Source organism: Youhaiella tibetensis, assembly GCF_008000755.1.
In the GTDB taxonomy this organism is placed as follows: domain Bacteria; phylum Pseudomonadota; class Alphaproteobacteria; order Rhizobiales; family Devosiaceae; genus Paradevosia; species Paradevosia tibetensis.
Window position 1 is genome coordinate 1749099 of sequence record NZ_CP041690.1, and the last position, 55994, is coordinate 1805092.

Genomic DNA, 55994 nt, shown 5'->3' on the forward strand with positions numbered 1-55994 from the left:
GCGGCCAGACCACCGAGCTTTTCGGCGGACTTGTCATTGATCGAGATGAGGCGGTCGATATGCGGGGCGATGCGGCGGCACTGCTCGAGCACGTCCGGGTTGAAGCTCGTGAGGAGGCTGCGCGAGGCCAGCCCGTGCCGATCCAGCGCATCTGCGGCCAGGGCTTCGAGCCCGGCATAGGGCACGCCCTCGGCGTTGGCCTTGAGCTCGACATGCAGTTCGACCGGTCGCGCGGACGCGAAGAGCGAGAGCACCTCGTCCAGCGTCGAGATGGCTTCGCTGGAACCCTTGAGGCGGATCGATGCGCGTTCGGTCGGCGACAGGGCCGCAACGGCGCCGCTGCCCTCGGTGGTCCGGTCGAGCGTGGCGTCGTGGATGACGACAAGCTCGCCGGCCTGCGTCAGATGCACGTCGAATTCGATCGCCGCGACATCGAGCGCGAGCGCCTCGCGGAAGCCTTCGATCGAATTCTCGGGCCACAGGTTGCGTCCGCCGCGATGGCCGACAATGGCAGTCATGGAACACCTATCGGTTGGAATTACTTGCCTGAATCAACGAGGCCCTTGGCGAACCAGCGCTGCAGGAAAAGGATGACGAGGGTGGGCGGCAGCATCACGAAGAAGGAGGCCGCCATGGCGATTTCCCACCCGCCCTCGGAGTCCCCGACGGGGACGAAGTTCTTGAGAGCGACGATGGCGGTGGCCATGTTCTTGTCGGTCGTGAACAGCATGGGCCAGAGGTACTGGTTCCACCCGGCGATGAAGAGGATGATTGCCAGCGCAGCGATGTTGGGAATGGAGAGCGGCAGGAGGATCTGGAACAGGAACTTCATCGGCCTCGTCCCGTCGAGCTTGGCCGCCTCGCACAATTCATCAGGGACCGTGAGGAAGAACTGGCGAAAGAGAAAGACCGCGGTCGCCGAGGCGATGATCGGGAAGATGAGCCCCGAATAGGTGTTGACGAGGCTCCAGTTGAAGCCGGCATCGATCCTGTAGCCGGTGAGAGTAGCGATGACCGAGCTGATCCCCAGGACGTCGAGCGCCCAGCGCACCGGCCCGGCGACATCGGCAACGGCCTCGTAGGTCGGCAGGATGCGCACTTCCACCGGCAGCATCAGCGAAATGAAGATGAGCCAGAACGCGGTCCGCCGGAATGGAAACCGGAAATAGGTGATGGCGAAGGCGGCGATGATCGAAGTTGCGATCTTGCCGAAGACGATGCCAAGCGTGACCACGAACGAGTTGAAGAACACGCGCGAGAAATTGCCCTGTTGCCAGGCCTTGCCGGCATTCTCGACGAACTGATCGCCAGGCAGGAGAGGGAAGGGCACCTGGTTCATTTCCGCCCCCGTATGGGACCCGGCGACGAACGCGAAATAGAGCGGTAGGCACACGAGCGCCGCCCCGGCAAGCAGGATCAGGTGACAGATGATTGTGAGAACGGGATTGCGCTCGACCATGGCTAGACCTGGTAGTTGACCCTGCGATCGAGGGCGCGGAACTGGAGGATGGTGAACAGCACGGCCAGTGCCATCAGCACGATCGACTGGGCCGCCGACGAGCCGAGGTTCAAGTTGACGAAGCCGTCCTGGTAGACCTTGTAGACGAGCGTGGTCGTCGAGCCGGCGGGACCGCCGCGGGTGACCGCGTCGATGATGCCGAAGGTGTCGAAGAGGCCGTAAACGAAGTTGATGATGAACAGGTAGAAGACCGTGGGCATCACCAGCGGCACAGTGATGGTGCGGAACCGCCGCCACTGGCTGGCGCCGTCGATGGCGGCGGCCTCGCGCAGGGATTGCGGAACGGCGAGCATGGCCGCGGTCAGGAAGATGAAATCATAGCAGATGTGGTTCCACACCGAGGCCATGGTGATCAGCACCACCGCGTCCCAGGGGCGCAGGTTCGGATCCCACGGCAGCCCCATCGCGTGCAGCCACCCGGCGATCGGCCCGACCGAGGGGTTGAACAGGAATGCCCACATGGCGCCGGTGACCACCGGGGCGATGGCGTAGGGCAGGAGGATGACGGTGCGATAGGCGTAGCGTGCACGCACGATGTGGTCGATCGCAAAGGCCAGGGCGCCCGCTATGACGAGGGTGATGATGTTCTGCGTGATGGTGAACCAGAACGTCAGCCAGGCGCTGTAGCGATAGTTCTCGCTGGCGAACAGCTCGACGAAATTGCGCAGCCCCACGAACACGGATTTGCCGCCGAACGGATCGATCTGGACAAAGGCCAGCGAAAGCGCCTTCCAGGACGGCACGAAAAAGAAGAACAACAGGATGATCAGCTGTGGCGAAAGCAACGCCGCGGCGAGCCCCGTGCCCTTGAAATAGCTGCGCTTGAGGCCTTCCTCGCTCGGAGCGAGCAGGCCAGCCAGGCCGGCGCTCCAGCCGGAGAAGAGGGCGCCTTTCGGCGCCCCCTTCAGAGCCGTGGCCTCACTGGGCTGCATGGAGCTGCTCATACTGGCGCAGGACTTCATTGCCGCGAGAGACAGCCGCGTCGAGAGCTTGCTGGACGGTCTTCTGGCCAGTCCAGGCCGCCTGGATCTCCTCCACGAGGATGGCGGACGTCTGGTTCGAGTTGCCGAAGCGGAAGCCGCGCGAGTTGACGGTCGGCGTGCCCTGGGAAAGCTGCTTGATGGCGATTTCGCGGGTCGGGTGCTTCTCGAAGAAGCCGGCGGCCTTCATCTTCTCGTAGGCGGCGTTGGTCACCGGGACATAGCCGGTCCACTCGCTCCACCAGGCCTGAGTATCCGGCTGGGCGATGAAGTTGAGGAACGCGGCAGCGGCGGCGTTCTCGGCATCGGTCTTGCCCTTGAGGACCCAGAGCGCGGCCCCGCCGATATTGCTGTTGTGTGGCTCGACGCCTTCTTCATGCGGCTGGAAAGCAGCGCTCCAGTTGAACTTGGCGTTCGCTTCAACGTCGGCATGTCCGGCGGTCGAAGCCGAGATGGTCGAGCAGGTGCCCGAGGTATAGAGCTGCATCGGTGACAGGCCCTGCCCGGCAAGCTGGATCACGCCGTCATCGATCCACTTCTTGAGGCGTTCGACCTGCTGGACCACCGGGGTCGTGTTGTAGACGTACTCGGTATCCAGACCCTCGAAACCATTGCCCTTGGTGCCGAACGGATAGTCGTTGATCGAGGAATACCCTTCGATCAGGCTCCAGTAGAAATCGCTGTTGAGCGCCATCGCGCACTCGGAGATGCCCTTCTCCTTAATGGCGTAGAGCTGCTTCTCGAATTCCGGCCAGGTGGCGGCCGGACCATCGAATCCGGCGGCCTTGAAGTGGTCGGCGTTGTACCACATCACGGCGGTCGAGGAGTTGAACGGCATGGCGGCGGGCGTGTCGCCCACCAGGTAGAAATCGGCGACCGGCTTGACGAAATTGGCCCAGTCGACGGTGTAGCCCTGCTGGGTCATCAATTCGCTGACCGGCACGATCGCGTTGGAGTCGATCATGGTCAGGAACGTGCGTTCGCTGGACTGGATGATGCTCGGATGCTGGCCAACGCGGTAGGCCGCGATCATGGCAGCGAAGGTCTCTTCGTAATTGCCCTTCTTGATGCCGACGACTTCGTACTTGTCCTGGCTGGCATTGAAGTCGGCGATGATCTTCTGAATGCCTTCCTCGACGCGGCCGCCATTGGCGTACCACCACTCGATGGAAGTCTTGTCCTGGGCCCATGCAGGCGAAGCAAGCGATGCCAATAGGCAGGCCGCGGCTCCCGCCACGGCGGCGCCCCTAACGAATTTGCTCATGAGATTCCTCTACGGGTCGGCTCGGTGTGAAGTGGTGGCCAAGCTGCATCTTGAAGCCACGACCCAACGCTTAGCGGCCGCGTGCAACGCTTATGTGACAATTGCTCGTCCGTTGAACAAATGCCCAAATGAAGTGTGCGGAGGAAAATCGGCGTTCCCACGGTGCCGATTGGTGAAGCAAGAGGGGTGCTGTTTTTGAAAGGGAAACGGCGCGGGCGGCGAGGGGGCCGCACTCGACACATCGTTGGGGCGAGCGGACAGATACCGGCGAACGGGGCCGAGGGACCGCGCAGCTTCACGGAGGTGGTGTAATGCAAATTGCCGCTCGAGCGCCCGCCACGCGTTCCGTCGGTTTTTCGGAACTGGCCGATCTCGTTCGACAGCTGGAACAGGGTGTGGTGCTGCCGGCCCCCGTGGACCGGCAGCTTTGTTTAGTGGCGGGTGGTTTCGAATAGGAACCAGGCGCGGCGTTCGGTTTCGTCGATCCAGGTTTCGATCAGGCTCGCGGTCGCTACGTCGCTGTGTTCTTCGGCGGTTGCGTGGGTTGCGCGCAGATAGGCAGCAAACTGCCGATTGTCGCTTGCAAGTTCGGCAATCATGTCTTCCGGGGTGACGTAGGGAGCGTCGTTGTCGGGGATACGCTGCAGACGGGAGATGTGGCCAACCGAGCGCAAAGTAGTGCTGCCGATCTTGCGGGCGCGTTCCGCGACATCGTCGGTCATGGCAAGGATCTGATCGGACTGTTCGTCGAGCATGAGGTGATAGTCGCGGAAATGCGGCCCGGACATATGCCAGTGAAAGTTCTTGGTCTTGAGATAAAGCGCGAAAGTATCGGCAAGCAGGGTGGTCAGCGCTGCCCCGACATCGCGGGTGGCATTCTCGCCGAGGTCGGTTGGGGTGCGCAGGGCATTCTTGGTCGACATTTACGTTTCCTTCTGGGCTAGGTCAGGAGATGGGATCGATCGGATTGGTGCGGGGCACCAGCAGCGGATCGATTTCGGTGAAGGGGAAGTGGGGCAGGTCGTCTTCCGCCATGCCCAATGCGATTGCGACCAGGTCTCGCGGATAGACATTGATCAGCGAGCGATAGCCGACATCACCGGGCGAGGCCTGATCGAAGAACACGAGGACATGGAAATTGTCTTCGCCCACATTCTCAATGTGGTGCGGGTAGGCCGGCGGGATGAAGTAGGCGTCGCCGGGGCCAACGATATAAGTGTCGGTGCTGCCATCGGGGTCGAGAATGGTCATGCGCCCGGTGCCGGACAGCACATAGCCCATTTCGGCGGTTTCCGGGTGCCAATGCGGCTCGCGCATCCCCCTCGGGGTGATCACCACCGAGAACATGGCGATATCGCGCAGAACCGGCCAAAGAGCCGATTTTGCGGTATGTGCGGTGCCGGCGGGAAAAGTGATCTGCGGCGGCGTCGCTTCCAATGAATATTTATAGGCGTTGACGTGCCGGGCCTGGCCTTCGACCAGCGGGGCGGTCGTAAGTCCAAGGATTTTCGGAACGCTCGTCCTGCGGTCGAGCATCTCGAAGGCGGAAGCGGGCAGATCATAGGTATTGCCGAGCACCGCGTCGCTCATGGCGTCAAACGCCGCCTTCATGCCGAAGTCTTCCGGCCGCTCATGGGAGAAAGCCAGGATCAGTTCGGTGCGGCCGTCATTGAGGTTCTCGATGCTGTGCATCGCGCCGGAAGGCACAAAGAACATGTCGCCCGCTTCGACCACGAAGCTTTCGCGTTCGGCATGGTTGGCGGCGATGGTGACCAACGCTTCTCCCGTGGCGCAATATCCGAGTTCGTGGGCATTGGCATGCCAGTGAGGCTCACGCACGCCGCCCTTTTCCAGCACCAGTCGACGCAGGGACAGGCGGCGCAGAATCGCGAGCGTCGCGCCATCCATGTGTGAAATGAACCCGAGGGGGCCGCTGAAACGCGGGTTTTCCTGGCCGAGGCGTACGACGTGGCGCGAGGTGGCTGCAGTGGCATCCATGACTGAATTCCTTTTGGGATTTTGTCGATGGAGACAGGCTAGGCGGTGCCTCTGCCCGTCTCCATTCACCGTCGGGTTGTTGCGGCCATACTTGCGTATGGTCCCGGGTGAGTTCAGCTCCTGATGAAGGCGAGGAGGTCCGCATTGATCACATCGGCATGGGTCGTCGCCATGCCGTGCGGATAGCCCGCATAGGTCTTGAGCGTGCCGTGCTTGAGCAGCTTGATCGAGAGCAGCGCTGAATCGGCGATTGGCACGATCTGATCGTCTTCGCCATGCAGGACGAGGGTCGGCACCTCGATCAGGCGTAGATCATCGGTGAAATCGGTCTCGGAGAAGACCGCGATGCAGTCGTAATGCGCCTTGGCGCCACCCATCATACCCTGCCGCCACCAGTTGCGGATCGTGCCTTCCGACACAGCGGCGCCCGCGCGGTTGAAGCCGTAGAACGGCCCGCTGGGGACGTCGAGGTAGAACTGCGCGCGATTGGCGGCGAGCGCGCTGCGGAAACCGTCGAACACCGATTTCGGAAGACCGCCGGGGTTCTTTTCGGACTGGACCATGATGGGCGGAACGGCGCCGATCAATACTGCCTTGGCGACGCGATCGTTGCCGTAGCGCGCGACATATCGGGCTACCTCTCCGCCGCCGGTCGAGTGCCCGACATGAACGGCGTTTCGCAAATCCAGTGCCGCGGCCAGTTCGGCGACATCGGCGGCGTAGGTGTCCATGTCATTGCCGGTATCGGTCTGGGTGGAGCGCCCGTGGCCTCGCCGGTCATGAGCGACAACGCGGAAACCCTGTGCCGCGAAGAACAGCATTTGCGCGTCCCAATCGTCGGCGGAAAGCGGCCAGCCGTGGTGAAACACGATGGGCTGGGCGGTCTTGCTGCCCCAATCCTTGTAGAAGAAGCGGGTGCCGTCTCTGAGGGTAATGTATCCGTCGGCCATTTGCATGTCTCCTTGCGGGTGCCTTTGATTGACCAGGCGAGGCTAGGAGAGGGAGCCAGCGAAGATAATCCTACGCTGGGGTGGCGTCATCATACCTAGGTATATCAGGCTACCGCATCTTCGATGTGACGCAGCAGCAATGCCGTTTCGACCGGCTTTTCGAGAAACGCGCGCGCGCCCGCTTCCATGACGCGCCCGCGTATGGCCTCGGTCGGAAAGGCGGTCATGAAAATCATTGGCGTTGTCGAACCCGTCTCGATGAGGCGGTTCTGCAGTTCGTCACCGCGCATGTGCGGCATCTGAACGTCTGTGATGATGCAGTCTGCGGGCCGGTCTCGCCCCTTTTCGAGGAATTCCACGCCCGAGCCATAGGTGTCGACATCATAGCCGAAGGATCGGAGGAGGTTGGAAAGGGAGGTGCGGACGCCCTCGTCGTCATCGACGATTGCGATGGTCTGGTGTGTGGTCATCTTGATCTGCGGGGTTGGCTGCATATGGGGCAGGCAGCGTTTCGCCCGTTGTCGCCCAAAGCCGGCTTCTGCGAAATTATACGGAGGTTTGTCCTCATGGCGCTTTCTTGAGGCCCAGCGCTTCGCCCTTACGCACCAGATCTGCGAGGGTGCGGACGCCCATCTTGCGCATGACGTTGCCGCGATGGATTTTGACCGTGATTTCGCTGAGCCCGAGAATGCCGGCCACCTGCTTGTTCATCAGCCCGGCCACCACATGTGTCATCACTTCGCGCTCGCGCGAAGTGAGGCTGTCGAACTCGGACCGTAAGCCTCCCAATGCGGCATTGGCGGCCCTGTTCGCCGTGTCTCGTTCTATGGCGGCCATGACGGCGTCGAGCATATCCTGATCACGGAACGGCTTGGCGAGAAAGTCGACGGCGCCAGCCTTCATCGCCCTCACTGTCATGGGGATATCACCATGGCCGGTCATGAACACAATCGGCCGGTCTATGCCGCTCTTTGCAAGGTGTTCCTGGAAATCGAGGCCGCTGACGCCGGGCAGTCGCACGTCAAGCACGATGCAGCCAGGCCCGTCCGGCAGTTGCGCGGCGAGAAGCTCGCCGGGCGTGGCGAAGAGCCGGGTCGCCAGTGAAACCGACCGTAGCAGGTTGTCGAGCGCATCGAGGACCGAAGGGTCGTCGTCGACGACCGCCACGAAAGGGGCCGCCGGGGTAGAAGGCGAGGCGGGTTGATTGCTGGTTTGCCGGATCATGTTGTCCCCGATGCCGTTGAGGGCAGTGTAATGACGAATTCCGCCCCAAGCCCCGGATTGGCGTTTACCGTCAGAGTGCCGCCGTGGGCTTCGACCGTGGTGCGGCATATGGGAAGACCCATGCCCATGCCTTCGGCCTTGGTGGTGTAAAATGGCTCGAAGAGACTGGCGACATGCTCGGGCGCGATGCCCGGTCCACTATCACGCACTGATATCTCGACAGTGCCATTCTTGCCGGGCCGTGCGGCGATGGAAACGCGCTGTGCTCCGTCCTGACCGTCCATGGCCTGCATGGCATTGACGAGAAGATTGACCAACACTTGTTGCAGCTGCACGCGGTCGCCCAGAACACCAGGCAAGTTGGGGGCGACGTCCGCGATGAGCTGGGCGCCGGAACGAGCCAACTCGCGGTCGACCAACAAGGCCGCATCGTCGACAATGGTTGCGATGTCCAGTTCGACCTTCTGGCTCGGCGCTTTTTGGAGGAAAGCGCGAATGCGCTTGACGATCTCTGCGGCACGGCGCCCTTCGGCGACGACGCGACCCAGCGAAGTCTCTACTTCGCCAAGCTCCGGAGGATCGCGATGGAGCCAGCGCATCCCCGCCTCGCCATTGGTCACGATGGCCATCAGCGGCTGATTGACCTCATGGGCGATCGACGCGGTCAACTCGCCCAGAGTCGCGACGCGTGCTGCGTGGGCGAGTTCGGCCTGCGCTTGCTGCAGGGCATCCTGGGCATGCCTGATGTCGGTCACGTCGAGCATGAAGACCAGGACGCTGTCGCCGTCATCAGCGCTGGTTGGGAAGGTGATGGTGAAGAGCACCGGGACTAGCCTGCCATCGGAGGCGACCACCTCGGTCTCACCCTCGAAGAAGGCGTCTCCCCGCGCGAATGCTGCCAGCGCCGCAGCAAATGAGCGGTCGGTCTCGGCAAGGATATCATCCGCCGTCCGGTGGGCAGCCGACTCGCCATCGCTGCTTGCGCCGACAATGCGCTGGAGCGCGGGATTAACACCAGTAATGCGCACCAGCCTGCGCGCGTTCTGCACGAAGTCGGCATTCAGTTCGCGGCCCTCGGCAGCATCAAGGGCCGCCAGGACGTCCGACCAGTCTTCCTGAACTACACCCATACGAGTGGCGTCGAACATCCGGCGAAACCGGCGCTCGCTCTGCACGAGCGCGGCATGCGCTGCCTTGCGTTCGGAGACGTCGGTATGAGTTTCCATGATGCCGAGGATGGCATCGTCAGGCCCGTGCGCCAGAGCCCATCGGCTTTCGAGGGTAAGCTTCGCGCCGCCTCGCGTCGTGTGCTCCGTCGTGCCATCCCATCGGCCGGTTTCCAGAAGAGTCCGCTGCGCGTTCGCCCGGTCGACAGGGAAGACGGTTTGCAGAAGATCGTCGACCCTTTTTCCGATGGCTTCTGGCGCCGACCAGCCATAGGTGTCTTGTGCGGCCCGGTTCCAGAACAAGATGACGCCGTTCATGTCAGTGACGAAGATCATGTCGTGGGAAAGATCGATGAGCTGCGCCTGGGCGGCGAGGGTCTGTGTCGCGGCCTGGTTCCGCAGGGCCAGCGTCAGAGCGATGGCCACCGCTGCCATGCTGACCAGGGCCCGCAGCGCGGGTGCATCGCGCAACGGCCAACCATGCGAGATCACATAGGCAAGCACGGTGAGGACGAGGCAGGTGACCGCCATCGCCACAATCTCCCAGCGTCGGCCACTATGGGCGACCAGGAAGATCGAGAGCACGTAGAGGACCGCCACTGCCCCCTCCAACGGCGACAGCACGTCAAAGAGAAAGATGGAGGCCGTCAGGACAATGCCGCCCGCCCGATAGATGTGGGGATTGACCGACTTGTAGCGGGATTGGAACGGCATCGGGCCTTGTTACTCCAGGGTTGTTTCAGCGCAGCGCGGGGGCGATCACGTGGAGGGCCTGGCCGTTGCGTGGTCGGTCCTGCAATCGATCATGATCGATATTCACTGGTGCCACATAGCGTGGGGCGGACAGAGAAAATGTCGAGCCTTGCCCGTCGATCGAGTGAACAGACATTCGGTGCCCGAGCGACATTGCCAGTTCACGAGCAATGGTCAATCCAAGTCCGAGGCCCTCTGTTTGCTCCGCCTGGCTGCCACGCTCGAAGGCGTCGAAGATGCGATCGAGTTGCCTGGCCGGAATGCCACTGCCTTCGTCCTCGACGATGAGGCGAACCGCGTCGGCCTCGACGAGAGCCGACACGAAGACCGCGCCGCCACGAGGGCTGTAGCGGATGGCATTGCCGACGAGGTTGCGCAGGATCGACTTGAGCCGACGCCCATCCGAAAGCACCAGCAAGCCGGACAGGCGAACGGCAAGCGTTATCGAGCAGGCCTCGGCATAGTTGCGCCAGTCTTCTTCAATGCCCTCGAAGATGTTGTCGAGGGAAACGGGAGCTATCTGACCTGATGCCCGGCCCAGTTGGGAGACATGGGCAATGTCTTCCAGCTCAAAGTTCAGCCGGTCCAGAGCGGCGACGGCCAGGCGCAACCTGTCAGCGGCCTGATCCGTCAAGCCCTGTTCTACTGCCCGCTCGATACTCAGGCGCGCCACTTGCAGCGGCTGGCGCAGGTCGTGCCCGGCCATAGCCAGCAACTGCGCAAGCGCTTCGGTTGAACCGAGTATCTGTCTTGTGGCTTCTCTCTCGAACGACACTGGCATTCCGACCCCTCCGGTATCTGATGTCACCGAATGTGCCGGCCGTGCGAAGAATTGATACTATACGCTGGTTTAGGTCACTCCGCGGATGGGCCACCCTTCGTATGGTTCGCTCATTTGGAGGCATGATTTCGCTGGCTGCAATCAGTGCCCATTTTGGCACGTCCGAAATGCAGAGCTGACCACGATGCCAAGATTTCTCCGCCCATGCGTATACCTCAATGGGACGCCATTCAGTGATTTGGCGTTCGCCAGCATGGGAACTGCGCTGCAAGGCTATGTCAGCGGTCTCGCCTATACCAATCTCGGAAATCTCTATGCCAGCTTCATGAGCGGCAATAGCGGACACCTCGCTCAACAACTCGTTCAGGCGAATACGACTGGGGCAGGTCTGGCGCTAGGCGTCATCCTGACCTTCGTCTTCGGCGTATCCGTCGGCACGGGGCTCCTGGACAATGTACCGGCAAGATGGTCGATGACGAGCGTTCTGGCGCTTGAAGCGGCCATCGCTGCGGCTTCCATAGTCTTGGCTTTGGACCATGCCGCCCTTCCTTCCGCCCTGGCCCTCGTGGCGCTCGTCGGCACGCATTCGGTGCTGCATCGCCAGGTCGAAGGCGTAGAGCTCGGGCGCGGCTATGTTACGGGGTATCTCTTTGCGCTGGGTGAGGCGCTGGCCCGCCCCAAGCGAACATCTCTGGTCTTCCTCGAGATCTCGGCTTGGTTGCTGCTCGTTACTGGCATGCTGATTGGGGCGGCCACAACGCAATTTCTTGGTCAGGCGAGAGGCACATTGTTCGTCCTCGCCATGCTGATTGTTCTTGAAACGATGCTTTGGCGGCCGTGGCTGGCGGATCGCGATGCGACCTAGAGGCTCTGAGCGTTACATGCACCCAGAGCCGGGCCGGTTAGCTAGTCCTGGTCATAAATCTCGGCCCAAAGATCGAGTCTTGCCTTGATTGGGTCGGGCATCACGCCCGTGCCCTCGTTGCCGAAGTTGAAGACCGTTTCAGCGCCGGGTTTGTACTCCGGCCAGTTGGGGCGGTTTTCTCCATTCGGATCACCGGTCTTGGCGAAACTGACCCAGTAGGCGCTGGCGAGCGTACCCATGGCCTTGTCGTCTTCACTCACCTTGTTGCCGACGAGCGCGGCGGGGACGTTCAGCGTGTAAGGGATCTCGAAGCCGTGCTTTGTGCCCTTTTGCTGCTCCCGCGCCGCCGTCGCGACGTACGAGAAGCGGTACCACCAGATCGGTTCGCCCGAGGCGGCGACGAGGTCTGCGAGGTGGCGCGAAGGCTCGACCAGCGTCTTGTCGGCCAGCACTTGCACCTTCAATTCGTCGAAATCGGCTGTGCCATCAGGGTCGTAGAGCTTTCGGGCGGCGTCGGCCTTGTCGCCGAACAGGGCGAAGAGTTCATCCTTGGTGGTGGCAACACCGACCCCCAGGTCAGCACTGTTGGCGCCCACCAGAACCGGCACCTTGGCCCAGCTGCCAGCCTTTAGCAGGGCATCGGGTGTGTCCGTGAGGAACTTGCCGTCGATCATGGAGCTCGAAAATCCAGGAACGGGGACACCGGTGCTCAGTGCAGCCACGGCCTGGGCGGCAGAGGCGTCATCGACGAGGCTCTCGACCGGCATGGCGCGCAGGCGGGTGAGGCCCAGCTTTCCATCAACGACGATGCCGAGTGTCCGAGCGTAGTCCATCGCGATCTTCTGCGCATCATCGAGCGAGCTCAGTGGCAGGCTACCCGCACGGGCCGAGGGCACCCCAGGAGATTGCAGGATCGCCTTGGCGAAAAGGCCGCGCGATAGGGGCGAGACCATGTGAGAGAGCACCGAGCCGCCGCCCGCGGATTCGCCGAAAATGGTTACATTGGCCGGGTCGCCGCCAAAGGCACCAATGTTTGCTTGCACCCATTTCAGGGCCGCGAGTTGATCGTAGTAGCCGTAGTTGCCGAAGAGCTCGGTCTTCTCGTCCTCCAGCAACTGGGGAAAGGCGAAGTAGCCGAGCCGTCCCATGCGGTAGTTCATGCTCACCATGATGACGCCTTGGCGTGCGATGGCGTCGCCAGGATACTGCGCGGTGTTTCCGTGAGCCAGCGCACCGCCATAGATCCAGACCATCACAGCGAGCGGCGCCTTGCTCGCTTCGGCCGGGCGCCACACGTTCAGGGTAAGGCAGTCCTCGGACTTGGGAATATCGTCCGTCTGCATGCAGGCCGGGCCGAACTCTGCGGCTTCGAGTACCGCGCTCCATGGAGCGGGAGGCTGAGGTGCCCTCCACCGCAACTCGCCCACAGGGGGTGCGGCAAACGGGATGCCCTTGAATGAGATCACACCGTTGGCCTCGGTGCCGTGCACCATGCCATCAGTGGTTTGGACGGTGGTGAGGTCCGCGGCACTCGCCGCAGCAACCCCCAAAAACAGGCTCGCCGTCAAAGCCGCAACCTGCACCAGAGTCGTCATCTGCATCTCGTCTCTCCTGTCGAGCGAAATGGTTCAAAGGTTGACGCGGGCTGGCAGGCAAAAAAGAACACTAGCGTTCCCGCTCACCTGGCGGCTCTATGTTGTTGTTTCGCCTTCTTTTGCTGCTTCGGCTAAACAGTCAAACGTCGACACTTACAGTGCTAAAGTCCGCCTGTGATTTGACGCTATTAAAGATGGCAGGCGCCGTCTGTCAGAAATTTGCAGCGGAAAAGGGCGGTGCAACGCCACCACAATGTTGCAAGTGGCAGCCTGTCTGCGCTGGTCGGAGACGTCGCCGGATTGACTCTCGCCAAGGGGTTACTTCGTGCCAAATCCGCAGGACGCTTACGTGGTCAACAGCATCACGCCTGGCCGTGATGCCGACTAGGCCGAAGGCCGGTCGACCTTTCCGGATCCGTGGCCGCTCTAGGCGAGATCGACATAGTCCCGCAATCCCGCTTCATCGAGGATAACGATGTGGCGATCATCAAGGCGAATAAGCCCATCGTTCTGCCACTGGTTCAACACCTGGTTGACCCGCTGGCGGGTGGTGCCGATGAGCTCGGCGATCACCTCCTGGGTAAGTTTCAACTCGAGGCGAACTCCGCCTTCCACCCGATGGCCGCGACTCTTGGCGAAAATCAGCAGACGTTCGGCCAGTCGCCCTTCGGCCCCAAGCTTGGTCAGGGCTTCGATCCAAGCCAGCGCCTCCCGCACGCGCTGCCCCTGGATCAGGATCAGCATCCGGGCAAAGGCAGGGTGCGCATCCACCAAGGCAAGAAAATCTCGGGCGGCAAGGTGCATCAGTGTAGCATCCGTCAATGCCCAGCAATCCATCGTTCGTCCGGCACCATCAATGGTCGAGATGTCGCCCAACCACTTACCGAGCTCGACGATGTTGACTATTGAATGTCGGCCGGACGGCGACAGCGTGCTGTGTTCGACCTGCCCTGACAGACGGGCATAGGCGCCGTCGCTCGGATCGCCCTTGCTGAACAGTTGTTCGCTGGCCACCAGATGCCGGACATGCCCGCGTGCCTCGATGGCAGCGCGCGTCTGCGCCGGCATCGCCGCGTAAGACGGGTTGATCAGTAGGCCAGAAAAATCAGCAGACCTCTCACCAGTGGGCATCGGGTGCAATTCCGGACAAGAGGGACGCAGGCGAAATCATAGTCTTGTTGTGCAGACGTTCAATGACAGATCCATCCGTGGCGAACTGGGCGGCTCGCTCGTCGAAGAGGGCAGGGGGATCACCGTCTCGGCGACACGCCAGCCCATGACACTCGTCACGGGAGACGGTGATCGAGGCCACGGCAATCGAAGATGCCGGAAGAACGTTGTCCCCTGAAAGGCCAAATTCTCATTGGGCAGTAAAGGGTTGACTCGCCTAAGGCAGACCGGTTTCCTACGTCGAGGGGCGAGTGACAGTGTTCACGTCGCCGCCGAAGGAGGCCATTCCGACTGTTGTCGACATCGGATCAGACTGCGGAGAGAGAGCGTGATGCCAAGCGGCCGGTTTGCTCGTATTGATGGCCTGTGGCCAGCGTACTCGCTCCGTATCGCAGGAATCCGACGCTTCTTTTTACCTTCTTTGCCATCGGCCAGGGCCATCGCTCTTTGGAATGCGGCCGTCGTGCCTGCGCTATGTGGCCTGATATGGGTGACAACGCCACAGGCGGCATTGGCCGCGTGCGGGCTCATAATTAGTTCAACCACTCACGTGACCGGATCGGTCGCCTGCCTTAGCTGGGAAGGCGGCGACCTCGACATCGACTGGTATGATACGGGAACGGGCGAGGTCGTGGGGCGGATGAGGCCATCCTTTACACCGGCACAGGTGGCACTTTTCGCAACAACAATCTGGTTTCAGGAACAGACACTGGCTTCGTCGTCCGCGGCGACCTAAGCGATTTCAACAACAACGGCACGACCGAGGGGACCGGCGCCGCCGGCGTCGGCATTCTCATCGAATCGACTGGTTCTGTAAGTCGCGTATGGAACATGGATGATGCCTTCGTGCAGGGGACCGTCGCTGGCATCGACAATGCCGGGCACATTGGCGAGATACTCAATGATCCGGACGGCACGATCCAGGGTGACGATTACGGCATCCGCAATTCCGGCACGCTCGATCTCATCACCAATTCCGGCACCATCCGGAGCGATGGCGTAGCGATCCGCAACGAGATTGGTGGTGCGATTACCCAGATCACCAATACCGGTACCATCGCCGGAGACATAACCAACGCCTCGACCGTAAGTCTGACGCTGAGCGGTGGTGCGGATGCGGCGCACATGGGCATCTTGACGGGTTCGGACGGCACCACCGGCGCAGCGCACCGGGGTTCAATCACCAGCACCGCGGCCAACCTCATCTTCAAAGAAGGCTATCTGCTGCTCAACAGCAATATCGACGTCGGCGCCTATGCGGTCACTAATACAGGCGCCGTCCTGCAAGTGGACAACGCTATCGCCATTACCGGTGACTATGTCCAAACCGGTGGACGGCTGGTCGCGACCGCGAGTAATGGCACCATCGATTATGGCTATCTTTCGGTGTCCGGCGACGCCACCATCTCAAACAGCACCGTTACGGTCTCGGGCCCGAACCTGGCTCTCGACCAGCGCTTTGTGCTTGTCGATGCCGGCGGCACCGGCAGCTACAGCAACAACACCGCCACTGTGGCGGTCACCAACGGTCTTGCCGCCCGCCTGGAACAGGACGGCGAAGATCTAGTCGTTGTGCTGACGCGAGACGATGCCAATACATATACTGCCAAGGGCCGCGCTGCGGGCGGGAATGGCGAGATCATCGGTGTCGCACTGGACGCCATTTTCGATGGCCCCAGCCGCGCCAGCTTCCAGTCCGTTTTTAACGCGATCGACACCCAACCGGGCGACGAACAGGGAGACGCTATCAGGCAGTTGGCTCCGAGCAACCTGATCGGCGCCTCTCACCAGGCGGCCAACGCTCTTGCCGACACTCTTCGCAATCGGCAACTGGCCAGCTTTTCATACTCCGGCAGCGCGCCGGGTGCGCTCGCGCTGCCCTATGCGCCGACCGACGTCATCGACGACCCATTCGCCCAGCTGCTCACGCCGCCGCGCGATGCATGGTCACTCTGGGGCCAAGTCCTGGGTGGTGCGTCGCGGCGCAGCGCTGACGGCGGGGGCGATGAGACGTCAGCCTACAATGTCGGTCTGGTTGCCGGGATCGATCGCCAGTTCTCCGACCGTTTCAGCGGCGGCGCAGCCCTGGGTTGGGTGCAGACCGGCATGACAGGCAGCGGCAATACGAGCGGATCGACCAGCAATTCCCAGACCTATCAGGGCAGCGTCTACGGCACCTTTCGCCAGAGCGGCTTCGTCCTCGAAGGCCAGCTGGGCCTGGGCGGGACCCACACCGAGCAGAAGCGCCCCATCCGTTTCCTGGGCGCCACGGCCGAGTCGAGCTTCGTCGGCCAGCATTACGCTGCCGATGCCCGGATTGGCTATGACCTCCCCCTGGGCGGAGTGACGCTAACGCCTCGCCTGGGCCTGCGCGTCATCCACGCCCGTAGCAACGGCTATGAGGAAACCGGCGCAGGCGCGGCGAACCTGACGATTGAGCCAGCCAGTGCCACCAGCATTGCGCAGGATCTGGGCGCCAGCCTCTCGTGGGGCACGAACACCGCCTTGGGCGACCTAGCCACCGAGATCGGCCTGGCCTGGCTACACGACTATGCCGGCAACAGCGCAACCACTACCGCCACTCTAGGCGGACAGCGACTGGCCGTCACACATTCGGGCGGTGGTGCGGACGGTATCCAACTGGGTCTCGCCGCCTCCCTCCATTCCGCCAACGGCCTTTCGATGCGCATGGACTACACAGGGGAATGGCGCCCCGGCTATCAGGGCCAGAATGGGCAGATCAGGATTTCCAAGGGCTTCTAGCGAGAAGCGTCCACGCCATCTCGTTGAACAGCCAGCCCCGGAATAGCGTGACCTTCTTTTGCCTCACGCCTTGCGTCGCGCCGTCCCCATTCAAGGACTACCTTCCTTCACTCGCTGAACCATCCACGCGTCGAAAAGTTGACTCCTCAACACAGGAGCATCCCATGGGAAGAGATTCGACCGTCGCTCGGCGGAAGGCCATTCGGAAGGAAGTCGCATCGGATGACGCCGAGGCGCCAAAACGGCGATCGGAGGCGATGCGGGCGGGGGCGCGCCAGTATCCGGAACCGCCGTTTCCGCCTCAGCATCAGCCCAAACCCGGCAAGGAAGCGCTGCTGGAACCGGCGCCGATGTATGACGCGCCGTTCTATAAGGGTTCGGGCAAACTCGAGGGCAAGGCGGCCTTGATCACCGGAGGCGATTCCGGGATCGGACGGGCCGTTGCGATCCTTTTCGCGCGCGAGGGCGCGGACGTCGCCATCGTGCATCTGGACGAGGAGCAGGATGCCGATACCACGCACAGGGCAATCGAAGACCGTCAAGACGTTGGGCGCTCTTGACATCCTGGTCAACAATTGCCTTTCGCCCTCAGTGGACGGCATTCGACATCTCATCGGTTGGCTGGTCAGCCTGGCTTGCACTGGCCTGGTACGGGCTGGGCACGCTCGCGCTCGGGAGCTGGCTCTGGTACTCGGGCTGGCACACGCGCAAGGATCAGTGGCCGCGGCCTTCATGGGCGCTATGGCGGCGTCGGCCCTTGCCTTGTCCTATCTGCTTCTGGGCGAGCCATTCCGATGGGTTCATTTGCTTGGCTTCGGGATCGTGTTCGCGAGTGTCCTCCTGATCAGCCAGGAGCATGCGTCGGAGTAACCCCAGCCCGACACCCCTGCGGCTCTCGAGTTTTTTCGAACCGTCGCCCGCCCGTCACGTTGCGTCAGGATGATCCCATGGAGAATCCGATGAGCTATCTACGATCTGCCGCCATGATTGCCACGTCCACCGTGGTGATGTTCGGCCTGATGTACCTGAACACCTTTGCGATCGATCATGTGTTCTGGAGCCAGACAAGAGCGTGGATGGCGCTGCTGATGGGCGCGACCATGGCGGTCATCATGCTGCTGTTCATGCTCAAGATGTACGAGAACCGGACTGCCAATATGGCGATACTCGCTGGAGCGGTGGTCTTGTTCGCCGGTTCGCTATGGCTGGTTCGCAGCCAGGCCACGGTCAGCGACGCCGACTATATGAAGGCAATGATCCCGCATCACTCGATCGCCATCATGACCAGTGCACGTGCGCACATAAAGGACCCGCGGGTTCGTGACCTGGCCGACGGGATCATAAAGGCGCAGGTCCGCGAGATCGATGAAATGAAGGCACTCATCTCCGATCTCGAGGCAAACCCGCCATCTTCCTCTAGCCCCGATCTACCGCCCGGCGTGGCGACGCAGTGAGCATGTCGCCTGTTGCCAGTCCAGGCGGTAGGGGAGAGGTCTACTTCTCGCTGCCATGACTCGCGGGGTCGGACGCGCCCTTCTTCGGCTCCTCGTTTGCGCCGGACAGGTTCAGCCACTGCGCTAGCGGACGCAGGGTCAAGGCCTGGACGATCAGGGAAAAAAGCACCACTGCGTAGGTCGCGGCGAGGATAATCGGCTTGGCGTCCCCGGGCGGGATCGCCAAGGCGAGCGCAACGGAGATGCCCCCGTGTATTCCTGCCCAGCTGAGGAAGACCATGTTCCTGGGCTTGATGTCGAGCCTGACGGGCAACAGGAACGGCACACCGATAGCGGCCACTCTGGCGAGCAGAACCAAGGGGATGGCAAGAGCGGCGACGACGAAGTTTTCCGGTGCGGGAGCCACGATGAGGACTTCCAATCCGATCAACAGGAAAAGCACCGAATTGAGAACCTGATCGATCATCGTCCAGAGTGCTGAAACATAGTTCTCCGTTTCCTCGCTCATTGCGTCCTTGGAAGCCCGACTTCCCACGAGCAGGCCCGCAGCCACCGTCGAAATGGGACCGCTCGCTCCGATACGCTCTGCAATGGCGTAAGTCGCCGTCACCAGAGCAAGGGTGATCAGCACTTCGACCGCGAAATCATCGATGGCGCGCATTGCTCGATAGGCGAGGTAGCCAGTGGTGGCGCCGAGGGCCAGGCCACCGCCCGCTGCCCAGAGTATTTCCAGCGCGGCCTGTTCCACATGCGGCGACTCATGACCGGAGGCGATGCCGACAAGAAACGTAAAGAGCACGATCCCGACGCCGTCGTTGAACATGGCTTCGCCCTTGAGTTCCATCTGGAGCCGGTTAGGCAGCCCGGCACTTTTGAGGATCGCCAGGATGGAAATGGGATCGGTCGGGCAGATCAGCGCGCCGAAGACGAGGGCCCAGGGAAGCGTGACGGGCAGGCTCATGAACTGGCACAGCCACCAGAAACTCAGGCCTACGATCAGCGTGGAAAGAAGGGGCCCGACGAGGGCCAGGTAAGCGACAGGCCCCCGCAGGCTGTGTAGCGCGCGGAAGTCGGTATGCAGCGCCCCGGCGAAGAGGATGAACGCCAGCATTCCATCGATCACCAACCCGGTGAAGTCGAGTTCGCCCAGGGAGCGGGCCACCTCGTCGTATGGCGTCTGCTGAGGGAAGAATATCTCCGCCAGGATTAGTGCGATCGCGACGAAGAGCCCCAGAAGCAGCAGGCCGATGGTCCGCGGCATGCGAAATGTCAGGCCATTTATCCAACCAAAGAGGGCCGACAGAGTCAGGAGAAGTGCCGTCAGTTCAAGAGGTGAAGCCAAGAGATCCTCGCAATGCTGTCGTGGTCAGGCGACGGTGAGGGCCGCACTCAGCGGGTCAGCGCTGCCGAGGAAGGCCGACGCGCATATGTGTCTGAACGAGGCGGCGCCAGATTTGTTCAGTCCGCTTGGCGACGCTGGGTAAACAGCGGCCGTCCGGTTATCTCTGGGAGACCGAGGGCCTTACAGCGTCGCCTCGCTTGCCGTCTGCTGGCTCGCTGGACGTCAGCAGTTAGCCACAGGCGCGGCGGACATGGAGCCACTACACCAGCTCATCTCGCAGTTGCTGCAAGAGCAATTGGCCAGCACAGTTCCTTCGGTAGGCCAGGCGCCGCGCGAATGGGGAAGACGAAGCGCGTGCACGGGCCGCCCGTTCAGTTCAAGATCACATCAGACACGAGAGCCAGCCTGCTCGCCTGGCTCGAGCGACGCGGCGGCAGTGTCGAAGATTTCACATTCCCCTGCCGCGTGCATCCCATTTGGCCTGATGGGTGGTGGGGTCACCTCGGCGCCGCAGACTCCGCGGAGAGCTTGAGCGGTGCACGACGTCAGGCATTTTCTAGCCACGGCCGTTTGCCGTTGGCGCATTGGACCATATCCGCGTCGCGCACTCGCGCCACCACCGCAGCGGCCGCTTAAGGCTCTCACCTGCTCATGGTTGGTCCTCGCGGTTGAAGAAGATGGAGCGATCCTGTCCGGTCTTGCTGTGTTGCTCATCGAGGATGGGGCGCAACTCGAGAATGCCGACCGGCGGACCGCTCATCGCCAGGTCGATCGCTTCGTCGAGATCTTGCGCCTCTATGACCATAAATCCGGCTATCCATTCCTTTGTTTCAATGAACGGTCCGTCGGTCCGCAAGACGCGGCCATCGCGCGCCTTCAGCACCACCGAGGTCTCCGGTCCCTTCAAGGGGCTGGCCATGTGGAGTTTGCCGGCCTTGAACAGCGCTAAATCCTGTTCAATGCATGCATCCTTGACGCTTACGCTATCCGGACTTTCCGGCGCTTCTGAGTCGTGGTCCGAATAGACGATGCAAAGGTACTTCATGGTTTTCTCCCTCTGGGCGTGTTCCCCTAGTCGCGCCGCCCGCCAGGATTTCGACACGCGTCCGAGTATTTGCCACAGGAAAGCTTCACTGTGAGGATCGGGCGCCGGGCGCGGGATAGGGGCGGTGATATTCAACCCTAGTCCGCAAGAGCTAGAGGCGAGCAAGGGTACCGGCGATAGTGATTAGCCATGGAGGTATAACCATGGTTCGACTGCTACTTTTAGCCCCTCTTACTGTCCTCCTCGGACAGCCTGCTTTGGCAGCGCCTCCTTCCCCGAGCACCAACTGGGGACAGCAGGTGAAGGCGGCCAATGAAACTAACGGATATCCTGGTGGCACCAACCGCGGCGCATATGTCCGGGAACAGGCGCGAGACGCCGAGGGACCAGGCTACGGCTACGAAATACAGACTTTAGCGCCCATCGGCGGCCAACCTGCGCCTCATAATCGTTGAGGGTTCTGGCAACCGCAGGCGGCCCCAAGATCCCCGGGGCCGCTTCGACTTGTTGAGCCTCTGTCGAGGGCAGCGAACAGTTAGGCTGCAGATCCGGTCCTGTGAGGCAGCACCCAGTTCGGACGCGGAAAATGACAGGTGTATCCGTTCGGGATGCGCTCAAGGTAGTCCTGGTGCTCAGGCTCGGCTTCCCAGAAATCACCGACTGGTTCGACTTCGGTGACGACCTTGCCTGGCCATAGCCCGGATGCTTCGACGTCCGCGATCGTGTCGAGCGCAATCGCCTTCTGCTCATCGCTGGTGAAGAAGATCGCCGAACGGTAGCTCGTGCCGCGATCGTTTCCTTGACGGTTGAGCGTCGTCGGATCGTGGATCTGGAAGAAGAACTCCAGCAATTGGCGATAGGTGGTTTGCGAGGGATCGTAGGTGATCTCGATCGCCTCCGCGTGGGTGCCGTGGTTGCGATACGTCGCGTTCTGCACATCCCCACCTGTGTACCCGACCCGAGTCGAGATTACGCCCGGACGCCTGCGGATGAGGTCCTGCATGCCCCAGAAGCATCCACCGGCCAGAACAGCACGTTCAGTCGCCATCAGATATCCTCCACTTGGTTGAGATAGGCTCCGTAGCCTTGGCTTTCCATCTCCGCGCGCGGCACGAAGCGCAGCGACGCCGAGTTGATGCAGTAGCGCAAGCCGCCGCGATCGACCGGCCCGTCGGGGAAGACGTGGCCGAGATGGCTATCACCGTAAGTCGAACGCACTTCCGTGCGGATCATTCCGTGGCTGTTGTCGCGCAGTTCATTTACGTTCGCGGGCTCGATCGGCTTGGTGAAGCTCGGCCATCCGCAGCCGGACTCGTACTTGTCCGAGGACGCGAAGAGCGGCTCGCCCGAGACGATATCGACATAGATGCCCGGCTCCTTGTTATGGAGAAGGGCACCGGTCCCGGGGCGCTCGGTTCCGCTCTGCTGCGTCACTCGATATTCCTCGGGGGTCAGGCTGGCGATCGCTTCTTCTGTCTTCTTGTAGGCTGCCATTGGATACTCCTTCGGATTTCTCTGTTGCAGAAGATGGTTATCCGATCCCGGTGAGTCCAATGCACTTCGGCTATAATTTCCATGTGCTCCTCGAATGCCGGCGGCTTATGCCCAACTAAACTGTTCGACCAGCACGCGAAGCTGTCGCAGCGCCAAGGGTGTGCCCGATCCCGAAATGGTCTGGAACGCTACCACGCGAGCGAGGTCGATCGTGTCGACTGGGCGTAAGGCGAGGCCTCCGACGATTGCTGAGCGCTCGGGCAGCATGCAAACGCCGGTGCCCTCTGCCACGGCCTGTTGTATCAGATCCTCGCGCTCGGATCGAAGCCGCGGAATCATGATGATTGTGCGTTCGCGCAGGTGGTCCTGCACCCGGGAGCGGAACTCGCATTGGATGCGATCGAGATAGGGGAGTTCCGATAGCTCGGCCAGAGTTACCGAAGCGTGGTTCGCCAATATGTGCCGCTGCGCCATCGCCAGCAGCAGCCGCTCCCGAAACATTTCAACTGTTGCGATCTTGTTGTTTCCGGCAACCGGGTCGGTGCAAAAACAGCCATCAATCTGACCGCCGAGCAGGTATTCCAGACTCACATCACGGGTGATGGGGCGGAGAACCAGTTCCAACATCGGCATCTGGTTAAGAGCGTGTTGGAGGAAGCCGGTGACCAGCGCCGGGGCGATGGTGTTGACGATGCCTAGCGTTAGCGTCTCGCGTCGACCGTGGACCCGATTGAGAGAAATCGCGCGAACCCGCTGCTCGCTCTCTGCGATCGCCGCGAACTCAGATCGTATTTCGCGGCCGAGCGCGGTCAGTCGACTATCCTTGCCGTCGCGATAGACCAGCGTTCCGCCCAGCTCCTGTTCGAGACGCTGGATTGCGCGGGTGAGGGTGGGTTGCGAAATCCCGCTTCTCATGGCCGCTTCGGTGAAGTTGAGGGTGTCCGCCAGGTTCAAGAAGTATCTGATCTGGTTGAGTTCCATTACCTCATCCTCGCCGTCTTGCTTGCGCCGCCTCTGGACGGGCACGGCTGATCCATAATGCAATTTTCTGCCCGCACGGAATCTATACACACCAGCTATCGCCGGTGACGAATTCGCCGCCTGCCAGACGGCAGCGGCCGACCCCAGGAGACCAGCCGATGAAAGTAATCACGGTAACGGACCAGAACGCCGGGTGGCTGGTATGAAGCTGATGGATAGACCCGAGCCAAAGGCCGCGATCAACGATGTCGTGTTTCAGGTCGAGGCGGCGGGCTTTGTCAACACAGAGCTGGAGTGGCCTTCGACCTGGCGATCGCGCCTCCCGCGCCCGGACGCCATCGATCCTTGGGCATGAGCTGGCCGGTGTCGTCACAAGGCTGGGGTACGGCACGACGAGGCTATCGATTGGCCAGCGCGTCCTCGGTCTATCTGAGCTCGTGACAAGCGCCCGTCTATTGCAGGCAAAGGTCTGAAACAGCTCCCCAGCGACACCACGATCCGAATCGTCTCTGGTGGCCAACTCGCTGGGAAGCCACGCGATCTGTCCGGCGGAAGTTGGTGCCAACTTGCTGGGAACATTCAGTTTGCTGAGAGGCTGGCTGGGGAACCTGGATTCGAACCAAGATTAACGGAGTCAGAGTCCGCTGTTCTACCATTGAACTATTCCCCACCGGGTGGAGGCGCGGGGCCTTTCCGGGGGCCGGGCGCGGGGCTCGGCGGGCTGCCCTCGGGCAGCGCGGGCTCTACATAGCGACACGAGTCTGCGATTGCAAGCAGCAACAAGAGCCTGTGTGAAAAACTCACAGGAGCCTGCCGGACCCGCCCTGGCGGGCAGGCACGATGGCGTGGGCGCCATTGCGCTAACCCCCACCATGCTCTAGGTTCATCGTGACATGTAATTGAACTGCGCCCGGGCGCGCGCCGGTTTCGACCGGCACGGCGACCGCGCAGACGGAGAAACAAGTGACCGATTCCGATCGGTCCGCAGCTGCCGCCGCTCCCGATGGGACGGCGCGGCGCCGCAACCGGGGCAACTCCCGCCCGGGTCAGATCGCCAAGGGAAGCCCGCCGGCTTCCAAGGGCGAAGCGGATAGGCGGACAGGCAACGCCCCGAATCCGTCGCCGCGCCGGGCGCGCGGTTCGGTTTATGCAGCCCTCGACCTCGGTACGAACAATTGCCGCCTGCTGATCGCCAGGCCGAACGAACATGGCTTCCGGGTCCTGGACGGGTTCACCCGCATCGTCAGGCTCGGGGAGGGGGTCTCCTCCACGGGGCGCCTGGGTGACGCGGCCATGGACCGCACTATCGAGGCGCTCAAGCTCTGCCGCAACAAGCTGCGTGACCACGAGCCGGCCCGCATGCGCCTGGTGGCGACCGAAGCCTGCCGCGCCGCCGAGAACGGCTCGGAATTCCTCAAGCGCGTCGAGGACGAGGTCGGGCTGGTGCTCGAGATCGTCGACCGCCGCACCGAGGCCGAACTGGCCGTCACCGGTTGCGCGGACCTCATCGAGAAGGACGCGCAGGGCGCGCTGATGTTCGACATCGGTGGCGGCTCGTCGGAGCTCGCCTGGCTGGATTTCCGCGGCGGCAGGCCGCGCAGCCAGGGGCGCATGGCCGCTTCCATCCGGTCCTGGCAATCGCTGCCGGTGGGCGTGGTGTCAATCGCCGAGCGCTTCGGAGGCGTGGACGTGACGCCCGAAACCTTCGAGGCCATGGTGGCTTACGTCGCCGGACACCTGCGTCAGTTCCGGGGCAGGGAGAAGCTGCGCCAGATGATCGCCGAGCACCCCGTGCACCTGATCGGCACCTCGGGCACGGTGACGACCCTGGCGGGCCTGCACCTGGGCCTCGAGCGCTACGAGCGCCAGAAGGTCGATGGGCTGTGGATGACCAACGGACAGGTCATGGAGACCATGAAGGTGCTGCTCGGCATGCCGTTCGAGCGCCGCACCAACCATCCCTGCATCGGGCGCGACCGCGCCGACCTGGTGCTGCCCGGCTGCGCCATCTTCGAGGCGATCCGCCGCGAATGGCCGACCGAACGCGTGCGGGTCGCCGACCGTGGCCTGCGCGAGGGCATCCTGATTTCCCTGATGGACGCGGACCGCACGTTCAAGCGCCCGTCGCGACCGGCCCCGAGGAGCAGCCGTTATGCCTGAAATTCCAACCGGGAAAGGCGCAGGACGCCGTTCGGACCGTGACCTCAAGGTGCGCGTCAAGACCGCGCGCAAGCGCAAGCTCTCCTCCACGCTCTGGCTGGAACGCCAGCTCAACGACCCCTATGTCGCCAAGGCGCGGGCCGAGGGCTACAAGTCGCGCGCGGCCTTCAAGCTCATCGAGCTCAACGACAAATACAAGCTCCTGCGCAAGGGCATGCGTATCGTCGATCTCGGCGCGGCACCCGGCGGCTGGTCGCAGGTGGCGGCGGCCGAGATCGGCTCGACCGACGAGCGCCCGCTGATCGTGGGCATCGACTATCTCGACATGGACCCGATTCCCGGCGTGATCCTGCTCAAGAAGGATTTCACCGAGGACGATGCGCCCGACATGCTGATCGAGGCGCTCGGCGGGCACCGGCCGGACCTGGTGATGTCGGACATGGCAGCGCCCACGACGGGCCACCGGGCCACCGACCACCTGCGGATCATGCACCTGGTCGAGATCGCGGCGGACTTCGCCATCCAGGTGCTCAACCCCGGCGGCGCCTTCATCGCCAAGGTTTTCCAGGGCGGTACGGAGCACCAACTGCTCCACGACCTCAAGCGCAACTTCGCTTCGACCTTCCATGCCAAGCCGCCTTCCAGCCGCTCGGATTCGGCGGAGGCTTACCTCGTCGCCAAGGGCTTCAAGGGGCGCAGCGAGTAGCTACTCGCCGCCTGAGGCTCCCACGCCCTCCTGGGCGAGATGTCGGCCGGCATCGCGCGGCAGCCTGAGGAACATGATCACCGACACCGCGCACACCGCCGCCACGATGGCGAAGGCGATGCGGAAATCCGCCACCACCAGTTCGCCGCCGCGCATCAGATGGCTGGCCTCGAGAATGCCGCCGCCGAGCGCGACGCCGAGGGCGAAAGTCAACTGGCCCCAGACCTGCGCAATGACATTGGCGCCCCCGACATCCTTGTCGTCGATATCGGCGAAGGTGAAGGCATTGCTGCCGGTCCAGAAGGTGGACTGGGCGAAGCCCGAGATGATGAGTATGCCGATGATGATCGCGCCGGGCGTGGTGGCGTCGTAGAAGGCGAAGGCGGCGATGCCGAGCGTGGTGACGAAGGTGGCCAGCGCCAGCGTATTGCGGAAGCCGAACCTTTCGAAGAGCCAGGTCGCCACGAACTTGGCGGCGAGGGCGCCGATGGCGCTCGAGAAGGTGACCATCCCCGATTCGAACGCCGTCATGCCGAAGACCAGTTGCAGCATGAGCGGGAAGAGGAAGGGCGTGGCGCCAAGCCCCAGCCGGAAGAAGGTGCCGGCCACGACGGCGGTGCGGAAGTAGGGGAAGCGCAGGAGGCGCAGGTCGAGCAGGGGATGCTCGACCCGCAGCGCATGGGCGACATAGAACCCGCCCAGCACGACGCCCAGCACCATGGCGATGAAGCCGTAATAGGTCGGCAGCGCCGGCAGGCTCACCACCGAGACGCCGAAGACGAAGAAGGCGAAGGCGGAGCCGGCGAGGAAAAAGCCCGGAAAATCGATGGCTCGTGGCGCGTTGCGCTTGGTGTCGGGCAGGAAGGCGCCGACGAGCCAGATGCCCAGGATCCCGATCGGCACGTTGATGAGGAAGATCCAGTGCCAGGAAAGATAGGTGGTGAGGAACCCGCCGAACGGCGGGCCGACGATGGGGCCGATGAGCCCCGGAATCGTGAGCCAGGCCATGGCGTTGACCAGTTCGTTGCGCGGGGTGGCCCGCACGAGGACGAGACGCGCCACCGGCGTCATCATCGCGCCGCCCATGCCTTGCAGGAACCGTGCGGCGACGAAGGCGGTGAGGGAGTTGGAGTGCGCGCAGGCGACCGAGCCGAGGACGAAGACCGCCATGGCGCCGCGGAAGACGTTACGTGCGCCGAAGCGGTCTGCCATCCAGCTGGAGACGGGGATAAAGATGGCGAGGGCGACGAGGTAGGAGGTGAGCGCCAGCTTGAGGGCGATGGGTTCGGTCCCGATATCCCTTGCGATATCGGCCAGTGACGTCGCGATCACCGTCGAATCCATGTTCTCCATGAACAAGGCGACGGCGAGGATAAGTGGCGTCAGGCGCATGGCAAATCGGTAAAATTTGAAAACAAAAACGGGTAGTGCGCGATCACTCTTTGCTTTCCGCGAAGGCGTTTCCGCCCGGTGCGCGGTGTCCCGAAACCTGGTGGCCGGCATCGGGCGCCAGGCGCAGGAACGACAGCGCCGCGCAGGCCGAGAAGATGCCGACGACCCAGAACGCGACGTGGAAGTCGTTGAGGTTGAGCGGCCCGGCATGGGTGCGCGAGGAGATTTCGAGCAGCGCGCCGGCAAGGGCGACGCCGGTGGCGATCGAAAGCTGCTGCATGACCGCGTTGATGGCGGTGGCCTGGCTCATGTCGGCTTCATCCACATCGGCAAAGCTGAGGGCGTTGACGCCAGTGAAGGTGATGGAGCGCAGCAGACCCGTAAGCAGCAGGACGCCCATGATGAGCGCAATCGGCATGCCCGGCGAGAAGAAGCCGTTGACGAAGATGAAGAACCCGCCCACGCCCGCGCCGAAGCTGAGCACGGTGCGGAACCCGAAACGCGCATAGGTGCGCTCGGCCAGGAACTTGGAGGTGATGGCGCCAATGGCGCTCACGAAGGTGACAAGGCCGGATTCGGCCGGGTTAAGCCCGAAGGCGAGCTGGAGCATCAGCGGCAGCAGGAAGGGGATGGCGCCCACCCCGACGCGGAAGATGTTGCCACCGAGCGCGGCGGCACGGAAGAGGGGGTAGCGGAACATCCTGGGATCGAGCAGCGGATACTCGGTGCGCCGGGCATGGAGCAGGTAGAGCAGGCCCGCCGTGACGCCGACGGCGATGGTGAGATAGCCGTAGACGATGGGCAGGGCCGGCAGGCTGACCACCGAGAGGCCGAAGACCAGGCCCGAGAAGGCGATGCTGGTGAGGACGAACCCGACGAAATCGATGGGTCGGGGCGTGCGCACGTCGAGCACCGGCAGGTAGCGCGAGGCGAAGACGATGCCGGCCAGCCCGATCGGCACGTTGATCCAGAAGATCCAGTGCCAGGAAAGGTAGGTGGTGAGGAAACCGCCGAGCGGCGGGCCGACGAGCGGGCCGATAAGGGCAGGGATGGTGAGCCAGGCCATTGCCGAAACGAGCTCGTTGCGCGGCGTCGAGCGCACGAGGAGCAGGCGGCCCACCGGGGTCATCATCGAAGCGCCAGCCCCCTGGAAGAAGCGCGAGATGACGAAGGTCGGCAGCGAATTGGAGAAGGCGCAGGCCACAGAACCCATCACGAAGACCAGGATCGCCAGCCGGAAGATGTTGCGGGCGCCGAACCGGTCCGACATCCACCCGCTGATGGGGATGAAGATGGCGAGCGAGACCAGGTACGAGGTCAGCGCCAGCTTCAGCGCCACGGGCTCGGTGCCGATATCGGCGGCGATGGCGGGCAGGGACGTGGAAATGACCGTGGAATCGAGCTGTTCCATGAACAGCGCGACCGCAAGGATCAGGGGCGTTATCCGCAAGGAAGGCATGGCAAGGACCGGAACTAGCGGCCAGGGGAGCGCGGCCGCGCGGCAGGTATGGTTGTCGATAGTCCTGAGTCCGGCCACTTGGCAACTCAAACCGTCCGCACCCCTGCAAAAGTCGGATGGCGCCGGGCGAAGGCGTGGTTAACGAAAGGCAACCCGTGCCGCCTCAGTGCGTTCTCTCTCCCAGGACGAAACCACCCGAGGAGAGAGCGATTGGCTATCAAGCAACTGGTTCTCGCCACTCTTTTCTGCGTGCCTGCGTTGACGGCCTTCGCGCAGGAGCCGAACCCCGAGGGGACGTGGCGCGACGAATACGGGACGATCTTCCAGATATCGCTGTGCGGCGACGGCACGGGGCTGTGCGCCAAGCTCATCGACGTGCAGGGCAAGTCGCGGACGGAAGAGAACCTGGCCTATGTCAACCAGCAGGTGCTGCAGGCAGACCAGACCGCCGAGGCGGAGTGGAAGGGCACGGTGATCTACAACGGCAGCGAAGCGGGAGCGACCATCAACCAGAACGGTCCCGATACGCTCAGCATCACCGGCTGCCGGATGATCCTTTGCCAGACCCTGGTCTTCAACCGCATGTGACGACCGGGCCGGATCGGGTTCCACGGGCTGTCGCAGCCCGCCGGCGCTGCGACAATGCCGCCCCCTTTGCAAACCGTCATGCCGGTGATATTGACCCTCGCCAACCTGAATGCGGGTGAGTCCCTCGACTCCCCCTTCGATTCCATCATTTCTGACGTTTCTCAGAGGCAGGAAGGGTCTGGCCCTTGGCGAAGATCATTACAACTATCACTGGTGATATGGCGCTCACGTTCGACGACGTGCTGCTCCAGCCCGCGCGCTCGGACATCCTGCCCACGCAGACCGACATCCGCACGCGGGTGACCAAGGACATCGAACTCAACCTGCCGATCCTCTCCTCGGCCATGGATACGGTGACCGAGGCCAACATGGCCATCGCCATGGCGCAGGCCGGTGGCCTGGGGGTCATCCACAAGAACCTGACGCCCGAGCAGCAGGCCGAGCAGGTTCGCCAGGTCAAAAGCTTCGAAAGCGGCATGGTGGTGAACCCGATCACCATCGGCCCGGACGCCACCCTTGCCGATGCCCTGGCGCTGATGGAGCGCAACCGCATCTCGGGCATTCCGGTGGTCGAGAACGGCGGCACCGGTGGCCGCATGGCCGGCAGGCTCGTCGGCATCCTCACCAATCGCGACGTGCGCTTCGCCTCCAACCCGCGCCAGCGCATCGCCGAGCTGATGACGCACGAAAACCTGGTGACGGTTCGCGACGGCGTTTCCAAGGATGACGCCAAGCGCCTGCTGCACAAGCACCGCATCGAAAAGCTCCTGGTGGTGGACGAGAACGGCCGCTGCGTCGGGCTCATCACGGTCAAGGACATCGAGAAGGCCCAGCTCAACCCCAACGCCGTCAAGGACGCCCAGGGACGCTTGCGCGTCGCTGCCGCCTCGGGCGTGGGCGATGCCGGCTTCGAGCGCTCCATGGCGCTGATCGAAGCGGGCGTGGACATGCTGGTAATCGACACCGCCCACGGCCACTCGACGGGCGTGATGGGCATGGTCGAGCGCGTCAAGCGCGAGAGCAACTCCACCCGCATCATGGCCGGCAACGTGGCGACGGCGGAAGCCGTGCGGGCCCTCATCGACGCCGGCGCCGATGCTGTCAAGGTCGGTATCGGGCCGGGCTCGATCTGCACCACGCGCGTGGTCGCCGGCGTCGGCGTGCCGCAGCTGGCGGCCGTGATGTCCTGCGCCGAGGAAGGCGACAAGCACGGCGTGCCCGTGATCGCCGACGGCGGAATCAAATTCTCAGGAGATATGGCTAAGGCCCTGGCCGGCGGCGCTTCCTGCGTAATGGTTGGCTCGCTCCTGGCGGGCACCGACGAAAGCCCGGGCGAGGTCTATCTCTACCAGGGCCGCTCCTATAAGTCCTACCGCGGCATGGGCTCGGTGGGCGCCATGGGCTCCGGCTCGGCCGACCGTTACTTCCAGCAGGACGTCAAGGACTCGCTCAAGCTCGTACCCGAGGGCATCGAGGGCCAGGTGCCCTACAAGGGCCCGGTGGGCGCGGTGCTCCACCAGCTCCAGGGCGGCCTGCGGGCGGCCATGGGCTATACCGGCGCGCACACCCTCGAGGACTTCCGCAAGAACTCCACCTTCGTCAAGATTTCTGGCGCCGGGCTCTCGGAAAGCCATGTCCACGACGTTTCCATCACGCGCGAAGCGCCGAACTATCGCGGCCGGTAACCGGCGATGAGCGCCAACGCCCTCTGGCTGCTTGCGGCACTCTGGGTGCAGGGCGCTCTGGCATTGGCGCTGGTCTGGATACTGGGCCGGCGCCGGCTGCCGCTGATCGGGCAGGGGACGATCGCGATAGACGAAATCGCGGTCTCCAAGCATCCCTGGCCGCTCAGGGCGCAACTGGCATCGAACGCGCTGGACAACCAGTTCCAGTTGCCCGTGCTGCTCTACGTGGCCGGCTTTGCCGCGCTCCATCTCGGCCCGACCCTGCTCGAGGTGGCGCTGGCGTGGGTGTTCGTCGCCAGCCGACTGGTGCATGCCGCCATCCACGTGACCAGCAACCATGTGGTGCGGCGGTTTTCGGCCTATATGATCGGCTACATCGCCATCATCGCCCTCTGGATCGACCTGGCCGTGCGGCTGGTCGCCCTGGCCCTTGCGGGCGGGGTTCACTCGTAAGGTTCTCTTTCAATGCGTCTGCCCGGCCGACTGTCCGCCGCCATCGAAGTGCTCGCCGACATGGAGGCGCGCAAGCGTCCGGTTTCCGAGGCGCTCAAGGCCTGGGGCCTCAACAACCGCTTTGCGGGGTCGGGCGACCGGGCCGGTATCGGCAACATGGTCTATGACGTGCTGCGCCGCCGTGCGTCCCATGCCTGGGCGATGGGCTCGGACGATCCGCGCGCGCTGGTGCTCAGCGTAGCCGTGCGCGAATGGGGCGAGACGCCCGAAGGGCTCAACGCAGCCTTTGAGGGCGACAACTTCGCGCCCGCGCCCATCACCGCGGAAGAGGCGACGCGCCTGACCGCGCACGATCCGCTGGCCGGCGCGCCCGATGCCGTAAAGGCCGATATTCCCGATTGGGCCGGCCCCTCGCTCGCCTATCTCGGCGACTGGGTGGCCGAGGGCCGCGCCATGACCGAGCGACCGCCGGTGGACCTGCGGGTCAATACGCTCAAGGCCACTTCCGACAAGGTCCGCAAGGCGCTCTCGCGCTTCACCCCCGCCGATACCTTCGCGGCCAACGGGCTTCGCATGTTCGCGGGCGGCAAGGATGCGCGCACGCCAAACGTGCAGTCCGACGAAGGCTACATCAAGGGCTGGTTCGAGGTGCAGGACCTCGGCAGCCAAGCGGTCGCGACGCTGGCCGGCGCCCGTCCGGGCGAGCAGGTGCTGGACCTCTGCGCCGGCGGTGGCGGCAAGACGCTGGCGATGGCCGCCGACATGGGCAACAAGGGCCAGATCTTCGCCTATGACAGCGACCGCTCGCGGCTGGCCCCGATCTACGACCGGCTCAAGCGCAACGGCGTGCGCAACGTGCAGGTGCGCGCTCCCGAGCCGGGAGCGCTCGACGACCTCGCAGGCAAGATCGACCGTGTGCTGATCGACGCGCCGTGCACCGGCACGGGCACGTGGCGGCGGCGGCCGGACACCAAGTGGAAACTCTCCTCCGAGCAGATCGCGACGCGCCTGGGCGAGCAGGCGGCGCTGCTGGTCGAGGGCGCGACCTATGTGAAGGCAGGCGGGCACCTGGTCTACGTGACCTGCTCGCTGCTGGCCGACGAGAACCGGAATCAGATTGAGCGGTTTCTCGCAGAACATGCTGATTTCAAAGCGGTTTCCGGCGAAGGGCTTTGGAACGAAGCCTTTGGCGAGGCGGTTGGGACGCCGTATTTCGGACCCGAAGGCGGCGTGACGCTGACCCCGCACCGGACGGGAACGGATGGGTTTTATGTCTGCGTGATGCGGCGGGGGTAGGGCCGCGGCTCGCGGCCTCGCCTGACCGAAGATCCTGCGCCCCTGGCTCCCCCTCACCCGCCGCTGCGCGGCGACCTCTCCCCGACGGGGCGAGGTGGCGGAGTTGCCGGCACGATGATGCCACACTAACGTTCTCCAACCACGGAAGCCGCCTCGGGAGCGCCTAGCTTTCCGTATCCAGCCAGATCGTCACCGGCCCATCGTTGGTCAGCGAGACCTTCATGTCCGCGCCGAACACGCCGTTGGCCACTTCCATTCCCTCGGCGCGCAGCGTGGCGGAGAAGCGCTCATAGAGCCTGCGGCCGTCATCGGGCGCGGCGGCGGTCGAGAAGCCGGGGCGATTGCCCTTGGTGTCGGCCGCCAGCGTGAACTGGCTGATGACGAGCGCCGCGCCGCCGATCTCGAGGAGCGAGCGGTTCATGCGGCCGGCGTCATCGGGGAAGATACGCAGCTTGGCGACCTTGCGCGCCAGCCAGTCCGCCTTCTCGTCGCTATCACCCTGCATGGCGCACACCAGCACCAGCAGACCGCGTGCAATCGCGCCGACTGTCTCGCCGTCGACGGCGACGGCCGCGGAGGAAACGCGCTGGATGAGGGCTCGCATGGAGGTCTCCGATTGGTCTGTCGCGGGGATAGCCGCCGCCCGCCGTCGATGCAACCGGGTGAACCGAAACGTTCCGCGCTTCGTTAGGAGAAGAAGCAATATCCAAACGAAGGCAGCAGACGATGAACAGCCTCGCAATCGACTATCGCAGCCCCAGGTCCCTGGTGATCCTCGCCATTTTCCTGGTCGTCGTCATCGGCATGGGCGCGCTGATCGGCATCAACACCGCCCCGGGCGAGTGGTACGCCTCGCTCAACAAGCCGCCGTTCAACCCGCCCAACTGGGTATTCGGCCCGGTATGGTTCACGCTCTACGTGCTCATCGCCATCGCCGGCTGGCGCACCTTCATGCGCGACAGCGGCGGCACCGAGATGAAGGCGTGGTTTGGCCAGATGCTCCTCAACTGGGCGTGGTCGCCGGTGTGGTTCACGCTGCACCTGCTCTGGCCGGCCTTCGCCGTGATCGTCGTGATGTGGCTGCTGATCGTGGCGTTCATTGCCGGCTCGTGGCGCAAGGACCGGGTCTCGGCGTGGCTGTTCGTGCCGTACCTCGCCTGGGTCAGCTTCGCGTCCCTGTTGAATCTATCTGTCGCCATCCTCAACTAAGTTATTGATCAAGCGTGCAATTCCTTGGCGATGGGCGGGCCGATGACGTAACGGTCGAAGCGCACCTCGAGCCCTTCGCCGACCGGCGAGCAGCACATGCGTCCGATCTCGACCGATGGGGGCATCGCGAGGTAGGCCAGGCGCACGAGGCGCCACTCGCCGCCAACCAGCAACTGCACCCGCAACGCTTCGGCGTGGCGGGTGAGACGCAGGGTCACCGGTTGCGAGGAGGCTCCGTCGAGCCGAAGCACCGACCAGTCCGACTGGTCGTCGCGCGTCACTACCACCGAGAAATGCATGTAGCCGTCGGTGAACTCGACCCCGGCCTTGAGCCAGTTCCGCTCGTCAACGCGCAGCATCAGCCCGGCCTGGTCGTAGAGTTCGGCATAGTCAGCCGAGACCTGCAGCTCGGCGCTGAAATCGCCCTCGACCGGCTCGGCATAGAAATGGCCGTTGTCGTGGAGGAAGCCGTAGAAGGTGTTGTTCCAGAAGTCGGTTTCCCGGGCGGTGGTGACAGCGAGCACGCCGCCTTCCTCGCCCCAGATGGGTGGGTCGTTGTGCCAGACTGGCATGGGCGGCATCTCCACTTGAATCGGATCGGCAGCATCGAGGCGTAACCGGCGGGAACGACTCGTCATTTCGGCGGCCTGGCCTGTCGCGACGGTGACGCAGGGCTCCCCTGCGTGCGCCCGCTTGCGTATTTCCCAGACTCCCGCTAATGGCTCGCCATGCAAACATCGGCGACCGCTTCTCCCCCGCAAAACAGCATTCTCATTGTTGATTTCGGATCGCAAGTCACACAGTTGATCGCGCGGCGTATCCGCGAGGCCGGCGTGTATTGCGAGGTTCATCCGTTCAACACGGCTGAGAAGGCCCTCCACGCGCTCAACCCCAAGGGCATCGTGCTCTCGGGGAGCCCGGCTTCGACGCTGGACGACAACGCGCCCACCATCCACCCCGACCTGATCGCCGCCAACGTGCCGATCCTGGGCATCTGCTACGGCCAGCAGGCGCTCTGCATGGCGCTGGGCGGCAAGGTCGAGCGCGGGCACGACGCCGAATACGGTCGCTCCGAGGTCAAGGTCGAGAAGGCCTCTGCTCTTTACGATGGCGTCTGGGACGTGGGCACCGAGCACACCGTCTGGATGAGCCACGGCGACCGCGTCACGGCGATCCCGCCGGGCTTTGAAGTGGTCGGCACCTCCAATGGCGCCCCCTTCGCCATGATCGCCGACGAGAAGCGCCGCATCTGGGCCGTGCAGTTCCACCCCGAAGTGGTGCACACGCCCGATGGGGCCAAGCTCTACGCCAATTTCGTCCACGAAATCTGCGGCATTGCCGGCGACTGGACCATGCACGCCTACCGCCAGCGCGCCATCGACAAGATCCGCGCCCAGGTGGGCAAGGGCAGGGTGCTTTGCGCCCTTTCGGGCGGCGTCGACTCCTCGGTTGCCGCGGTACTCATCCACGAGGCGATCGGCGACCAGCTTACCTGCGTCTTCGTCGACCACGGCCTGATGCGCATGAACGAGGCCGACGAAGTCGTCACCATGTTCCGCGACCAGTACAATATTCCGCTGGTCCACGTGGATGCCTCCGGCAAGTTCCTGGGGGAACTGGAGGGGCAGACGGATCCCGAGACCAAGCGCAAGATCATCGGCAAGCTCTTCATCGAAGTCTTCGAGGAAGAAGCCAAGAAGATCGGCGGCGCCGAGTTCCTGGCGCAGGGCACGCTCTACCCCGACGTGATCGAAAGCGTCTCGTTCTCGGGCGGCCCGTCCGTCACCATCAAGAGCCACCACAATGTGGGCGGCCTGCCCGAGCGCATGAACATGCAGCTCGTCGAACCGCTGCGCGAACTCTTCAAGGACGAAGTGCGCGCGCTCGGTCGCGAACTGGGCCTGCCGGACCGCTTCATCGGCCGCCACCCGTTCCCCGGTCCGGGCCTCGCCATCCGCTGCCCGGGCGGCATTACGGCAGAAAAGCTCGACATCCTGCGCAAGGCGGACGCGATCTATCTGGACGAAATCCGCAAGTCCGGCCAGTACGACAAGATCTGGCAGGCCTTCGCCGTGCTGCTGCCGGTGCAGACCGTCGGCGTGATGGGCGATGGCCGCACCTACGAATTCGTCTGCGCCCTGCGCGCGGTGACCTCGGTGGACGGCATGACGGCCGACTTCTACCAGTTCGACATGAACTTCCTCGGCAAGACGGCAACGCGCATCATCAACGAAGTGCGCGGCATCAACCGGGTCGTCTACGACGTCACCAGCAAGCCACCCGGCACGATCGAGTGGGAGTGATCCAAAGGCCGGCATCGCCGGCCTTTTTCTTTTCCGGCGCTCAGCCGCGTCTTTCGCGGAAGGTCCGGGCGCCGGCGTGGAAGATCCGCCGTAGTTCCTGATCGGGGCCCGGCTCGTCCGGGTGCTCTGTGGGCGCGTTCATATGGAAGCGGGCGCGGTATTCGGTGGGCGGAATGCCTATGCGGGCCATGAAGGCGCGGCGCATGTTGGCCTCTCCGCCCAAGCCCGACAGCACCGCCACCTCGCCCAGGCCGCGATCGGTCCATTCGAGGAGATTGCAGGCATGCCGGAACCGGGCGTCGGCGACGAACTCGCCGAGTGGGGTGCCCGTATGCAGCCGGAAGGCGCGCAACAGGGTGCGCTGGCCCATGCCCGCCCGCCTGGCCAGCGCTTCGGTGCGCAGGTCCTCGGCCGGGTTGTCGATGATCCATTGCTGCAGTTCGCCGATGGCGGGCGTGTCCGAGAACTGCGCTCGCAGATGCGTGCTGAACTGGGACTGGCCCCCCGACCGGCGCAGGTAGAGCACCATGTGGCGCGCCACTTCCATCGCCAGCGGCCGGCCGCAATCGGCCTCGATGAGCGCCAGCGCCAGATCCATGCCGGCGGTCATGCCCGCCGAGGTCCAGACATTGCGGCTGCGCACGAAGAGCGCATCCATGTCGACATCGGTTTCCGGATAGCGGCGGGAGAGCTCGTCGCCATAGGCCCAGTGGGTGGCGACCCGCACCGAGCGGGTCAACCCGGCCGCCGCAAGCAGGAAGGCGCCGTTGCAGACCGAACCGTAGCGCCCCGCAGTAGTGGCGCGCTCGGCCAGCCAGGCCTTGGTGCGGCTGTCCTCGCCCGCCAGCGGCGCAGCGGGGCCGCCGGGAACGAGCAGTGTGTCGACGCTGGACGGCAGGGTCGCGAAGCTATGGGTGGGCTGGAGCGAAATCCAGCCGCCGGCTGCCTGCACCATCTTGCCGTCATGGGAAACGGTCGCGATGTCGTAGGGTGCGTTCCCGGAGATGAAGTTCGCCAGTCCGAAGCATTCGAGCGGGCCCGTGACGTCACTCGGCGCAACGCCGTCATAGACGAGCATCGCTATCGAGTGTTGCCCCTTGTCCGCCATTGACCGTGCCCCATGGTGTTCGGACCTTCGAGTGAACACACCAGCCGGTTCCCGGGCAAGCGATATCCGGCATAAGCGGGACCCGCGACGCCAGTCGGGTCGGGAGGGGATTGGCGTCCCTTCGCGCCCTACGGGAGCGTGGTGAACCGCTCAGGGGGCCGCGTCCTGATAGAGGCTGGCGAACTCCTCGGAGGGTGGAATGGGTTTGATGATGTCGATCAGGACGCCATTGGGATCGGCAGTGATGAAGTGGCGCTGACCGAAGGCCTCGTCGCGCAAAGGCGTCAGTATCGGGAGCCCGGCTTCGACGGCGGCGGCGTGAATGGCATCCACATCTTCCACTTCGAAATTGAGGATGACACCGCTGGCCTTGCCGCGGGCCGGCAGGGGCACGGTTTCATGCGCGCCGTCCAGAACGGCGAGGTTCACCGCTCCATCATCGGGCAATTGCAGATGGACATACCAATCGGCCGCGAAGAGCGCCACGAAGCCGAAGTGACGCTGGTAGAATGCGGCAGTGCCAGCGACGTCGGAGGTCATCAGGACAGGGTAATAGCTTGTGACTTTCATGGTGGCGTCTCCCGGGGCATTAACATACAGTCTGTTTGTATCTGTCGATTAACATACAGGCTGTATGTATGCAACGTGTTTCGAACCAGGATCGCACCGAGCGCATGCGACGCACGCTCTTGGATGTGGCGCGGACCCTGTTCGTGGAGAAGGGCTATGCCCAGACTTCGACGCCGGAGATCGTCGCGGCGGCAGGGGTGACGCGCGGGGCGCTCTATCACCACTTCGCCGACAAGCAGGCGGTTTTCCGCGCCGTGGTGGAAAGCGAGGCGGCCGCGGTTGCCGTTGCCATCGAAGCGCATGCGCAGGATGCCGCGGACGCGCGCGGCGCCTTGCGAGCCGGCACGCGCGCCTATCTCGAGGCAATGCGCGTGCCCGGGCGGACGCGCCTGCTGCTCATCGAGGGGCCGGCAGTCCTGGGCAGCGCATTGCTGTCGTCGCTCGACGCGGAGCACGCGGCACGTACGCTGCGGGAAGGCATCGAGGCCGCGCGCGCCCAGAGCGCGGCGGCATCGGCCATCCCGGCCGCCGTGCTTGCCGATCTGCTTTCGGCCGCTTTCGATCGAGCGGCCATCGCGATCGAGGGCGGCGCAAAGCCGGAGACGTTCCTCGAGGCGATGGACGAAATGATCGCACGGCTGGTCTAGGCCGTCGCCAGCCGCTTTGTTGTGGAAGGATGTCCCACGGGCTGCGCCCTGGGCCGCGTCGGGGTAAAAGACAGTATGTGCAATCTCTACTCGGTGACCACCAACCAGGCCGCGCTGCGGGCGCTGGTGCGCGCTTTCCACGATGCGACGGGCAACCTGCCGCTGCTGCCGGGAATCTATCCCGACTATTTCGCCCCCATCGTGCGCGGCAACGATTCCGAGCGGTCGCTCGAACTCGCGCGCTGGGGCCTGCCTTCGCTGGTGGGCGTCGATGACGGCAAGCCCAATCGCGGCAACACCAATATCCGCCGGCCCTGGCTGGACGACTGGAAGGGGTATCTCGGCCTCGAGAACCGCTGCCTTGCGCCCTTTACCCGGTTTTCCGAACCCACCAGGCTCGCCAGCGGCGAGAGCGGCAATGCCTGGTTCGCGCTCGACGAGAGCGAGCCGCTCCTCTGCTTCGCCGGCTTCTGGACGCGCTGGCACGGCATGCGGCGCAAGGACGAGGGCGTGATGGATCACGCCGTCTTCGGCTTCCTCACCACCGCGCCCAACGACGTGGTCGGCGCCATCCACGAAAAGGCCATGCCCGTGATCCTCACCAGCGAGGAAGAGCGCGAGGTCTGGCTGCGCGCGCCCTGGTCCGAGGCGCGCGACCTGCAGCGGCCGCTGCCCAACGGCGTGCTCAAGGTGGTGCACGAGACCCCGCTCAAGGTCCTGCCGGGCGTTGAAGGCATTCCCTCGGGCGATCCGCTACGTCCCAGCCAGGCCTCCAAGCCCGAGGAACCCGACCAGCCTTCACTGTTCTAGCCCACTGGCACAAACCCACCGACTCGTTGCTAAGTACCGCCCAATACGGGGGAGTATTGCAGCATGTGGATTTTGATCGCCGGTCTGGTGGTGTTTTTCGCCATTCACTGTATCCGGATCGTCGCGCCGGATTTTCGCGAGCGCCAACTGGCGCAGAACGAGCGGCGCTGGAAGGGCATTTATTCGCTGGTATCGCTGGTGGGGCTGGGTCTGATCATCTGGGGCTGGTGGGTCTACCGTGGCGAGGCGCCCGAGATATATGAGCCGCCGGCCTGGGGGCGTCACGTCACCATGCTGCTGGTGCTGCTGGCCTTCATCCTGCTCGCGGCATCCAACATGCCGGCAGGCTATATCAAGACCTGGGTGCAGCATCCGATGCTGACCGGCGTCTTCCTCTGGGCCCTCGGTCACCTGCTGGCCAATGGCGATCAGGCTTCACTGCTGCTCTTCGGCAGCTTTCTCGTCTATTCGCTGGTGGACCGCATCGCAGTGGCGGTGCGACCCGCGCCGCCGGTGGCGTTCGTCAGCGCCCGCTCCGATGTCCTGGCCATTGTCATTGGCGTGGTGATCTACGCGACCTTCGTGCTCTATCTGCACGGCTTGCTGTTCGGCGTCTCACCGCTGAGCTAGATCGCCATCGGCTCCGAAGGTCACGACGTCCTCGAGGCGCACGAAGCTGAAGCCGCGCGCCTTGAGGGCGAGTATGCCCGCCGCCACGCCACCGCCGGCAGGCCGCCGGGGCTGGTTGATATGGGCGATGATCACGTCGCCGTCCTGGGCGTGCGCGATCCGATGGGCGGTCGAGGCAGCCGAGAGCGAGGCGCCCTGGTCGCCATTGAGCGAGTAGCCCGCGATCTTGAGGTCGAGGTGACGCACGAGCGACATGGCTTCCGGGCTATAGAGCGCGGTGGCGTCGCGATACCAGCTGGCCTTTACGCCGGTGGCGTGGAGCAGGGCGACCTGGCCGCCCTCGACTTCGGCGGAAATGGCATCGAGCGTGCCGGCGGGCCGGATGCCGTAGACGGGCTTCGTCCCCAGCACGGCCGGAACATGCTCGGCCCCGTGGTCCTCGAGCTCGAAGAGTTCGGGGTGGGCGAGCATCACCTTGACCGCCGCCTCGTTGCGCGCGAGCCAGCGCGCCGTCACGAAGACCGTGGCGGGGATGGCGTTGTCGACCAGCGTGGAAAGGATGCGCATGTCGGTGCCGCCCATGCAGGCGTCGAGCGTCAGGGCCACCTGGGGGTGCTCCGGGCCGCCCGACGCGATGTTGAGCCGCGGCTCGCGCAAGGGCTCCGCAAAGGCGTTTGCGCTCCAGACGAGAAAGGGCAGGGCGAGAAGCAGACGCATGGGAAATACCGGGAAAAGGGGCCGTTTCGACCAACGTGATCCTACCCGATTGCGGCGCGAACAAGTTCACGGATTTTCGCTATCCGGTTCAATTGCAATCCTAAGCCTGCATCACTATTGTGCCGCAACTTTCAAGACCGGTTAGCCAAGGCCTTCCATGTCCCAAGACAACATTTTCCGCGAAGTCGACGAAGAGCTGCGCAGCGAGCGCATGCGGACGCTATGGCGCCGTTTCGGGCCCTACGTCATCGGCGCGGCGGTTGCCGTGGTGCTGGTCGTGGCGATCAACGAGGGCTGGAGCTGGTGGCGCAATTCCACCGCTGCCCAGGCCTCCGATGAATACTACGCGGCTCTCAAGCTCGCCGATGGCGGCGACCTTGCGGGCGCCCAGGCCGAACTGACCAAGATCGAGGGGCAGGGCGGTGGCTACGCCACGCTCGCCAAGTTCAAGCAGGCTGCGCTCCTGGCCAAGGACGGCAAGAAGAGCGAAGCGGTGGCCGCCTATGACGCCCTCGCCTCGGGCGAGAGCAATGTGCGCTTGCGCGAACTGGCGCTGGTGCTCGCCGGCAACCTGCTGGTGGATACCGGCACGCTCAACGACGTCGAGCAACGCGTCGGCTCGCTCAACACCACTGACAGCCCGCTGCGCAATTCGGCGCGCGAAGCCATCGGCCTGGCCCAGTACAAGGCCGGCGACCTGACCGCCGCCAAGGCGACGTTCGACGCCATCATGACCGACCCGATCGCCCCGCGCGAACTGCAGAATCGCGCCGAGCTCTATATCGCCCAGATCGTGGCCGAAGGCGGCGCTGCCGCCGCCACTGTCGCTGCCGACACCCCGGCACCGGCCGCCGACGCCACCGCCGCGCCCGCAGCCGACGCGACGCCCGCTCCTGCGACCGACGCTCCGGCTACCGAGGCTCCCGCCGCTGCCGCACCGGCAGCCGACGCGCCGGCGGCTGATGCTCCCGCGGCCGAGTCGGCAAATCCGCTGGCCAACAGCTCCTCGATGATGCAGATGATGACTCCGGCCCCGCAGGCGCCCGCCGAGCAGCCCGCAGCCACCACCGAACCCGCAACGCCCGCGCAGGCTCCCGCGACGGCCAACTAGGCTGTCGCGACCCAACTGCGTGAGACTGGAGGACCGATGAGCGTCACAGTTGCCATTGTCGGTCGTCCCAATGTGGGCAAATCGACCCTTTTCAACCGCCTCGTCGGGCGCAAGATCGCGCTCGTCGACGATACGCCGGGCGTGACGCGCGACCGCCGCGAAGCGGAGGGGCGGATTGCGGACCTGCATTTCCGCATCCTCGACACGGCCGGCTACGAGGACAAGACCGACGGCTCGCTCGAAGATCGCATGCGCCGGCAGACCGAGCTGGCCATCCGCGAGGCCGACGTCATCCTTTTCATGTACGACGCCAGGGCCGGGGTGACCCCGCTTGACGAGCGCTTCGCGCAGGTCCTGCGCCGGGCGGGCAAGGACGTGCACCTGATCGGCAACAAGGCCGAAGGCAAGGCGTCCGATGCCGGGCTGACCGAAGGCTATTCGCTCGGCTTCGGCGAGCCGGTGCCGCTGTCGGCCGAACACGGCCAGGGCATGGCGGACCTTCACGCCATCATCTCCCAGGCCATCGACCGGATCGTAGACAAGCAGAAGCAGACGGCGCAGGCGAGCCTGGACATCATGCCCGAGGTCAACGTCGACCTGCCCGAGGACGATGGCACCGACGAGAACGCCCCGACCCGCCGCTGGGACCCGACGCGCCACCTCAACGTCGCCATCATCGGTCGCCCCAACGCCGGCAAGTCGACGCTGATCAACCGCATGGTCGGCGAGGAACGCCTGCTGACAGGCCCCGAGGCCGGCATCACGCGCGACAGCATCCTGGTGCCCTGGGAATGGGAAGGGCGCACCATCAACCTTGTGGACACGGCCGGCATGCGCCGCCGCAACAAGGTGCACGAAAAGCTCGAAAAGCTCGCAGTGGGAGATTCGCTGCGCTCGATCCAGTACGCCGAAGTCGTGGTGCTGCTGCTGGACGCCACGATCCCGTTCGAGAAGCAGGACCTGCAGCTTGCCGACCTCGTCGAGCGCGAGGGCCGCGCGCTGGTGATCGCCCTCAACAAGTGGGACCTGATCGAGGACAAGAACGCCGCGCTCACGGAGTTGCGCGAGATGTGCGAGCGGCTGCTGCCGCAGTTGCGCGGCGTGCCGCTGGTGACGCTTTCCGGCCTGCAGGGACGCAATATCGACAAGCTCATGGCCGCGATCTTCAAGATCGAGAAGGCCTGGAACACCCATATCTCGACGGCGCGGCTCAACCGCTGGCTGGCGGCCATGATCGAAGGTCATCCGCCTCCGGCCGTCTCCGGACGTCGCCTCAAGCTGCGCTACATGACCCAGGCCAAGACGCGCCCGCCCAGCTTCATCGTCTTCTCCTCGCGCCCCGATGCCCTGCCTGCGGCGTATCAGCGCTACCTGGTCAACGGCCTGCGCGAAACCTTCGAGATGCCCGGAACGCCCATCCGTCTTTGGGTTCGCGGCGGCAAGAACCCGTTCGCCGACCAGGACTAGGCGCGCCTGTTTGGGGTTCGCGCGGGAAAAACATCCGCGCGACTTATTCACACCCATAGCGAAAATTGCGGAAATGCCGCATAACTCTCAACGCTTAAGCGACCCGATGCAGAGTGCGGGGCCGCATCCTTTGATACGAGCTTGTTTCTCGAAATACTGATTATCGCCGTTCTGACCCTGGTGAACGGCCTTCTCGCAATGTCCGAGCTCGCCGTGGTGTCCTCACGGCCAGCGCGCCTCAAGGTTTTGGCGGCCGATGGCCGCAAGGGCGCCGAAACAGCCATGAGGCTGGCCGAAAACCCCGGACGGTTCCTCTCGAGCGTACAGATCGGCATCACGCTGGTCGGCGTCCTGTCGGGCGCCTTCTCGGGCGCCACGCTCGGCGGGCGCCTGTCGGTCTGGTTGGCGAGCGTCGGCGTAGCCCCCGGCGCGGCCGACGCGCTGGGCGTGGGTATCGTGGTGGTGATCATCACCTACCTCTCCCTCATCATCGGCGAACTGGTACCCAAGCAGATCGCCCTGCGTGATCCGGAAGGCATCGCCACCCGTGTGGCGCCGAGCATGGCGATGATCGCCACCGTCGCCGCGCCACTGGTGTGGTTCCTCGACATTTCCGGCCGCGCCGTGCTGACCCTCCTGGGGCAGGGCGGCGAGCAGGAAGAAAAGGTCACCGAAGAAGAGGTCAAGACCCTCATCGCGGAGGCCGAGAGCGCCGGCGTGCTCGAAAGCGACGAGCGCTCGATGATCACCGGCGTCATGCGCCTGGCCGACCGCTCCGCGCGCGGCCTGATGACGCCGCGTCGCGACGTGGAACTGATCGATCTCTCCGACGACATGGAGACGATCCGCAAGACCATTCGCCAGACCCACCGCTCGCGCCTGCCGGTGCAGGACGGCGACGCCGACACCATCATCGGCGTGCTGGCGATCAAGGACCTAGTGGAAGTCTATGCGGAGGGCAAGCCGCTCGACATCCGTCGCCTGGTGCAGCCCGCCCCTGTGGTGATGGACCGCACCGACGCCCTGGGCGTGGTGCGCGCGCTGCGCGCCTCGGTGGTGCACATGGCGCTGGTCTTTGACGAGTACGGACACTTCGAAGGCATCGTGACCTCCGGCGACCTGCTTGAGGCGATCACGGGCGTTTTCCAGGAAGAGGAAGGCGCCGACCCGGCGGTCGTGCAGCGCGAGGACGGCTCGTTCCTCGTCTCGGGCTGGATGCCGGTGGACGAATTCTCCGACCGCATGGGCATTCCCGTGCCGCGCGACGCCAAGTACGAGACCGTGGCCGGCTACGTGCTCTCGCAGATGAACCACCTTCCGAGCGTCGGCGAGACGTTCGAACGGGGCGGCTGGCGCTTCGAGGTGGTGGATCTGGATGGGCGACGGATCGACAAGATCCTGATGTCGCGAGCGGGCGAATAACGCCCCGCAAAGTCGAACGGCGCGAGGTGATCTCGCGCCGTCCCGAAAGTCTCAGAGTTCGCTCAGTTCGCCCGACTTGACGTTGAAGAGCTTGCCGTTCTCGGCATAGCGCGGGCTGATCATGTCGACCAGGGCCGGCGCGATGGTCTTGGGCGAGGGCAGGGTATCGGGATCTTCCCCCGGCATGGCCTTGGCGCGCATCGCGGTGCGGACCTGCCCGGGATAGAAGATGTTGGCCTTGACCGTGGTGGTGGCCATTTCCTCGGCATAGACCTTGACCATGGCGTTGAGCGCCGCCTTGCTGGCCGCATAGCTGCCCCAGTAGGCGCGCGGATTGGTGGCCGCCCCGCTGCTGACGAACACCGCGCGCCCGGCCGTCGACTGGCGCAGCAACAGGTCCATCGAGCGGATCAGGCGGAAGTTGGCCGTCACGTTCGTGGCGAACACCTTGTCGAACTCATCGGGCGCAATGTGGGGCAGCGGGCTTAGCGTGCCCAGCATGCCCGCATTGGCGATCATGCCATCCAGTGCACCCCAGCGCTCGAAGATCGCCGCGCCCAGCCGGTCGATGGCATCGCCATCGCGCAGGTCGAGCGGCACCAGCGTCGTCGCCGCGCCAAGGTCCTGGATTTCGTCGTCGAGTTCCTCGAGGCCTCCAACGGTGCGGGCGACGGCGACCACGTGGGCGCCGCGCCGCGCCGCTTCCAGCGCCGCCGCGTAACCGATACCGCGCGATGCGCCGGTAACGAGCACGACCTTGTCGTGAAGGTCCTGCCCCTTTGCCTCAGTCTTGGCCATTAACCTGCTTCCCTCATGAGCGAAATCTGCTTGGGTTCATTCTTCTGCCGCCCATCAAGGTCCGTCAGCGAGGTCGGATATTCCCCGGTGAAGTAGTGGTCCGTGAACTGCGGGGCGAGCGGATTGCGCGCCTCTCCGCCGACGGCGCGATAGAGCCCGTCGATGGAAAGGAACTGCAGCGAATCCGCCCCGATATAGCGGCACATCGCCTCCAGGTCCGCATACTGGTTGGCCAGCAGCTTTTCCGGATCGGGCGTGTCGATGCCGTAATAGTCCGAGTGGAAGATCATCGGGCTCGCCACCCGGATGTGGACTTCCTTGGCGCCGGCCTCGCGGATCATCTGGACGATCTTGAGCGAGGTGGTGCCGCGCACGATCGAGTCATCGACCAGCACCACGCGCTTGCCAGCGATCTCCTCGCGGTTGGCCGAGTGCTTGAGCTTGACCCCGAACGCGCGGATCTGCTGGGTGGGCTCGATGAAGGTGCGCCCGACATAGTGGTTGCGGATGATGCCGAGCTCGAACGGAATGCCGCTCTGCTGGGCAAAGCCGATGGCCGCGGGCGTGCCGCCATCGGGAACCGGAACCACGACATCGGCCTCGACCGGCGCCTCGAGCGCCAGGTTCATGCCCATGCGCTTGCGCGCGCCATAGACGGAGCGGCCGGCCACGACCGAATCCGGGCGGGCGAAATAGACGTACTCGAACAGGCACACGCGCTCGCGCTTGGGCGTGCGCGGCTTGATCGAATCGATGGTGATCGAGCCGTCCGCCTGCGTCTCGCAGATCACGACTTCCCCGTTCTCGACGTCCCGCACGAACTTGGCGCCGATGATGTCGAGCGCACAGGTTTCCGAGGCAAAGATCGGCTTGCCGTCGAGCTCGCCGAGCACCAGCGGGCGGATGCCGTTGGGGTCGCGCGCGCCGATGAGCTTGGTGCGGGTGAGGGCCACGAGCGCATAGGCGCCTTCGAGGTGCCCGATGGCATCGAGGAACCGCTCGCTGGAGGACTGGCGGCGCGAGCGGGCGATGAGGTGGAGCACCACCTCGGTATCGGAGGTGGACTGGCAGATTGCCCCGCTGGCGATGAGCTGGCGGCGCAGGGTCAGCCCGTTGGTGAAGTTGCCGTTATGGGCGATGGCGATGCCGCCGACTTCGAGCTCAGCGAAGAGCGGCTGCACGTTGCGCAGGATGGTTTCGCCAGTGGTGGAGTAGCGGACGTGGCCCATGGCCATGTCGCCGGGGAGGCGCGCCAGGGTAGCAGGGTCGGTATAGTGATCGCCAACGAGGCCCAGCTGGCGTTCCGAATGGAACTGGCGGCCATCGAAGGTGACGATACCCGCCGCCTCCTGGCCGCGATGCTGGAGCGCATGCAGGCCAAGGGCCGTCAGCGTCGCCGCGTCGCGGTGGCCCAGAATGCCAAACACGCCGCACTCTTCATGCAGCGTGTCGCCATCGATATCGAAATGATCGTCGTCTTGCATGGGCAGCACCATCGGCTCCTTGCGTCCAAAAACGGTTCGGACCGCTATAAGCGGTCCGCAATGGGCGAGCTATGGTCTCACCCCGATATGATCAGGCCGGTGTGTTCGCCGGCTGGTTGGTGACGGGCGCCGGGGGCGTCACGGTGCCCGGGAGCGGGCTGTCGTCTTCGCCGGCATCGGTGCCTTCATCGACAGGCGCCGTATCCTCGGTGGGCACGGCACCCTTGCCGCGCTTGAGGATGGCGTTGACCTGTTCTTCCAGGTTCGGCGGCAGCGCCGCGATAAGGGAATCGCCGAAGCCCTGCAGGATCGGCAGCGACTTCGAGTTCGCGGCCCATGCCGGCAGGTTCGACCCCATCAGCCAGACCCCGAAGATGACGGCGACGACGCCGATCACGATCCCGCGCAGCACGCCGAAGACGAAGCCCAGGGTGCGGTCGAGCGGGCCGATGCGGCTATCGACGACGAAATCGGCGATGCGCATGGTGATCAGGTGCAGCACGATCAGCGAGATGATGAAGGTGACAACCACCGTGGCGACGTCGGCCACGATCTGCTCCTGGATGTATCCACGCGCGATTTCCGGGTGGAACTGCCACATATAGATGGCGATGGCAGCGGACCCGGCCCAGGTGGCAAGCGAGAGCACCTCGCGCGTGAGCCCACGCGCCGTGGCGAGGATCGCCGAGATCAGTACCAGGATTCCGATCCCAACATCGAATGCTGTCAGCATAGTCTGCTCGTTTGCCCCGACTTCATTGCTGGCCCTCGTTTAACTGCTTCCGGCGCCGATGCCAAGGCAGTCTTGCCCCGGCATGGGCCTTGTTCCCAGAAAGCAGGGCAGGAATGGGGCGCCGGCCGGGTATTGCAGGGGCAAACGGCTAGTCCGGATCGACTTCCATGGTCATCTGGTCGCCCGAAAGCAGCTTCTCGGCAACGAAAAGCGCCCGGTCCCGGTCGCCGCCCTGGTGAAGCACCTCGGTCTCCACCCGCAACAGGTATCGCGCCACCCGCTCGGCCGAGGCGCCCGCGGCGACGTCGCGCAGGATCTGGCCGATATAGGCGTCATACTCGCCCTTGGCCCTGGGCACGTTGCGGATGGAATTGGGATCCCAATAGTCGAGGAGGATCGAGCGGACATGAGCGGCGATAAGCATGGGGGCAACCTAGGGGAATTCGGTGGAGACGTCAGCCCGTCTATTCGACCTCGGCCGGCTGCTGGCGCCGACGCCCATTGGCGGCGATGCGCCCGACGAGTTCGGCAAGGTTGGTGAATTCGCTGACGGTCAGGCCGGAATTCTTGTCGCCATTGGTGAGCCGCCCGGTCGAAACCGCTGAGAAACCGAGCTTTTGCGCTTCACGCAGCCGCAGGCCCGCATGCACGACCGGCCGGATGCCACCGGCGAGCGAGACTTCCCCGAAATAGACCGAGTCGGAGGGCAGGGGCGCATCGGTGAGCGAGGAGATGAGCGCAGCGGCCACCGCGATATCGGCCGCCGGTTCGTTGATCTTGAGACCGCCGGCGACGTTGAGATAGATGTCGTTGGCGCCGATGCGGACGCCGCAGCGGGTCTCGAGCACGGCCAGAATCATCGAGAGGCGCGAGGAATCCCAGCCGACGACGGCGCGGCGCGGGGTGCCGAGCGGGGAAGGGGCGACCAGTGCCTGGATCTCGATAAGGATCGGGCGCGTGCCCTCCATGCCGGCGAACACGGCCGAACCTGCGGCGCCTTCGTCGCGCTGGTCGAGGAACAGCGCGGAAGGGTTGGCGACCTGGGCGAGGCCGAGGGTCGTCATCTCGAAGACGCCGATCTCGTCGGTGGCGCCATAGCGGTTCTTCACCCCGCGCAGGATGCGGAACGTGTGGCTGGCATCGCCCTCGAAATAGAGCACGGCATCGACCATGTGCTCGACCACGCGCGGTCCGGCAATCTGGCCGTCCTTGGTGACGTGCCCGACCAGGACCACGGCGGCGCCCGACTTCTTGGCGAAACGGGTCAGCGCCTGGGCGGAAGTGCGCACCTGGGTAACGGTACCCGGGGCGCTCTCGACCCGATCGGTCCACAGCGTCTGGATGGAATCGATGATGACCAGGTCGGGCGCTTCCCCGTGCTCGAGCGTGGCGAGGATGGTTTCGACATTGGTTTCGGCTGCCAGGTGCACGAGCTTGTCGCCAAGGCCGAGGCGCTGCGCCCGCAGGCGCACCTGGGCGATGGCCTCTTCGCCTGAGACGTAGATGACGCGCTTGCCGCCATCGCCGAGCGCGGCGGCCGCCTGGAGGAGGAGGGTGGATTTGCCGATGCCCGGATCGCCGCCGACGAGGATGGTCGAGCCCATAACGAACCCGCCGCCGGTCACCCGGTCAAGTTCGGCAATGCCGGTGACGACGCGCGCGGCGGACTCGGTTTCGCCGGCCAGGGGTACGAGCGTGGTCGGCCGGCCATTGGCCTTGGCCGATTTCGGGCCGGCACCGACCCCGCTGTCCACGAGCTCCTCGACGATCGTGTTCCATTCCCCGCAGCTCTCGCAGCGGCCGACCCATCGCGGATAGACCGAACCGCAAGCCTGGCAGATGAAGCTGGATTTGCTCTTGGCCAATCACGTGTCCTTTTGTTCGCGGGCGCCGGCGCGTTCGACGAGGCCCCGCAGGGTATTCCAGTTGCGGCCGGTCCCGGGGCCGCAGCGCTTCTCGATCAGGTTGCCGAGGCGCGAACTTTCGGAGATGCGGCCGGAATAATCGACCACCAGATGTCCGTCCACCACTGCAAAGAGCTCCGGCCCGCCATGGTCGGCCGTCCAGCCGAAATCGGGGCGGCGGTCGGCGAAGCAGAAGACCTGCATCTGGCTCGGGCGCTCGGCGGCAGCCTCGGGGAACGGATTGGCCTCGAGCACGGCGCGCAATTCGGCTGGGCGACGCACGACGGCGACATTGGACGGGCCGAGCCCGAGATCGGCCACCACGCCGTTCATCCGCTCGGAGACAGTTTCGATGCTGCCGGGACCGCTCGCGATCATGTTGCCGGTGGCGAGGTAGGTGACGGGATCCTCGAAGCCGGCCGCCGCGACGGCGTCACGCCACCGGGCCATCGACATCACCTTGTGGGTGATCGGCCCGATCGCCCGCAGCAGGATGACGTAAGTGTTCATGGCCGGCTCCCCGTATCAGGCAGCGATAACGGAGATTGCGCGGAAGGGCAAGAACGAAATGGGAACATCGGGGCGCTGAGCTAGTCGGCGTGGACAAATTTGAGCCAGTATCTGGCGGTGGCGAGATGGACCATGCCGAGGAAGCCGTTGGCAAGCTGGTCGTAGCGGGTGGCGATGGCGCGATTGATCTTGAGATGGCCGAACATACGTTCGATCCGATTGCGCTGCTTGTAGAGCGCACGATCTATACTCGATCGTCACGCGGCGGTTTGACCGGCCAAGGATGACGGCCTTGATCTTCCGTTCGGCAAGATCGGCGCGGATGGCGTCGGCATCATAGCCTTTGTCTCCAAGGAAAGCGTCGGGTGCCTGCTCAGGCAGATCGATCAAATCATCATAGGCCTTGCAATCTGCCGCCTCGCCGCCGGTCAGATGGAAGGCGACTGGTCGCCCAAGGGCATCAGCCAGACAGTGAAGCTTACTGGTGAACCCGCCCCGCGAGCGGCCAAGAGCGCGTCGATGAGTCCCCCTTTTCCGCCCGCTGCCGAGACGTGGGCGCGAACGGTGGTGCTGTCGGTGCTGTAGTGATCGCTGTCTGCCATGATCTCGGCCAACGTCACGGCAACGGCCTCCCAGACTCCGGCCTCGCTCCACCGCCGGAACGTCGATAGATCGTGTTCCAGCTACCATATTTGGGCGGGACATCGCGCCACGGAGCGCCGCAGCGCAGCCGCCAGAGAATGCCGTTGTTGATTGAACGGTTCTGCTCGGGCAGCCTACCACGACCACGGTTCTCAGGTTCGATTGGCAGCAGGCCCTTCAGAACGCGCCATTCCGCCTCGGTGAGATCGCCCCTGCTCAAGCCTGCCTCCAAAAAGCAGCCTTGAATCAACACAGCGAGACGGCGTCAATGGCCGTCGCGCAAGGTTGGCAGTGTATGCCGATCTTATGACAGCAGGCGGCCTGAGATGAGTTGCTGGACCAGACGAGCATCGTGCTCAGGGCCGGGAGATCGGTATTGCTCCTTATCCCCGCTGACCCACGCATCAGTCACCCGAACACCATTCGGTGAACCATCGAGACGGACGCCATAAATGCAGGCCCCTGTCCACGAACGATGAAAATAGAGCCAGCCATTCTCAAAAAATATGAACCACTTATCGTCCATATCCTGCGGGACGTGTCCAAGCCTGATCCTCTCGCCCTCGGCGTCAGAATACAGTAGTGCAAGGTCGATGCTATCCCGCTGCGCTGGGAGGGGGAGCGTCTTCCAAGAGGAGCGTGTGGCTGCTTGCATGCCTCATCTAACCAAGGCGATGGAAATCACACAATGAGCCATTTTCAAACTGCTGCAATTTGTCCACGCCGCCTAGTCGCCAACCCGGAGCTTCCCCGGGCGGAGAGGCGGGGCCGATTGCACTCCTCCACGCGAGTGGAGGCATCCGCGGGGCCCCGGCTATGCGGCCGGGGAAGATCGGGGTGGGTCGAGGAGCGAGGCCCCGTGAGGGGGGCTTACTCTTCTTCCGGCATGCCGACATAGTGCCGGGTGAAGCGGCCCAGTCGCAGCGAAGTCAGGATCTCGTAGCCGATGGTGCCGGCGATATCGGCCTGATCGTCCACCGTGATGCTGGGGCCGAGCACTTCCATCATCTCGCCGGGCAGCGGCAGGTCGTGGCCGAGATCGGTGATGTCGGCGACCGCCAGGTCCATCGAGATGCGCCCGATGATCGGGAGCACCTTGCCGCGATAGGCGACCTTGCCGCCGGGGCGCGAGTTGGTGCCCGAAAGGCTCCGGAAGAAGCCATCGGCGTAACCCATGCCGAGGACGGCGATGCGGCTGTCGCGATTGAGGTTGTAGGCAGCGCCGTAGCCGATGGTCTCCCCGGTCCGCGCTTCCTTGACCTGCAGGATCGGCACTTCGAGCGTCACCGCCTGCGACATCGGATTGCGTCGGCCGCTGACGGCGCGGCCGCCATAGAGGGCGATGCCCGGGCGCACCATCTGGAAATGGTAGTCGCGACCGGTCATGAGCCCGGCCGAATTGGCGAGCGAGGCCGGGACATTGGGGAACTGCGCCATCACCGACTGGAAGAGGGCAAGCTGGGTGCGATTCTTCTCGTGCGCCGGCGTATCGGCACAGGCGAGATGGCTCATGATCATCTGCGGGGCGAAGCCCAGGGAATCGATCTGGCGGCGAACGATGCTGGCCTCGTTGAGCCGGAAGCCGGTGCGGCCCATGCCGGTATCGAAATGCAGCGCAGCGGGCAGCGCTTCGTTGCGTGAGACGCAGGCGGCCAGCCATTCTTCGAGCATCGGGAGCGAACAAAGCGCCGGCATCAGGCGATGCTCGACATAGAGGCTGGCGGCGCCCGGATAGAGCCCGCCCAGCACGAAGATGTGGGCCTTGGGCAGGGTTGCGCGCAGCGCTATCGCCTCATCAACCGTGGCCGTGAAGAAGAAGCGGGCTCCAGCGGCATAGAAGGCCCGGCTCGACTGCTCGAGGCCCGTGCCATAGGCGTCCGCCTTGACGACGGCACCGGTCAGGGCGCCGGCGCTGACCTTGTCGAGCGCGCGCCAGTTGCGGGCCAGCGCCGCCAGGTCGATCGTCAGACGCCCACTGGTGACGGGGGAGGGTGGCATAGCCATGTCGTGGTCCGAACCTATTCCATGCGTTCGGGCAGATAGTCGGAGCGCGCCAGATTGCCGAAGCGCGTCAGGTTGGCTTCGAACTGGAGCTGGACCGTGCCCGTAGGTCCATGGCGCTGCTTACCAATAATCACTTCTGCGCGTCCATGCACCTGTTCCATTTCGGCCTGCCACTGGAGGTGCTCGGGAGTCCCTTCCTTGGGCTCCTTGTTCTTGAGGTAGTACTCCTCGCGATAAACGAAGAGCACCACGTCGGCGTCCTGCTCGATGGAACCGGATTCGCGAAGGTCGGCGAGCTGCGGATGCTTGTCCTCGCGCGCTTCCACCTGGCGGGAGAGCTGGGAGAGCGCGATGATCGGCGCCTCCAGTTCCTTGGCCAGGGCCTTCAGGCCCGTGGTGATTTCCGTCAGTTCCTGCACGCGGTTGTCCGAGGACTTCTTGGAACCGGAAAGGAGCTGGAGGTAATCCACGATCAGGAGGTCGAGGCCCTTCTGCCGCTTGAGGCGCCGGGCACGCGCGGCGAGCTGGCCGATGGAAATGCCGCCGGTATCGTCGATGAAAAGCGGCACCTGCGCCATCAGGTTGGACGTATCCACGAGCTTGGAGAACTGGCTCTCATGGATATTGCCGCGGCGGATATCGGAGGACGAGATCTCGGCCTGCTCGGCGAGAATACGTGTAGCCAGCTGTTCCGAGCTCATTTCGAGGCTGAAGAAGCCCACGACGCCGCCATCGACCGTCTTCATGTGGCCATCGGCCTGAACCGCCGTCTTCCAGGACTTGGCGACGTTGAAGGCGATGTTGGTGGCAAGCGAGGTCTTGCCCATGGCAGGACGCGCCGCGAGGATGATCAAGTCCGAGCGCTGCAGCCCGCCCATGAGGCGGTCGAGGTCGGTGAGGCCGGTCGCAAGGCCCGAAAGCGACCCATCGCGCCCATAGGCTTCGCCCGCCATCGAGATGGCGTCCTTGAGGGCCGCGTTGAAGGGCTGGAAGCCGCCATCGTAGCGGCCCTTTTCGGCCAGGTCGTAGAGGGCGCGTTCGGCCTCCTCGATCTGCTTTTCGGGCGTCATCTCCACGTCGGCCTCATAGGCCGTCGCGGTCATTTCCTCCCCGATGACGATGAGGTTGCGGCGCAGCGCCAGGTCATAGACGGACTGGCCATAGTCGCTGGCATTGATGACGGTCGTCGCCTCCGCGGCCAGCTTGGCCAGGTATTGCGGCATGGTGACTTCGGGCAGCAGCGTATCGGGCAGGAACGTCTTGACCGTCAGCGGGGTCGCGATCTTGCCGGCACGGATGATCTTGCCGCAGACCTCATAGATCTGGCGGTGAATCGGCTCGTAGAAATGGTCGGGCTCGAGGAAGTCCGAGACCCGATAGAAGGCTTCGTTGTTAACGAGGATAGCGCCCAGGAGCGCCTGTTCGGCCTCCACGTTGTGTGGCGCCAGGCGATACGCCTTTTCGTCCTCAGGGCGGACGAGCCGCAATTGCTGTTCTGCCATTGGTCAGTTCCCGATCCTTAAGGATTTCTTACGCTGCGCGGGGGCTCGGGCAAAGCTTGCCGAAAGAGAATCACGCGCGCTGTGGTGTGCAAGGATAGCGGGGAAAACCGAACGAGTGGTTGTTGATCTCCGCCATGTGACCGATGTGGCGGAAAATAGACTCAGCGCTCCGCCAGGAGCATGCGCGCAAAAGCCTCTCCCGCCGGGCTTTGCTGGCGCTGCCGGTGGGTAACGAGCGAGAAGGCGCGGGTCGCCAGTTCGACCGGCAGGCGCACGAGCGCCCCGGTCGCGAGCGCGGCGGCGACGGTAACCTCCGAAAGCACCGTGAGCATGCCGCTGCCGCGGACTGCGGCGATCACGGCCTCGTTCGAGGGCAGTTCGAGTGCGATGCGGATATCGCCGGACGCGAGACCCAGGCGCTGCAGCGATTCTTCCGCGACCTGACGCGTGCCCGAGCCCACTTCGCGCAGCACCCAGCGCTGGTTGCGCAGGTCCGCGAGGTCGAACCGGCGCCTGGCCAGGGGATGATCGGCCGCCGCGACCAGCGCCATGCTGTCGGTGGCGATCTCGGTGACGGCCAATTCGGCGATACGCACCGGTCCCTCGACAAGCCCGAGATCGGCCTCCCCGCTCAGGACGGCGGCGGCGACCTGGGAGGTGTTGTGTACCTCAAGCGTCAGCTCGATCAGCGGGTGGGATTCGGAGAAGCGCACCATCCGGGGCGGCAGCCAATAGCTGGCAACGGTCTGGCTGGCGCCGAGCCGCAGCGACCCGCGACGCAGGCCCGCCAGATCCTGCAACGCCTCCTGCGCGCGGGCGGCGGCGGCAAGCACTTCGCGCGCGTAGGGCAGAAGAGTGCGCCCCGCCTCGTTGAGCACCAGGCCGCGCCCGATGCGGTCGAAAAGCCGGGTGCCATGACGCTCCTCCAGCGCGGCGAGGGCGGCGCTGGCTGTCGATTGGGTCATGTGGAGGTCGGCGGCAGCACGGGTCACATGCTGCCGGTCTGCGACTGCCACGAAGATGCGCAATTGTTCGAGGGTCATAAATCAAACGAAAAAGACGATTGAAACGACGATAACAATCCATTGGACCGTTTGGAAGCGGCGAGCGAGGTTGCGGGGCGAAAGGAATACTCGCCGTGCCCGCCATCTTGAGAATGCCATTCCCCCAAACCGTGCTTCCCGGAGTTGCGCTTAGCGCGGCGGTGGCGCTGGGCGCATTCGGGATCGACCGGGCGCAGGCGGCGCTCCTGGGGCGCAACTGGTTCGATACGCTCGTGGTGGCGATTCTCGCAGGTAGCCTCATTCGCACCCTCTGGCGTCCGCCCGAGCGCTATGGGG

General features: G+C 64.2%; 53 protein-coding genes, 1 tRNA gene and 3 pseudogenes (2 of these 57 cut by a window edge). 21 read left to right on the forward strand and 36 right to left on the reverse strand.

Annotated elements, in window-relative coordinates:
• From FNA67_RS08335 to FNA67_RS08385, 11 genes are all read right to left on the reverse strand, one after another.
• On the reverse strand, positions 1–518 hold the 5' portion of the coding sequence (locus tag FNA67_RS08335; protein ID WP_147655721.1) for a glycerophosphodiester phosphodiesterase family protein. The gene continues 229 nt to the left of window position 1, outside the view; only the first 518 of its 747 coding nucleotides appear in the window; its start codon is at positions 516–518; its stop codon lies beyond the left edge, outside the window.
• Between the two features lie 20 nt (positions 519–538).
• Positions 539–1459 carry an ABC transporter permease subunit gene (locus tag FNA67_RS08340; RefSeq protein ID WP_147655722.1) on the reverse strand — a complete coding sequence of 307 codons (921 nt, stop codon included), beginning with the start codon at positions 1457–1459 and terminating at the stop codon, positions 539–541.
• Positions 1460–1461: 2 nt separating this feature from the next.
• Positions 1462–2451: an ABC transporter permease subunit gene (locus FNA67_RS08345; protein WP_147655723.1), complete on the reverse strand. Its 990-nt coding sequence runs from the start codon at positions 2449–2451 to the stop codon at positions 1462–1464.
• The gene (locus FNA67_RS08350; RefSeq protein ID WP_049704752.1) at positions 2438–3763 is read right to left on the reverse strand and encodes an extracellular solute-binding protein; all 1326 of its coding nucleotides are present in this window, start codon (positions 3761–3763) and stop codon (positions 2438–2440) included. Before FNA67_RS08350 ends, FNA67_RS08345 begins: the two co-directional genes overlap by 14 nt.
• A gap of 431 nt (positions 3764–4194) precedes the next feature.
• Positions 4195–4686 (reverse strand): Dps family protein, encoded by a 492-nt coding sequence (locus tag FNA67_RS08355; RefSeq protein ID WP_147655724.1) that lies wholly within the window; start codon positions 4684–4686, stop codon positions 4195–4197.
• A 22-nt stretch (positions 4687–4708) separates the two neighbouring features.
• Positions 4709–5761, reverse strand: coding sequence for a cupin domain-containing protein (locus tag FNA67_RS08360; RefSeq protein WP_147655725.1), 1053 nt, complete (start codon positions 5759–5761; stop codon positions 4709–4711).
• Positions 5762–5874: 113 nt separating this feature from the next.
• Positions 5875–6711, reverse strand: coding sequence for an alpha/beta fold hydrolase (locus FNA67_RS08365; RefSeq protein WP_147655726.1), 837 nt, complete (start codon positions 6709–6711; stop codon positions 5875–5877).
• Positions 6712–6815: 104 nt separating this feature from the next.
• The gene (locus FNA67_RS08370; RefSeq protein WP_049707919.1) at positions 6816–7181 is read right to left on the reverse strand and encodes a response regulator transcription factor; all 366 of its coding nucleotides are present in this window, start codon (positions 7179–7181) and stop codon (positions 6816–6818) included.
• A 94-nt stretch (positions 7182–7275) separates the two neighbouring features.
• The gene (locus FNA67_RS08375; protein ID WP_147655727.1) at positions 7276–7935 is read right to left on the reverse strand and encodes a response regulator transcription factor; all 660 of its coding nucleotides are present in this window, start codon (positions 7933–7935) and stop codon (positions 7276–7278) included.
• Positions 7932–9815 carry a PAS domain-containing sensor histidine kinase gene (locus FNA67_RS08380; RefSeq protein WP_147655728.1) on the reverse strand — a complete coding sequence of 628 codons (1884 nt, stop codon included), beginning with the start codon at positions 9813–9815 and terminating at the stop codon, positions 7932–7934. The genes FNA67_RS08375 and FNA67_RS08380 overlap by 4 nt, the downstream gene beginning before the upstream one ends.
• Positions 9816–9840: 25 nt before the next feature.
• The gene (locus FNA67_RS08385; RefSeq protein WP_147655729.1) at positions 9841–10635 is read right to left on the reverse strand and encodes a sensor histidine kinase; all 795 of its coding nucleotides are present in this window, start codon (positions 10633–10635) and stop codon (positions 9841–9843) included.
• 253 nt (positions 10636–10888) lie between these two features.
• On the opposite strand from FNA67_RS08385, the gene FNA67_RS08390 reads away from it, so the two are divergent.
• Positions 10889–11500: a DUF1275 family protein gene (locus tag FNA67_RS08390; RefSeq protein ID WP_170267254.1), complete on the forward strand. Its 612-nt coding sequence runs from the start codon at positions 10889–10891 to the stop codon at positions 11498–11500.
• A 41-nt stretch (positions 11501–11541) separates the two neighbouring features.
• Here the strand turns inward: FNA67_RS08390 and FNA67_RS08395 are convergent, their stop codons facing one another.
• Positions 11542–13101, reverse strand: a complete 1560-nt coding sequence (locus FNA67_RS08395) for a carboxylesterase/lipase family protein (protein ID WP_147655731.1) — start codon at positions 13099–13101, stop codon at positions 11542–11544.
• Positions 13102–13521: 420 nt separating this feature from the next.
• Entirely contained in the window at positions 13522–14226 is a 705-nt protein-coding gene (locus tag FNA67_RS08400; RefSeq protein ID WP_147655732.1) for a Crp/Fnr family transcriptional regulator, read from the reverse strand.
• 870 nt (positions 14227–15096) lie between these two features.
• Here FNA67_RS08400 and FNA67_RS08405 point away from each other — a divergent pair.
• The 4 genes and pseudogenes from FNA67_RS08405 to FNA67_RS08420 all read left to right on the forward strand — a co-directional run bounded on the left by FNA67_RS08405 (position 15097) and on the right by FNA67_RS08420 (position 18482).
• Positions 15097–17028 carry an autotransporter family protein gene (locus FNA67_RS08405; protein ID WP_147655733.1) on the forward strand — a complete coding sequence of 644 codons (1932 nt, stop codon included), beginning with the start codon at positions 15097–15099 and terminating at the stop codon, positions 17026–17028.
• A 164-nt stretch (positions 17029–17192) separates the two neighbouring features.
• Positions 17193–17561: pseudogene (locus FNA67_RS08410) on the forward strand (SDR family NAD(P)-dependent oxidoreductase); the annotation flags it as partial.
• Positions 17533–17898, forward strand: coding sequence for an EamA family transporter (locus FNA67_RS22475; protein WP_147655735.1), 366 nt, complete (start codon positions 17533–17535; stop codon positions 17896–17898). The pseudogene FNA67_RS08410 and the gene FNA67_RS22475, both read left to right, overlap by 29 nt.
• Positions 17899–17987: 89 nt before the next feature.
• Positions 17988–18482 carry a DUF305 domain-containing protein gene (locus FNA67_RS08420; protein ID WP_147655736.1) on the forward strand — a complete coding sequence of 165 codons (495 nt, stop codon included), beginning with the start codon at positions 17988–17990 and terminating at the stop codon, positions 18480–18482.
• Positions 18483–18522: 40 nt separating this feature from the next.
• Here FNA67_RS08420 and FNA67_RS08425 read toward each other — a convergent pair whose 3' ends face one another.
• The 5 genes from FNA67_RS08425 to FNA67_RS08450 form a co-directional block, all read right to left on the reverse strand.
• Positions 18523–19824: a cation:proton antiporter gene (locus FNA67_RS08425; RefSeq protein ID WP_147655737.1), complete on the reverse strand. Its 1302-nt coding sequence runs from the start codon at positions 19822–19824 to the stop codon at positions 18523–18525.
• Positions 19825–20473: 649 nt separating this feature from the next.
• A complete protein-coding gene (locus tag FNA67_RS08435) occupies positions 20474–20869 on the reverse strand; it encodes a YciI family protein (RefSeq protein ID WP_147655738.1) in 396 nt (131 codons plus the stop codon).
• 535 nt (positions 20870–21404) lie between these two features.
• Positions 21405–21917, reverse strand: coding sequence for a peptide-methionine (S)-S-oxide reductase MsrA (gene msrA, locus FNA67_RS08440; protein ID WP_049704765.1), 513 nt, complete (start codon positions 21915–21917; stop codon positions 21405–21407).
• The gene (msrB, locus tag FNA67_RS08445; protein ID WP_147655739.1) at positions 21917–22363 is read right to left on the reverse strand and encodes a peptide-methionine (R)-S-oxide reductase MsrB; all 447 of its coding nucleotides are present in this window, start codon (positions 22361–22363) and stop codon (positions 21917–21919) included. The genes msrA and msrB overlap by 1 nt, the downstream gene beginning before the upstream one ends.
• 105 nt (positions 22364–22468) lie before the next feature.
• Entirely contained in the window at positions 22469–23344 is an 876-nt protein-coding gene (locus FNA67_RS08450) for a LysR family transcriptional regulator (protein ID WP_147655740.1), read from the reverse strand.
• Positions 23345–23502: 158 nt separating this feature from the next.
• On the opposite strand from FNA67_RS08450, the pseudogene FNA67_RS08455 reads away from it, so the two are divergent.
• A pseudogene (locus FNA67_RS08455) lies at positions 23503–23778 on the forward strand (alcohol dehydrogenase catalytic domain-containing protein); the annotation flags it as partial.
• A 162-nt stretch (positions 23779–23940) separates the two neighbouring features.
• Here FNA67_RS08455 and FNA67_RS08460 read toward each other — a convergent pair.
• Positions 23941–24014: transfer RNA gene (locus tag FNA67_RS08460), tRNA-Gln, on the reverse strand.
• 293 nt (positions 24015–24307) lie between these two features.
• On the opposite strand from FNA67_RS08460, the gene FNA67_RS08465 reads away from it, so the two are divergent.
• Together FNA67_RS08465 and FNA67_RS08470 are read left to right on the forward strand one after the other, a co-directional pair.
• The gene (locus tag FNA67_RS08465; protein ID WP_147655741.1) at positions 24308–25504 is read left to right on the forward strand and encodes a Ppx/GppA phosphatase family protein; all 1197 of its coding nucleotides are present in this window, start codon (positions 24308–24310) and stop codon (positions 25502–25504) included.
• Positions 25497–26210, forward strand: a complete 714-nt coding sequence (locus tag FNA67_RS08470) for an RlmE family RNA methyltransferase (protein WP_049704782.1) — start codon at positions 25497–25499, stop codon at positions 26208–26210. Before FNA67_RS08465 ends, FNA67_RS08470 begins: the two co-directional genes overlap by 8 nt.
• On the opposite strand, the gene FNA67_RS08475 is transcribed toward FNA67_RS08470, so the two are convergent.
• Positions 26211–27602 (reverse strand): MFS transporter, encoded by a 1392-nt coding sequence (locus FNA67_RS08475; protein WP_170267256.1) that lies wholly within the window; start codon positions 27600–27602, stop codon positions 26211–26213.
• A gap of 43 nt (positions 27603–27645) precedes the next feature.
• Complete coding sequence (locus FNA67_RS08480; protein WP_049707924.1) at positions 27646–29037, reverse strand: MDR family MFS transporter; 1392 nt, start codon at positions 29035–29037, stop codon at positions 27646–27648.
• A gap of 234 nt (positions 29038–29271) precedes the next feature.
• On the opposite strand from FNA67_RS08480, the gene FNA67_RS08485 reads away from it, so the two are divergent.
• The 4 genes from FNA67_RS08485 to FNA67_RS08500 all read left to right on the forward strand — a co-directional run bounded on the left by FNA67_RS08485 (position 29272) and on the right by FNA67_RS08500 (position 33083).
• Entirely contained in the window at positions 29272–29649 is a 378-nt protein-coding gene (locus FNA67_RS08485; protein ID WP_170267257.1) for a DUF2147 domain-containing protein, read from the forward strand.
• A gap of 185 nt (positions 29650–29834) precedes the next feature.
• Positions 29835–31334, forward strand: coding sequence for an IMP dehydrogenase (guaB, locus tag FNA67_RS08490; RefSeq protein WP_049704785.1), 1500 nt, complete (start codon positions 29835–29837; stop codon positions 31332–31334).
• Positions 31335–31340: 6 nt separating this feature from the next.
• Positions 31341–31787 (forward strand): MAPEG family protein, encoded by a 447-nt coding sequence (locus FNA67_RS08495; RefSeq protein WP_049704786.1) that lies wholly within the window; start codon positions 31341–31343, stop codon positions 31785–31787.
• Positions 31788–31799: 12 nt separating this feature from the next.
• Positions 31800–33083: an RsmB/NOP family class I SAM-dependent RNA methyltransferase gene (locus FNA67_RS08500; RefSeq protein WP_147655744.1), complete on the forward strand. Its 1284-nt coding sequence runs from the start codon at positions 31800–31802 to the stop codon at positions 33081–33083.
• 163 nt (positions 33084–33246) lie between these two features.
• On the opposite strand, the gene dtd is transcribed toward FNA67_RS08500, so the two are convergent.
• Positions 33247–33687 carry a D-aminoacyl-tRNA deacylase gene (dtd, locus tag FNA67_RS08505; protein WP_147655745.1) on the reverse strand — a complete coding sequence of 147 codons (441 nt, stop codon included), beginning with the start codon at positions 33685–33687 and terminating at the stop codon, positions 33247–33249.
• 122 nt (positions 33688–33809) lie between these two features.
• Between dtd and FNA67_RS08510 the strand changes: the two genes are divergently transcribed.
• Positions 33810–34292: a TspO/MBR family protein gene (locus tag FNA67_RS08510; protein WP_147655746.1), complete on the forward strand. Its 483-nt coding sequence runs from the start codon at positions 33810–33812 to the stop codon at positions 34290–34292.
• Between the two features lie 8 nt (positions 34293–34300).
• Here FNA67_RS08510 and FNA67_RS08515 read toward each other — a convergent pair whose 3' ends face one another.
• The gene (locus FNA67_RS08515) at positions 34301–34864 is read right to left on the reverse strand and encodes a DUF1349 domain-containing protein (protein ID WP_147655747.1); all 564 of its coding nucleotides are present in this window, start codon (positions 34862–34864) and stop codon (positions 34301–34303) included.
• Between the two features lie 156 nt (positions 34865–35020).
• Here FNA67_RS08515 and guaA point away from each other — a divergent pair, with 156 nt between their 5' ends.
• On the forward strand, positions 35021–36595 hold the full coding sequence (guaA, locus tag FNA67_RS08520; protein ID WP_147655748.1) for a glutamine-hydrolyzing GMP synthase: 1575 nt from the start codon (positions 35021–35023) through the stop codon (positions 36593–36595).
• Positions 36596–36635: 40 nt separating this feature from the next.
• Here the strand turns inward: guaA and FNA67_RS08525 are convergent, their stop codons facing one another.
• Entirely contained in the window at positions 36636–37703 is a 1068-nt protein-coding gene (locus FNA67_RS08525) for a GlxA family transcriptional regulator (protein WP_147655749.1), read from the reverse strand.
• Positions 37704–37853: 150 nt separating this feature from the next.
• A complete protein-coding gene (locus tag FNA67_RS08530; RefSeq protein ID WP_147655750.1) occupies positions 37854–38273 on the reverse strand; it encodes a VOC family protein in 420 nt (139 codons plus the stop codon).
• Between the two features lie 68 nt (positions 38274–38341).
• Here FNA67_RS08530 and FNA67_RS08535 point away from each other — a divergent pair, with 68 nt between their 5' ends.
• From FNA67_RS08535 to FNA67_RS08545, 3 genes are all read left to right on the forward strand, one after another.
• Positions 38342–38920 carry a TetR/AcrR family transcriptional regulator gene (locus FNA67_RS08535; protein WP_147655751.1) on the forward strand — a complete coding sequence of 193 codons (579 nt, stop codon included), beginning with the start codon at positions 38342–38344 and terminating at the stop codon, positions 38918–38920.
• Between the two features lie 75 nt (positions 38921–38995).
• The gene (locus FNA67_RS08540; protein ID WP_147655752.1) at positions 38996–39730 is read left to right on the forward strand and encodes an SOS response-associated peptidase; all 735 of its coding nucleotides are present in this window, start codon (positions 38996–38998) and stop codon (positions 39728–39730) included.
• A gap of 63 nt (positions 39731–39793) precedes the next feature.
• On the forward strand, positions 39794–40360 hold the full coding sequence (locus tag FNA67_RS08545) for an NnrU family protein (protein ID WP_147655753.1): 567 nt from the start codon (positions 39794–39796) through the stop codon (positions 40358–40360).
• On the opposite strand, the gene FNA67_RS08550 is transcribed toward FNA67_RS08545, so the two are convergent.
• Entirely contained in the window at positions 40346–41077 is a 732-nt protein-coding gene (locus tag FNA67_RS08550; protein ID WP_147655754.1) for a polysaccharide deacetylase family protein, read from the reverse strand. The genes FNA67_RS08545 and FNA67_RS08550 overlap by 15 nt on opposite strands.
• Before the next feature lie 157 nt (positions 41078–41234).
• On the opposite strand from FNA67_RS08550, the gene FNA67_RS08555 reads away from it, so the two are divergent.
• The 3 genes from FNA67_RS08555 to FNA67_RS08565 all read left to right on the forward strand — a co-directional run bounded on the left by FNA67_RS08555 (position 41235) and on the right by FNA67_RS08565 (position 45077).
• Positions 41235–42188 (forward strand): tetratricopeptide repeat protein, encoded by a 954-nt coding sequence (locus FNA67_RS08555; protein WP_147655755.1) that lies wholly within the window; start codon positions 41235–41237, stop codon positions 42186–42188.
• 36 nt (positions 42189–42224) lie between these two features.
• Positions 42225–43655: a ribosome biogenesis GTPase Der gene (der, locus tag FNA67_RS08560; protein ID WP_147655756.1), complete on the forward strand. Its 1431-nt coding sequence runs from the start codon at positions 42225–42227 to the stop codon at positions 43653–43655.
• Between the two features lie 141 nt (positions 43656–43796).
• Positions 43797–45077 carry a hemolysin family protein gene (locus FNA67_RS08565; RefSeq protein WP_049704798.1) on the forward strand — a complete coding sequence of 427 codons (1281 nt, stop codon included), beginning with the start codon at positions 43797–43799 and terminating at the stop codon, positions 45075–45077.
• 51 nt (positions 45078–45128) lie between these two features.
• Here the strand turns inward: FNA67_RS08565 and FNA67_RS08570 are convergent, their stop codons facing one another.
• From FNA67_RS08570 to FNA67_RS08620, 10 genes and pseudogenes are all read right to left on the reverse strand, one after another.
• Positions 45129–45875, reverse strand: a complete 747-nt coding sequence (locus FNA67_RS08570) for an SDR family NAD(P)-dependent oxidoreductase (protein ID WP_049704799.1) — start codon at positions 45873–45875, stop codon at positions 45129–45131.
• A complete protein-coding gene (gene purF, locus FNA67_RS08575; RefSeq protein WP_371874358.1) occupies positions 45875–47359 on the reverse strand; it encodes an amidophosphoribosyltransferase in 1485 nt (494 codons plus the stop codon). Before purF ends, FNA67_RS08570 begins: the two co-directional genes overlap by 1 nt.
• A gap of 91 nt (positions 47360–47450) precedes the next feature.
• The gene (locus tag FNA67_RS08580; RefSeq protein ID WP_053167790.1) at positions 47451–48092 is read right to left on the reverse strand and encodes a CvpA family protein; all 642 of its coding nucleotides are present in this window, start codon (positions 48090–48092) and stop codon (positions 47451–47453) included.
• Positions 48093–48240: 148 nt separating this feature from the next.
• Positions 48241–48516 (reverse strand): hypothetical protein, encoded by a 276-nt coding sequence (locus FNA67_RS08585; RefSeq protein WP_147655757.1) that lies wholly within the window; start codon positions 48514–48516, stop codon positions 48241–48243.
• A gap of 40 nt (positions 48517–48556) precedes the next feature.
• Positions 48557–49957 (reverse strand): DNA repair protein RadA, encoded by a 1401-nt coding sequence (gene radA / locus FNA67_RS08590; RefSeq protein WP_049704802.1) that lies wholly within the window; start codon positions 49955–49957, stop codon positions 48557–48559.
• Positions 49958–50506, reverse strand: coding sequence for a DUF1697 domain-containing protein (locus tag FNA67_RS08595; protein WP_049704803.1), 549 nt, complete (start codon positions 50504–50506; stop codon positions 49958–49960).
• Positions 50507–50586: 80 nt separating this feature from the next.
• Positions 50587–51368: pseudogene (locus FNA67_RS22505) on the reverse strand (IS5 family transposase).
• 650 nt (positions 51369–52018) lie between these two features.
• On the reverse strand, positions 52019–53152 hold the full coding sequence (gene alr / locus FNA67_RS08610) for an alanine racemase (protein ID WP_147655759.1): 1134 nt from the start codon (positions 53150–53152) through the stop codon (positions 52019–52021).
• Between the two features lie 14 nt (positions 53153–53166).
• Positions 53167–54654: a replicative DNA helicase gene (locus FNA67_RS08615; RefSeq protein ID WP_049704805.1), complete on the reverse strand. Its 1488-nt coding sequence runs from the start codon at positions 54652–54654 to the stop codon at positions 53167–53169.
• A gap of 161 nt (positions 54655–54815) precedes the next feature.
• Positions 54816–55697, reverse strand: coding sequence for a LysR family transcriptional regulator (locus tag FNA67_RS08620; RefSeq protein WP_049704806.1), 882 nt, complete (start codon positions 55695–55697; stop codon positions 54816–54818).
• Between the two features lie 113 nt (positions 55698–55810).
• Between FNA67_RS08620 and FNA67_RS08625 the strand changes: the two genes are divergently transcribed.
• On the forward strand, positions 55811–55994 hold the 5' portion of the coding sequence (locus tag FNA67_RS08625) for a YeiH family protein (protein ID WP_147655760.1). 812 nt of this gene lie beyond the right edge of the window; only the first 184 of its 996 coding nucleotides appear in the window; the start codon lies at positions 55811–55813; its stop codon lies beyond the right edge, outside the window.

Excerpts from the sequence above, each read along its gene's own strand:
- FNA67_RS08615 (WP_049704805.1), bottom strand. The coding sequence starts at position 54,654 with ATGGCAGAACAGCAATTGCGGCTCGTCCGCCCTGAGGACGAAAAGGCG.
- FNA67_RS08510 (WP_147655746.1), top strand. The coding sequence starts at position 33,810 with ATGAACAGCCTCGCAATCGACTATCGCAGCCCCAGGTCCCTGGTGATC.
- FNA67_RS08350 (WP_049704752.1), bottom strand. The coding sequence starts at position 3,763 with ATGAGCAAATTCGTTAGGGGCGCCGCCGTGGCGGGAGCCGCGGCCTGC.
- FNA67_RS08380 (WP_147655728.1), bottom strand. The coding sequence starts at position 9,815 with ATGCCGTTCCAATCCCGCTACAAGTCGGTCAATCCCCACATCTATCGG.
- FNA67_RS08530 (WP_147655750.1), bottom strand. The coding sequence starts at position 38,273 with ATGAAAGTCACAAGCTATTACCCTGTCCTGATGACCTCCGACGTCGCT.
- msrB (WP_147655739.1), bottom strand. The coding sequence starts at position 22,363 with ATGGCAGCCTACAAGAAGACAGAAGAAGCGATCGCCAGCCTGACCCCC.
- FNA67_RS08475 (WP_170267256.1), bottom strand. The coding sequence starts at position 27,602 with ATGCGCCTGACGCCACTTATCCTCGCCGTCGCCTTGTTCATGGAGAAC.
- purF (WP_371874358.1), bottom strand. The coding sequence starts at position 47,359 with ATGCAAGACGACGATCATTTCGATATCGATGGCGACACGCTGCATGAA.
- FNA67_RS08390 (WP_170267254.1), top strand. The coding sequence starts at position 10,889 with ATGGGAACTGCGCTGCAAGGCTATGTCAGCGGTCTCGCCTATACCAAT.
- FNA67_RS08340 (WP_147655722.1), bottom strand. The coding sequence starts at position 1,459 with ATGGTCGAGCGCAATCCCGTTCTCACAATCATCTGTCACCTGATCCTG.
- FNA67_RS08355 (WP_147655724.1), bottom strand. The coding sequence starts at position 4,686 with ATGTCGACCAAGAATGCCCTGCGCACCCCAACCGACCTCGGCGAGAAT.
- FNA67_RS08570 (WP_049704799.1), bottom strand. The coding sequence starts at position 45,875 with ATGGCCAAGACTGAGGCAAAGGGGCAGGACCTTCACGACAAGGTCGTG.
- FNA67_RS08580 (WP_053167790.1), bottom strand. The coding sequence starts at position 48,092 with ATGCTGACAGCATTCGATGTTGGGATCGGAATCCTGGTACTGATCTCG.
- FNA67_RS08420 (WP_147655736.1), top strand. The coding sequence starts at position 17,988 with ATGAGCTATCTACGATCTGCCGCCATGATTGCCACGTCCACCGTGGTG.
- FNA67_RS08540 (WP_147655752.1), top strand. The coding sequence starts at position 38,996 with ATGTGCAATCTCTACTCGGTGACCACCAACCAGGCCGCGCTGCGGGCG.
- guaA (WP_147655748.1), top strand. The coding sequence starts at position 35,021 with ATGCAAACATCGGCGACCGCTTCTCCCCCGCAAAACAGCATTCTCATT.
- dtd (WP_147655745.1), bottom strand. The coding sequence starts at position 33,687 with ATGCGAGCCCTCATCCAGCGCGTTTCCTCCGCGGCCGTCGCCGTCGAC.
- FNA67_RS22475 (WP_147655735.1), top strand. The coding sequence starts at position 17,533 with ATGCCGATACCACGCACAGGGCAATCGAAGACCGTCAAGACGTTGGGC.
- FNA67_RS08435 (WP_147655738.1), bottom strand. The coding sequence starts at position 20,869 with ATGAAGTACCTTTGCATCGTCTATTCGGACCACGACTCAGAAGCGCCG.
- FNA67_RS08515 (WP_147655747.1), bottom strand. The coding sequence starts at position 34,864 with ATGCCAGTCTGGCACAACGACCCACCCATCTGGGGCGAGGAAGGCGGC.
- FNA67_RS08550 (WP_147655754.1), bottom strand. The coding sequence starts at position 41,077 with ATGCGTCTGCTTCTCGCCCTGCCCTTTCTCGTCTGGAGCGCAAACGCC.
- FNA67_RS08595 (WP_049704803.1), bottom strand. The coding sequence starts at position 50,506 with ATGAACACTTACGTCATCCTGCTGCGGGCGATCGGGCCGATCACCCAC.
- FNA67_RS08535 (WP_147655751.1), top strand. The coding sequence starts at position 38,342 with ATGCAACGTGTTTCGAACCAGGATCGCACCGAGCGCATGCGACGCACG.
- FNA67_RS08500 (WP_147655744.1), top strand. The coding sequence starts at position 31,800 with ATGCGTCTGCCCGGCCGACTGTCCGCCGCCATCGAAGTGCTCGCCGAC.
- FNA67_RS08360 (WP_147655725.1), bottom strand. The coding sequence starts at position 5,761 with ATGGATGCCACTGCAGCCACCTCGCGCCACGTCGTACGCCTCGGCCAG.
- FNA67_RS08405 (WP_147655733.1), top strand. The coding sequence starts at position 15,097 with ATGGATGATGCCTTCGTGCAGGGGACCGTCGCTGGCATCGACAATGCC.
- FNA67_RS08385 (WP_147655729.1), bottom strand. The coding sequence starts at position 10,635 with ATGCCAGTGTCGTTCGAGAGAGAAGCCACAAGACAGATACTCGGTTCA.
- FNA67_RS08345 (WP_147655723.1), bottom strand. The coding sequence starts at position 2,451 with ATGCAGCCCAGTGAGGCCACGGCTCTGAAGGGGGCGCCGAAAGGCGCC.
- FNA67_RS08495 (WP_049704786.1), top strand. The coding sequence starts at position 31,341 with ATGAGCGCCAACGCCCTCTGGCTGCTTGCGGCACTCTGGGTGCAGGGC.
- FNA67_RS08545 (WP_147655753.1), top strand. The coding sequence starts at position 39,794 with ATGTGGATTTTGATCGCCGGTCTGGTGGTGTTTTTCGCCATTCACTGT.
- FNA67_RS08400 (WP_147655732.1), bottom strand. The coding sequence starts at position 14,226 with ATGCCCACTGGTGAGAGGTCTGCTGATTTTTCTGGCCTACTGATCAAC.
- alr (WP_147655759.1), bottom strand. The coding sequence starts at position 53,152 with ATGGCTATGCCACCCTCCCCCGTCACCAGTGGGCGTCTGACGATCGAC.
- FNA67_RS08620 (WP_049704806.1), bottom strand. The coding sequence starts at position 55,697 with ATGACCCTCGAACAATTGCGCATCTTCGTGGCAGTCGCAGACCGGCAG.
- FNA67_RS08375 (WP_147655727.1), bottom strand. The coding sequence starts at position 7,935 with ATGATCCGGCAAACCAGCAATCAACCCGCCTCGCCTTCTACCCCGGCG.
- FNA67_RS08395 (WP_147655731.1), bottom strand. The coding sequence starts at position 13,101 with ATGCAGATGACGACTCTGGTGCAGGTTGCGGCTTTGACGGCGAGCCTG.
- FNA67_RS08470 (WP_049704782.1), top strand. The coding sequence starts at position 25,497 with ATGCCTGAAATTCCAACCGGGAAAGGCGCAGGACGCCGTTCGGACCGT.
- FNA67_RS08585 (WP_147655757.1), bottom strand. The coding sequence starts at position 48,516 with ATGCTTATCGCCGCTCATGTCCGCTCGATCCTCCTCGACTATTGGGAT.
- der (WP_147655756.1), top strand. The coding sequence starts at position 42,225 with ATGAGCGTCACAGTTGCCATTGTCGGTCGTCCCAATGTGGGCAAATCG.
- FNA67_RS08370 (WP_049707919.1), bottom strand. The coding sequence starts at position 7,181 with ATGACCACACACCAGACCATCGCAATCGTCGATGACGACGAGGGCGTC.
- FNA67_RS08525 (WP_147655749.1), bottom strand. The coding sequence starts at position 37,703 with ATGGCGGACAAGGGGCAACACTCGATAGCGATGCTCGTCTATGACGGC.
- FNA67_RS08450 (WP_147655740.1), bottom strand. The coding sequence starts at position 23,344 with ATGGAACTCAACCAGATCAGATACTTCTTGAACCTGGCGGACACCCTC.
- FNA67_RS08365 (WP_147655726.1), bottom strand. The coding sequence starts at position 6,711 with ATGGCCGACGGATACATTACCCTCAGAGACGGCACCCGCTTCTTCTAC.
- msrA (WP_049704765.1), bottom strand. The coding sequence starts at position 21,917 with ATGGCGACTGAACGTGCTGTTCTGGCCGGTGGATGCTTCTGGGGCATG.
- FNA67_RS08555 (WP_147655755.1), top strand. The coding sequence starts at position 41,235 with ATGTCCCAAGACAACATTTTCCGCGAAGTCGACGAAGAGCTGCGCAGC.